This window comes from Hymenobacter oligotrophus (genome assembly GCF_003574965.1).
GTDB classification, from domain to species: domain Bacteria; phylum Bacteroidota; class Bacteroidia; order Cytophagales; family Hymenobacteraceae; genus Solirubrum; species Solirubrum oligotrophum.
On record NZ_CP032317.1, the window covers coordinates 1,316,381 to 1,371,733 of the forward strand.

General features: G+C 61.8%; 53 protein-coding genes (2 of these 53 only partly in view). 21 read left to right on the plus strand and 32 right to left on the minus strand.

What is annotated here, in order from left to right:
• The 3 genes from porT to D3Y59_RS05550 form a co-directional block, all read right to left on the minus strand.
• A protein-coding gene (gene porT, locus D3Y59_RS05540) for a type IX secretion/gliding motility protein PorT/SprT (RefSeq protein ID WP_119444146.1) crosses the window boundary here: on the minus strand, positions 1-552 show its 5' portion. 246 nt of this gene lie to the left of the window's left edge; 552 of the gene's 798 nt are visible here — the first part of the coding sequence; its start codon is at positions 550-552; its stop codon lies beyond the left edge, outside the window.
• Positions 501-1,226 carry a bifunctional demethylmenaquinone methyltransferase/2-methoxy-6-polyprenyl-1,4-benzoquinol methylase UbiE gene (gene ubiE, locus D3Y59_RS05545; protein WP_059071213.1) on the minus strand — a complete coding sequence of 242 codons (726 nt, stop codon included), beginning with the start codon at positions 1,224-1,226 and terminating at the stop codon, positions 501-503. The genes porT and ubiE overlap by 52 nt, the downstream gene beginning before the upstream one ends.
• A gap of 126 nt (positions 1,227-1,352) precedes the next feature.
• The gene (locus tag D3Y59_RS05550; protein ID WP_240410544.1) at positions 1,353-3,617 is read right to left on the minus strand and encodes an OmpA family protein; all 2,265 of its coding nucleotides are present in this window, start codon (positions 3,615-3,617) and stop codon (positions 1,353-1,355) included.
• Positions 3,618-4,146: 529 nt separating this feature from the next.
• Between D3Y59_RS05550 and yihA the strand changes: the two genes are divergently transcribed.
• From yihA to D3Y59_RS05565, 3 genes are all read left to right on the plus strand, one after another.
• Positions 4,147-4,764, plus strand: a complete 618-nt coding sequence (gene yihA, locus D3Y59_RS05555) for a ribosome biogenesis GTP-binding protein YihA/YsxC (protein ID WP_119444147.1) — start codon at positions 4,147-4,149, stop codon at positions 4,762-4,764.
• 77 nt (positions 4,765-4,841) lie between these two features.
• The gene (locus tag D3Y59_RS05560) at positions 4,842-5,294 is read left to right on the plus strand and encodes an energy transducer TonB (protein ID WP_119444148.1); all 453 of its coding nucleotides are present in this window, start codon (positions 4,842-4,844) and stop codon (positions 5,292-5,294) included.
• A 42-nt stretch (positions 5,295-5,336) separates the two neighbouring features.
• A complete protein-coding gene (locus D3Y59_RS05565; protein ID WP_119444149.1) occupies positions 5,337-5,903 on the plus strand; it encodes a DUF5606 family protein in 567 nt (188 codons plus the stop codon).
• A gap of 75 nt (positions 5,904-5,978) precedes the next feature.
• Here the strand turns inward: D3Y59_RS05565 and fbp are convergent, their stop codons facing one another.
• Positions 5,979-7,013, minus strand: coding sequence for a class 1 fructose-bisphosphatase (fbp, locus tag D3Y59_RS05570; protein ID WP_119444150.1), 1,035 nt, complete (start codon positions 7,011-7,013; stop codon positions 5,979-5,981).
• Positions 7,014-7,107: 94 nt separating this feature from the next.
• Between fbp and D3Y59_RS05575 the strand changes: the two genes are divergently transcribed.
• The 7 genes from D3Y59_RS05575 to D3Y59_RS05605 all read left to right on the plus strand — a co-directional run bounded on the left by D3Y59_RS05575 (position 7,108) and on the right by D3Y59_RS05605 (position 14,072).
• On the plus strand, positions 7,108-8,412 hold the full coding sequence (locus tag D3Y59_RS05575; protein WP_119444151.1) for an aspartate kinase: 1,305 nt from the start codon (positions 7,108-7,110) through the stop codon (positions 8,410-8,412).
• Positions 8,413-8,448: 36 nt separating this feature from the next.
• Positions 8,449-9,222 (plus strand): enoyl-CoA hydratase-related protein, encoded by a 774-nt coding sequence (locus tag D3Y59_RS05580; protein ID WP_119444152.1) that lies wholly within the window; start codon positions 8,449-8,451, stop codon positions 9,220-9,222.
• Positions 9,223-9,418: 196 nt separating this feature from the next.
• Positions 9,419-9,889 (plus strand): Fur family transcriptional regulator, encoded by a 471-nt coding sequence (locus D3Y59_RS05585; protein WP_240410545.1) that lies wholly within the window; start codon positions 9,419-9,421, stop codon positions 9,887-9,889.
• Between the two features lie 74 nt (positions 9,890-9,963).
• On the plus strand, positions 9,964-10,608 hold the full coding sequence (locus D3Y59_RS05590) for a peroxiredoxin (protein ID WP_119444154.1): 645 nt from the start codon (positions 9,964-9,966) through the stop codon (positions 10,606-10,608).
• A gap of 199 nt (positions 10,609-10,807) precedes the next feature.
• Complete coding sequence (locus D3Y59_RS05595; protein WP_119444155.1) at positions 10,808-12,058, plus strand: 3-deoxy-D-manno-octulosonic acid transferase; 1,251 nt, start codon at positions 10,808-10,810, stop codon at positions 12,056-12,058.
• Between the two features lie 110 nt (positions 12,059-12,168).
• Positions 12,169-13,098 (plus strand): ribosome small subunit-dependent GTPase A, encoded by a 930-nt coding sequence (gene rsgA, locus D3Y59_RS05600; RefSeq protein ID WP_119444156.1) that lies wholly within the window; start codon positions 12,169-12,171, stop codon positions 13,096-13,098.
• Positions 13,099-13,178: 80 nt separating this feature from the next.
• Entirely contained in the window at positions 13,179-14,072 is an 894-nt protein-coding gene (locus D3Y59_RS05605; protein ID WP_119444157.1) for an NAD(P)-dependent oxidoreductase, read from the plus strand.
• 66 nt (positions 14,073-14,138) lie between these two features.
• On the opposite strand, the gene D3Y59_RS05610 is transcribed toward D3Y59_RS05605, so the two are convergent.
• Positions 14,139-14,759, minus strand: a complete 621-nt coding sequence (locus D3Y59_RS05610; RefSeq protein WP_119444158.1) for a fasciclin domain-containing protein — start codon at positions 14,757-14,759, stop codon at positions 14,139-14,141.
• A gap of 181 nt (positions 14,760-14,940) precedes the next feature.
• Between D3Y59_RS05610 and D3Y59_RS05615 the strand changes: the two genes are divergently transcribed.
• Complete coding sequence (locus D3Y59_RS05615; protein WP_119444159.1) at positions 14,941-15,399, plus strand: peptidylprolyl isomerase; 459 nt, start codon at positions 14,941-14,943, stop codon at positions 15,397-15,399.
• 94 nt (positions 15,400-15,493) lie between these two features.
• Here D3Y59_RS05615 and D3Y59_RS05620 read toward each other — a convergent pair whose 3' ends face one another.
• Both D3Y59_RS05620 and D3Y59_RS05625 read right to left on the minus strand, forming a co-directional pair.
• A complete protein-coding gene (locus D3Y59_RS05620) occupies positions 15,494-15,682 on the minus strand; it encodes a hypothetical protein (protein ID WP_119444160.1) in 189 nt (62 codons plus the stop codon).
• 238 nt (positions 15,683-15,920) lie between these two features.
• A complete protein-coding gene (locus D3Y59_RS05625; RefSeq protein WP_119444161.1) occupies positions 15,921-17,453 on the minus strand; it encodes a sigma 54-interacting transcriptional regulator in 1,533 nt (510 codons plus the stop codon).
• Positions 17,454-17,797: 344 nt separating this feature from the next.
• Between D3Y59_RS05625 and D3Y59_RS05630 the strand changes: the two genes are divergently transcribed.
• Positions 17,798-18,772, plus strand: coding sequence for a c-type cytochrome (locus tag D3Y59_RS05630; RefSeq protein WP_119444162.1), 975 nt, complete (start codon positions 17,798-17,800; stop codon positions 18,770-18,772).
• 91 nt (positions 18,773-18,863) lie between these two features.
• Here the strand turns inward: D3Y59_RS05630 and D3Y59_RS05635 are convergent, their stop codons facing one another.
• The 3 genes from D3Y59_RS05635 to D3Y59_RS05645 form a co-directional block, all read right to left on the minus strand.
• On the minus strand, positions 18,864-20,270 hold the full coding sequence (locus D3Y59_RS05635) for a TlpA family protein disulfide reductase (RefSeq protein WP_162910579.1): 1,407 nt from the start codon (positions 20,268-20,270) through the stop codon (positions 18,864-18,866).
• 178 nt (positions 20,271-20,448) lie between these two features.
• Complete coding sequence (locus D3Y59_RS05640) at positions 20,449-21,036, minus strand: peroxiredoxin family protein (protein ID WP_162910580.1); 588 nt, start codon at positions 21,034-21,036, stop codon at positions 20,449-20,451.
• A gap of 95 nt (positions 21,037-21,131) precedes the next feature.
• The gene (locus D3Y59_RS05645) at positions 21,132-22,235 is read right to left on the minus strand and encodes a vWA domain-containing protein (RefSeq protein WP_119444165.1); all 1,104 of its coding nucleotides are present in this window, start codon (positions 22,233-22,235) and stop codon (positions 21,132-21,134) included.
• Positions 22,236-22,428: 193 nt separating this feature from the next.
• Between D3Y59_RS05645 and D3Y59_RS05650 the strand changes: the two genes are divergently transcribed.
• From D3Y59_RS05650 to D3Y59_RS05660, 3 genes are all read left to right on the plus strand, one after another.
• Positions 22,429-22,710 (plus strand): DUF427 domain-containing protein, encoded by a 282-nt coding sequence (locus D3Y59_RS05650; RefSeq protein WP_119444166.1) that lies wholly within the window; start codon positions 22,429-22,431, stop codon positions 22,708-22,710.
• 94 nt (positions 22,711-22,804) lie between these two features.
• Entirely contained in the window at positions 22,805-23,455 is a 651-nt protein-coding gene (locus D3Y59_RS05655) for a hypothetical protein (protein ID WP_119444167.1), read from the plus strand.
• A gap of 160 nt (positions 23,456-23,615) precedes the next feature.
• Complete coding sequence (locus D3Y59_RS05660; RefSeq protein WP_119444168.1) at positions 23,616-24,245, plus strand: hypothetical protein; 630 nt, start codon at positions 23,616-23,618, stop codon at positions 24,243-24,245.
• A gap of 76 nt (positions 24,246-24,321) precedes the next feature.
• Here the strand turns inward: D3Y59_RS05660 and D3Y59_RS05665 are convergent, their stop codons facing one another.
• Together D3Y59_RS05665 and D3Y59_RS05670 are read right to left on the minus strand one after the other, a co-directional pair.
• Complete coding sequence (locus D3Y59_RS05665) at positions 24,322-25,299, minus strand: acyl-ACP desaturase (protein WP_119444169.1); 978 nt, start codon at positions 25,297-25,299, stop codon at positions 24,322-24,324.
• Between the two features lie 124 nt (positions 25,300-25,423).
• Positions 25,424-27,043, minus strand: a complete 1,620-nt coding sequence (locus D3Y59_RS05670; protein WP_119444170.1) for a hypothetical protein — start codon at positions 27,041-27,043, stop codon at positions 25,424-25,426.
• Positions 27,044-27,117: 74 nt separating this feature from the next.
• Between D3Y59_RS05670 and D3Y59_RS05675 the strand changes: the two genes are divergently transcribed.
• Positions 27,118-28,776 (plus strand): ArnT family glycosyltransferase, encoded by a 1,659-nt coding sequence (locus D3Y59_RS05675; protein ID WP_162910581.1) that lies wholly within the window; start codon positions 27,118-27,120, stop codon positions 28,774-28,776.
• Between the two features lie 72 nt (positions 28,777-28,848).
• On the opposite strand, the gene D3Y59_RS05680 is transcribed toward D3Y59_RS05675, so the two are convergent.
• The 3 genes from D3Y59_RS05680 to D3Y59_RS05690 all read right to left on the minus strand — a co-directional run bounded on the left by D3Y59_RS05680 (position 28,849) and on the right by D3Y59_RS05690 (position 32,337).
• Complete coding sequence (locus D3Y59_RS05680) at positions 28,849-29,802, minus strand: glycosyltransferase family 2 protein (RefSeq protein WP_119444172.1); 954 nt, start codon at positions 29,800-29,802, stop codon at positions 28,849-28,851.
• Positions 29,803-31,110, minus strand: a complete 1,308-nt coding sequence (locus D3Y59_RS05685; RefSeq protein WP_119444173.1) for an MATE family efflux transporter — start codon at positions 31,108-31,110, stop codon at positions 29,803-29,805.
• Between the two features lie 204 nt (positions 31,111-31,314).
• Entirely contained in the window at positions 31,315-32,337 is a 1,023-nt protein-coding gene (locus tag D3Y59_RS05690; RefSeq protein WP_119444174.1) for a GNAT family N-acetyltransferase, read from the minus strand.
• 178 nt (positions 32,338-32,515) lie between these two features.
• Between D3Y59_RS05690 and corA the strand changes: the two genes are divergently transcribed.
• Positions 32,516-33,760 carry a magnesium/cobalt transporter CorA gene (corA, locus tag D3Y59_RS05695; protein WP_119444175.1) on the plus strand — a complete coding sequence of 415 codons (1,245 nt, stop codon included), beginning with the start codon at positions 32,516-32,518 and terminating at the stop codon, positions 33,758-33,760.
• An 11-nt stretch (positions 33,761-33,771) separates the two neighbouring features.
• Here corA and D3Y59_RS05700 read toward each other — a convergent pair whose 3' ends face one another.
• Both D3Y59_RS05700 and D3Y59_RS05705 read right to left on the minus strand, forming a co-directional pair.
• Positions 33,772-34,806: an AAA family ATPase gene (locus D3Y59_RS05700; protein WP_119444176.1), complete on the minus strand. Its 1,035-nt coding sequence runs from the start codon at positions 34,804-34,806 to the stop codon at positions 33,772-33,774.
• 15 nt (positions 34,807-34,821) lie between these two features.
• On the minus strand, positions 34,822-37,557 hold the full coding sequence (locus D3Y59_RS05705) for a hypothetical protein (protein WP_119444177.1): 2,736 nt from the start codon (positions 37,555-37,557) through the stop codon (positions 34,822-34,824).
• Positions 37,558-37,770: 213 nt separating this feature from the next.
• Between D3Y59_RS05705 and D3Y59_RS05710 the strand changes: the two genes are divergently transcribed.
• Positions 37,771-39,294, plus strand: coding sequence for an APC family permease (locus D3Y59_RS05710; RefSeq protein WP_119444178.1), 1,524 nt, complete (start codon positions 37,771-37,773; stop codon positions 39,292-39,294).
• A gap of 220 nt (positions 39,295-39,514) precedes the next feature.
• Here D3Y59_RS05710 and D3Y59_RS05715 read toward each other — a convergent pair whose 3' ends face one another.
• Positions 39,515-40,213, minus strand: coding sequence for a carboxypeptidase-like regulatory domain-containing protein (locus tag D3Y59_RS05715; protein ID WP_119444179.1), 699 nt, complete (start codon positions 40,211-40,213; stop codon positions 39,515-39,517).
• A gap of 199 nt (positions 40,214-40,412) precedes the next feature.
• Positions 40,413-40,832 (minus strand): hypothetical protein, encoded by a 420-nt coding sequence (locus D3Y59_RS05720; protein WP_162910582.1) that lies wholly within the window; start codon positions 40,830-40,832, stop codon positions 40,413-40,415.
• A 311-nt stretch (positions 40,833-41,143) separates the two neighbouring features.
• Here D3Y59_RS05720 and D3Y59_RS05725 point away from each other — a divergent pair, with 311 nt between their 5' ends.
• Positions 41,144-41,377 (plus strand): hypothetical protein, encoded by a 234-nt coding sequence (locus D3Y59_RS05725; RefSeq protein WP_119444181.1) that lies wholly within the window; start codon positions 41,144-41,146, stop codon positions 41,375-41,377.
• 142 nt (positions 41,378-41,519) lie between these two features.
• Here the strand turns inward: D3Y59_RS05725 and D3Y59_RS05730 are convergent, their stop codons facing one another.
• The 3 genes from D3Y59_RS05730 to D3Y59_RS05740 form a co-directional block, all read right to left on the minus strand.
• Positions 41,520-42,077, minus strand: coding sequence for a hypothetical protein (locus tag D3Y59_RS05730; RefSeq protein ID WP_162910583.1), 558 nt, complete (start codon positions 42,075-42,077; stop codon positions 41,520-41,522).
• 69 nt (positions 42,078-42,146) lie between these two features.
• Positions 42,147-42,890, minus strand: a complete 744-nt coding sequence (locus D3Y59_RS05735) for a GAF domain-containing protein (protein ID WP_119444183.1) — start codon at positions 42,888-42,890, stop codon at positions 42,147-42,149.
• A 71-nt stretch (positions 42,891-42,961) separates the two neighbouring features.
• Positions 42,962-43,423 carry a peroxiredoxin gene (locus D3Y59_RS05740; RefSeq protein WP_119446345.1) on the minus strand — a complete coding sequence of 154 codons (462 nt, stop codon included), beginning with the start codon at positions 43,421-43,423 and terminating at the stop codon, positions 42,962-42,964.
• A gap of 174 nt (positions 43,424-43,597) precedes the next feature.
• On the opposite strand from D3Y59_RS05740, the gene D3Y59_RS05745 reads away from it, so the two are divergent.
• Positions 43,598-44,029, plus strand: a complete 432-nt coding sequence (locus D3Y59_RS05745) for a hypothetical protein (protein ID WP_162910584.1) — start codon at positions 43,598-43,600, stop codon at positions 44,027-44,029.
• Here the strand turns inward: D3Y59_RS05745 and D3Y59_RS05750 are convergent.
• The 6 genes from D3Y59_RS05750 to D3Y59_RS05775 all read right to left on the minus strand — a co-directional run bounded on the left by D3Y59_RS05750 (position 44,026) and on the right by D3Y59_RS05775 (position 48,262).
• On the minus strand, positions 44,026-44,628 hold the full coding sequence (locus D3Y59_RS05750; protein ID WP_119444185.1) for a TIGR04282 family arsenosugar biosynthesis glycosyltransferase: 603 nt from the start codon (positions 44,626-44,628) through the stop codon (positions 44,026-44,028). The two genes, D3Y59_RS05745 and D3Y59_RS05750, sit on opposite strands and share 4 nt — an antisense overlap.
• Positions 44,628-45,680, minus strand: coding sequence for an arsenosugar biosynthesis radical SAM (seleno)protein ArsS (gene arsS, locus D3Y59_RS05755; protein ID WP_119444186.1), 1,053 nt, complete (start codon positions 45,678-45,680; stop codon positions 44,628-44,630). Before arsS ends, D3Y59_RS05750 begins: the two co-directional genes overlap by 1 nt.
• 102 nt (positions 45,681-45,782) lie before the next feature.
• The gene (locus D3Y59_RS05760) at positions 45,783-46,118 is read right to left on the minus strand and encodes an arsenosugar biosynthesis-associated peroxidase-like protein (RefSeq protein ID WP_119444187.1); all 336 of its coding nucleotides are present in this window, start codon (positions 46,116-46,118) and stop codon (positions 45,783-45,785) included.
• A gap of 74 nt (positions 46,119-46,192) precedes the next feature.
• The gene (locus tag D3Y59_RS05765) at positions 46,193-46,735 is read right to left on the minus strand and encodes a heme NO-binding domain-containing protein (protein WP_119444188.1); all 543 of its coding nucleotides are present in this window, start codon (positions 46,733-46,735) and stop codon (positions 46,193-46,195) included.
• 63 nt (positions 46,736-46,798) lie between these two features.
• Positions 46,799-47,698, minus strand: a complete 900-nt coding sequence (locus D3Y59_RS05770) for an anti-sigma factor (RefSeq protein ID WP_119444189.1) — start codon at positions 47,696-47,698, stop codon at positions 46,799-46,801.
• A gap of 9 nt (positions 47,699-47,707) precedes the next feature.
• Positions 47,708-48,262, minus strand: coding sequence for an RNA polymerase sigma factor (locus D3Y59_RS05775; protein WP_240410546.1), 555 nt, complete (start codon positions 48,260-48,262; stop codon positions 47,708-47,710).
• Between the two features lie 185 nt (positions 48,263-48,447).
• On the opposite strand from D3Y59_RS05775, the gene D3Y59_RS05780 reads away from it, so the two are divergent.
• Complete coding sequence (locus D3Y59_RS05780; protein ID WP_205590876.1) at positions 48,448-49,848, plus strand: NAD-dependent succinate-semialdehyde dehydrogenase; 1,401 nt, start codon at positions 48,448-48,450, stop codon at positions 49,846-49,848.
• Between the two features lie 107 nt (positions 49,849-49,955).
• Here D3Y59_RS05780 and D3Y59_RS05785 read toward each other — a convergent pair whose 3' ends face one another.
• From D3Y59_RS05785 to D3Y59_RS05800, 4 genes are all read right to left on the minus strand, one after another.
• Positions 49,956-50,738 (minus strand): YdcF family protein, encoded by a 783-nt coding sequence (locus tag D3Y59_RS05785; protein ID WP_162910585.1) that lies wholly within the window; start codon positions 50,736-50,738, stop codon positions 49,956-49,958.
• A gap of 48 nt (positions 50,739-50,786) precedes the next feature.
• A complete protein-coding gene (locus tag D3Y59_RS05790; RefSeq protein ID WP_119444191.1) occupies positions 50,787-51,131 on the minus strand; it encodes a YbbN family protein in 345 nt (114 codons plus the stop codon).
• Between the two features lie 210 nt (positions 51,132-51,341).
• Positions 51,342-53,114, minus strand: coding sequence for a DUF885 domain-containing protein (locus tag D3Y59_RS05795; protein WP_119444192.1), 1,773 nt, complete (start codon positions 53,112-53,114; stop codon positions 51,342-51,344).
• A gap of 122 nt (positions 53,115-53,236) precedes the next feature.
• On the minus strand, positions 53,237-55,353 hold the 3' portion of the coding sequence (locus tag D3Y59_RS05800; RefSeq protein WP_162910586.1) for an ATP-dependent DNA helicase. It continues 1,504 nt past the right edge of the window; 2,117 of the gene's 3,621 nt are visible here — the last part of the coding sequence; its start codon lies beyond the right edge, outside the window; its stop codon occupies positions 53,237-53,239.

Here is a 55,353-nt window from a genome sequence, read left to right on the forward strand (position 1 = left end):
CCGCACGCCGCCCACCAAGTACACGCGGGTGTTGCGTCGGCGCTCCGATTTTAGCTTCAGCAGCAAGGGCAAATCGAGCTGCGTGAAGCTGATTTCCTGATCGACGATGGTATCGGCCACGCTGCCGATTTTCTTGAACTCGACTTGCCGCGTCAGAAACGAAACGCCCGGCGTAAAGCGCAAGCTCAGGTAATCCGTCAGGCGCGCATCGCCGATAAAACCCACCGCAAAGCCGGGGCTAAACTTGGCGTTGGCCGCAATGCCCTGCCCGTTTTGCAGGTTGTTGACGTACGTCTGGGAATGCTCGAGGCGGTAGCGGCTGCCGTTCACGGCCACAAAAAAACCCGGATGAAACCAGCGCGAATCGTAGCCGGGCAGGTTGTTTACGGTAACGGTTTTTACCTGCCCGTTTTTGCCGCGGTTGGCTTTGGTGTAGCTGCTTTTCTGACCTAGGGCGGCCGTGGGCAGGGCCAGCAGCAGCAGCGCGCCCAGGCGCAAGGTTACTTGGTGGCGGTGTAAATGGAGCTTATGCCAAACGTGAGCGGTTGCCATTGGGGAGAGTTAAAGCCGACTTGCTTCAGGATGGCCTGAAACGCGGGGCCATCCGGAAAAGCCTGCACCGATTCGGGGAGGTACGAGTACGCGGCGCGGTCTTTGGAAATCAGTTTGCCGAATACCGGCAAAATATGCCGGAAGTAAAAATTGTACGCCTGCTTAAACGGGAAAACGCGGGGTTTCGAAAACTCCAGAATCACCACCTTGCCGCCGGGCTTCAGCACGCGGTGCATTTCGGCCAGGCCCTGCTGTAGATTCTCGAAGTTGCGCACCCCAAACGAGGCCGTTACGGCATCAAACGTGTTGTCGTCGAAGGGCAGGTTTTCGGAGTCGCCAAGCTGCAGCTCCACGCGGTGGCCCAGGCCCCGCTCCCGCACTTTGCGGCGCCCCACCTCGAGCATGCCCTCCGAGATGTCGACGCCGGTGACTTTTACTTCTTCACCTAGGCGCAAGGTTTCAAAAGCGAAGTCGCCGGTGCCGGTGGCAATGTCCAGAATGCGGGCTGGGCGCAGCTGCCGCAGCTCGCCCACGGCTTTGCGGCGCCAGTAAATATCGGTGCCGGCGCTCAGGAAGTGGTTGAGGAAGTCGTACTTGCCCGCGATGCTGTTGAACATCTGGGCCACTTGCGACTTCTTGCCGGTGGGGTCGTCTTTGTAAGGAAGTACGGTCATGGGGTGCGGTACAAACGGCCAAACAGGCCGCAAATTGCCCAATAACAACGGGCCGACGCGCATAATGTTAAAAAAAACGGGCCGGGCTGCTGGCCCGACCCGTTTTTGGCGTTAGCACCTAGGGTACTACTCTACTTTGGTTTTCACCTTGGTTTTGTCGCCGGCCTCGTCTTTGGCTTTCGAGTCCAGTTCGCCTTCCTTGGTTACCGTCTTGGTTTTTTCGCCCGACTCGGTTTCGGTTTTCACCTTCACTTTGTCGCTGTCTTCGTCAACCTTGGTTTTCACCTTGGTGCCGTCGGCGGTTTTTACTTTGGTTTTGCCGGGCTGCAACGGAGCCGTGGTGCGGGTTGCCGAACCGGTGCCGGTACCCGTAGCCGAGGTGTTGCCGGTGCCCGTGCCAGCACCCGCGCCGTTGCCGGCGCCGGTAGCAGCACCCGGGTTGGCGCTCTTGTTCAAGTCAGCCATGGTCTGGCCTTCCTTCAGAATCACGCGGAATTCCACGCGGCGGTTCAGCTGCATGTTCTCGGGCGAATCGTTCGGGGCCGACGGGCGACGCTCGCCGTAGCTTACCGTTACCATGCGCGTTTCGGCAACGCCATTCTTTTTCAGGTAGTTGTACGCCGAGTTCGAGCGATTCTGGCCCAGCACCATGTTGTACTCGTCGGTGTTGCGCGAGTCGCAGTGGCCCTCAATCGAGATGTTTACGCCGGGGTTGGCTTTCAGAATACCAGCAATGTTGTTCAGCTCACGCACCGACTCGGGGCGCAGGTTGTACTTGTCGGTATCGAAGTAAATCTTCTTAAACGCGAACATCGAAGCACTCGTGGTGTCGGTGTACGGCACGTAGAAGTTCTTCACAATCGACGACGTGTCGTTGGTGATTACCGGTACGGCAAACTCCTCCGTCGTGATGTTCTGGCCATCTTTCGACACGGCCACTTGGTAGGTACGGCCCGAAAGCACGTTTACCGAGTAGTCGCCGGTTTCGGGCTTGGTTACGTCGCGGAAGCTGATAGCCGTTTTGTCGGCCTGCGTACCGCTGAACACCAGCTCCACACCCGGAATCACCGTAGCGCTGTCGCGGGCCGAGAATACCTTGCCGCGAATCGTTACGTTTTTGATGTAGTTGATGGTGTAGATGTCCTTTTCGCCGTAGCCACCAATGCGGTACGACGAGAGGTAGGCATACGAACCATCCGGCGACAAGCGGTAGTACGTGTCGTCGTCGGGGGTGTTGATGGGGTAACCCATGTTCTCGGGGCGGCCCCACTTGTTGGCTACCGAGTCGTAGTCCGACTTAAAAATGTCGTAGCCACCCATGGTGTTGTACCCACGCGACGAGAAGTACAGCGTTTTGCCGTCGCGGCTCAGGTACGGGCTGTCGTCGTCGTACTTCGAGTTCACACCTACTACGGGCTTGGCATCGCCCCAGTCGCCGCCGGGTTGGCGGGTGGCGTAGTAAATGTCGAGGGTGTTGTCCTCGGAGTACTTGCTGGTCGAGAAGTAAATCGTTAGGCCATCCGGGGTAATGTAAGCATCCGATTCAAATCCTTTCGAGTTCACGTTGCCGTTCAGCTTCTTCGGAGCCGTCCAGTCGCCGCCGGTGCGCTCCGTATAGAAGATGTCGCCGTTTTCGTCCTGGCGGTACATCAGCATCTTCGTGTCGTTGTCGAAGATCTGAATCGAGGCATCGTGGCCTTTGCCGTTGAGCGCGCCCGAGAGCGAACGGGGCTTTTCCCACTCGTCCTCGCCGAGGCGCTTGGCTTCAAAAATGTCCTCGTAGTACTCGCCGTCGGCGGCAATGTTGCCTTTGCCCTTCTTGGCGTCGTCGCCCGAGGCATTGGCGCCGGTTACATTCTCCGAGCGCGAGGTAAAGAGCAACAGTTTGTCGTCCGACGAGATAACCGGGCTGTGCTCCGAAAATGCCGTGTTGATCGACGGCCCTAGGTTCTTCACGAAGATATCCTTGGGGCTGTTGAACTGAACCTTTGCGTTTTTGGAGTGCTGAATCAGCAGGCCCAATTCAGTCTTGCGCGTGTCCTTCTTCTTCAGCGTGGCATTGTATGCCTGGAAGTGGGCAATGGCTTCGTCGAAGTTGTAGTTCAGGTGGTCGACGCGACCGAGCCAGTATTCTACGTCCTTCGATACGTTCTTCTTAATGCGCTGCGACTTGTAGATGTAGTCGCTGGCTTTCTCCTTGTCGAACGACATGTAAGAGATACCGGCGCGGAACAGAGCTTGGGCGTTGTTAGGCTCTTTGGCCAGCACCTGCTCGTAAAAAGGAATGGCAGCCCGGTAGTTCTCCTGATCGAAGAATCGGTTAGCCGTTTTTAAGGTCTTTCGTGTGCTTTGGGCCATCGAAGGCTGAGCCACGGCGGCGGCCAGAGCCATTGCGCAAGAGGCCTGTAGTAACCTTCTGACGAAGTTGTCCATTGGAAGGGGAGTTTGGAATAAGGAGTTGCAGAGAAGGGAGGAGCGGTTGCTGAACCGGATGCCTTTTTTTAGCACCTAGGGTGGCAAAAGCGTCCCTGTATACTTAAAACCCGGTTTAAGGTTAGTCAGCTGCGTGGGAATTTCAGAAAACACACCGCTTCAAAAACGAAGCCATGTATTGCTAATCTTGCATATAAGCCTATAAAAAGTGAGCAAACTGCGGGCAAAGATAGAATTTATATAACACGACCTTGGCCGTATCCAATTTGCTTGGCCTGGCTATCCGCAGACTTCAATCATTTTGCCGGATGCAAAAAGCCGAAATTTTCTAGTCTAGCCCGCACAAATATATAGGTAGGTTAATAACTGCAATGATGAAAGACTAAAAATTTAATTTCAACTCAGAAAAAATAGGACTTTCTGAGCGCTAACTCCGGATGCCTTACTTTTGCCGAAGCTTAATTTCTCAATTACCCTGCCCCCACATATGGTTATTCGCGATGCCCGCTTTGTGATGAGCAATACCCGCGTGGACTTATGCCCCAGCGGCACACTGCCCGAATACGCATTCATTGGCCGTTCCAACGTGGGCAAATCGTCGTTAATAAATATGCTGACCGGGCGAAATGCGCTGGCGAAAACTTCCTCGCTTCCCGGAAAAACCCAGCTAATCAACCATTTCCTAATCAACGACGAATGGTATTTGGTGGATTTGCCGGGCTACGGATACGCCCGCGTAAGCAAAGAATCGCGTGAGAAATGGGGAAAAATGATTCGGGCTTACCTGTCGAAGCGCGAAAACCTCAGCTGCTTATTTGTGCTGATTGATTCGCGCCTGCCGCCGCAAGCCGTCGACCTAGAATTCATAAACATGGTGGGCGAAATGGGCGTACCGTTTGCGCTGGTTTTCACCAAGGCCGATAAACAGTCGGGTAGCCGCACGCGCCAAAACGTGGAGGTGTTTTTGGAAAAAATGCGCGAGAGTTGGGAAGAGCTACCCGCGTGGTTTATCAGCTCAGCGGTAGCAAAGGAGGGCCGCGACGCACTGCTTGGTTTTATCGACGACGTGAACCGACAGGTACGGGAAGCGGCCGGGAATGCGTAGATTGGCCCTGTAATTGCCGGGCCTAAGCCGCCATTTTTTCGTCATTCTTCCCTCCTTTTTTATTTCTTCTTCATCCCATGAAAAAGCACACCTTCACGCTGGCCCTGGCCCTGCTGGCGCTAGCGGCCACGCCAGCCCTGGCGCAGCAGAATGTGAAAGTGAAACCCGCTACCGAAGCCGGCGCCCAAGCAGCTCCGGCAGCGGCCCACGCTAAATCGGGCGCCATTCCGGTGGCCGATTACTACGAGGGCGGCCAAGAGGCTATGTACGACTTTATCTACAAGGAGCTTAAGTACCCGCTGATGGCGCGGCGCAACCGCATTCAGGGTACGTGCATCGTGAGTTTCACCCTGAACCCCGACGGCAGCATGAGCGGCGTAAAGCTGGTTAAGCAAATCGGCGGCGGCTGCGGCGAAGAGGCCCTGCGCGTAGTAAAGCTGCTTAAGTTTAAGAAGCCCGAATACCCCATCCTGACGAGTTTGCCCATTGCCTTTAAGCTAGGCGCGGCCGGCAACAACGTAGCCGAGTAGTTGCTCCTACCCAAGCACATCTTCTAACCTTTTTCCGTTTCTATGCCCTACGACTTGAGGGAAATTGCTGCTATCAGCGGCATGAGCGGCTTGTACCGCCTGGTGCGCCCCGCCAACAACGGCGTGCTGGTTGAAACCCTGGATGCCCAGGCCCGCCGCTCGGTAGCTTCGGCCCGCAACAAAGTATCGTTGCTGCACGAAATCTCTATCTACACCGAAGACCCGGACCGCACGGTGCCGCTGACGGAGGTGTTCGAGCGGATTTACCAGAAGCACGGCCAGGAACTGCCCGTAACAAGCAAATCCGACGAGGCGGCCCTCTCCGGCTTTATGGCCGAAGTACTGCCCGACTACGACCGGCAGCGCGTATACCTTTCGGATATTCGTAAGCTCATCACCTGGTACGGGGCCGTAAGCAGCCGCCTGCCCTACCAGTCGGCCGAGGCCGCAGCCGGCGACGAAGCCGCCGCCCGCGCCGAAGAAACGGACGCCACCACCGACACGCTGAGCACAGCCGGCGCCATACCGGCCCAGAACGCCGATAGCGCCGACGAGGCCACCGGCTCGCCCGAGGCGGCCGACGACAAAGCCAAGCGCGCGCGCAAATAGCCCTTTACGCGTTGCCAATTAAAAAAGCCCGCGGCATTGCTGCCGCGGGCTTTTTTTGCTTTAGTCACCTAGGGCTTAGGCCTCCTGAGCTGCCGAAACGGCTTGGCGCTCTTTGGCCAAAAACTCCTCGGCTTTGTTTACCAACTCGGTCGAGCCGATGTAGAGCGGGCAACGCTCGTGCAGCGAGGTAGGCTCAATTTCCATCAGGCGTTTGGTGCCGTTGCTGGCCTTGCCGCCTGCTTGCTCCACAATAAAGGCCAGCGCGTTGCCTTCGTACATGAGGCGCAGCTTGCCATTGGGGGCTTTGGCCGTGGCCGGGTAAATGTAAATACCGCCCTTGAGGAGGTTGCGGTGGAAATCGGCCACCAACGAGCCGATGTAGCGAGCCGAGAAATTCTGGTCTTTGCAGTACTGCACAAAATCGCTCACGCCCGGCGAGAATGAATTGGCCGAGCCCTCGTTGATGGAGTACAGGCTGCCGGTTTTAGGCGTGGTGATGTTGGGGTGCGACAGGAAAAACTCACCTAGGGAAGCCTCGTAGGTGAAGCCGTTGACGCCGGCGCCCGTGGTGTACACGAGCATGGTGCTCGAGCCGTAAATTACGTAGCCCGCTGCCACCTGGTGAATGCCTTTCTGCAAGCAATCGGCCAGCGTGCCCTCCTGCCCGATGCCCGACTGGCGACGGTAGATCGAGAAGATGGTACCGATGGACACGTTAACGTCAATGTTCGAGGAGCCGTCGAGCGGGTCGATGGCCACCACGTACTTGCCCTGATTGTTGCCGGTCTGGATCATGTCCTCATCCTCCTCGGAAATAACCGTGCACACCTCGCCGCCGTTGCGCAGTGCCCGGATGAAGCGGATGTTGGCAATCACGTCGAGCTTCTGCTGCTCCTCGCCCTGCACGTTTTGCTGGCCGTAGGCACCAGCCACATCAATGAGGCCCGAGCGGTTGATTTCGCGGTTTACGATTTTGGCCGCCAGCGCAATGTCGCGCAGCAGCTGCGACAACTCACCGGTTGCGTACGGGAAGTCCTCCTGCTTGCGCATAATAAAGCGGTCGAGGGTAGTGCCGACGGGTAGCGCAAGACGATCAGGGTTGTGTTCCATAGAAGCGAGAAAGAAAACGGGGGCGGGATGTAGTAAGCTAGGCAAAACTAAGGGATTTCGGCCTTAGTTAGCGGCTGCTTTCTACTTTTGACGCATGCATCTGTCGCATTCGCTTCGCGTTTACAAGTTCGGTGGAGCCTCCGTGAAGGACGCCACCGCCATTCGCAACCTGCACGCCATTTTGCAGCATCGCCCGGCCGGTCAGCCGTTGCTGGTGGTGGTATCGGCCATGGGCAAAACCACCAATGCGCTCGAGCACATTTACCACCTGGCCCACACCGGCGCCGATTACACGCTGCCCCTGCAGGAGCTGCACCAATTTCACCTAGGCGTGGCCGAGGGCCTGCTGCCCGACGCCCCGCGCGACGAGCACGGCCGCTTGGTGTGCGGCGCGGGCGCGGGCTCGTTGCATTGCCTGCTGCAGGAACTCGGCGACAAGCTGGCTACCCTCAGCAAAGGCGAGTACGACCGGCAGTACGACCAAGTGGTAAGCTACGGCGAGCTGCTGGCCACCTGCATTGTGGCGGCTGCGGTGGGCGCCAAATGGCTTGATGTGCGCCCCCTTATCCGCACCGACCACTCGTGGCGCGAGGCCCGCGTGGATTGGCCCACCACCGAGCGCAACGTGCGCGAGCAGGTGCAGCCCTTGCTGCAGCAGGGCGTGGTGCTGACGCAGGGCTTTTTGGGCGGCACGGCCAGCGGCCAAACCACCACCTTAGGGCGCGAAGGCTCCGACTACACGGCCGCCATTTTGGCTTATTGCCTAGGTGCCGAATCGGTTACGATTTGGAAAGACGTGGCCGGTTTGCTCAACGCCGACCCCAAAATCTTTCCGAACACGGTGCGCTACCCCGAAATCAGCTACCAGGAAACCATTGAAATGGCGTACTACGGTGCGTCGGTAATTCACCCGAAAACGATTAAGCCGCTGGCCGTACGGCGCATTCCGCTGTACGTCAAGTCGTTCGTCGACCCTGAGGCCGAGGGCACCAAAATTTACGACTGCAAGCACGGCACGCTGGCGCCGGCGCTTATCCTGAAAACCAACCAGTGCCTGATTTCCTTCGAGTCGAAGGACCTCACTTTTATTTCGGAGGAAAACCTGGAGGTGATTTTTGGGGCACTGGCGCAGGTGCGGCTGAAAATCAACCTGATGCAAAACTCGGCCATTTCGTTTTCGGTGTGCACCGACTGGCACGAGTACCGGCTGCGCAAACTACTTGAGCACCTGCGCGAGCATTTCAGCATTTACTACAACACCGGGCTGGAGCTTTACACCATCAAAAACTACACGCCCGAAGCCATAACCCAACTCACCGACGGGCGCCAACTGCTGCTCGAGCAACGCACCCGCCAAACTTTTCAATTCGTGTCGCGGGCGGCTACGCCGTCGGCCTAGGTCCAAACAACACTGCCTCTACCCCACCAACGCCCCATGGAATTTATCAAAGTAACGCCGCAGGCGCGGCCGCAGGTTGCCCTCATTGAGCTGAATCGCCCCAAAGAGCTGAACGCCCTTAACCTGCAGCTAATGCAAGAGGTGGCCGCCGCCCTAAAAGCCCTCGACGACAACGACGAGGTGCGCGTGATTGTGCTCACGGGCTCGGAGCGCGCCTTTGCGGCCGGCGCCGATATCAAGCAAATGGCCAACCGCACCGCCATCGATATGCTGATTGTGGATCAGTTTACGGTGTGGGACCAGATTCGCAAAACTAAAAAGCCGCTGATTGCGGCCGTATCGGGCTTTGCCCTAGGTGGCGGCTGCGAGCTGGCCATGACGTGCGACATGATTGTGGCCTCGGAAACGGCGCAATTCGGCCAGCCCGAGATTAAAATTGGCGTGATGCCCGGCGCCGGCGGCACGCAGCGCCTCACCCGCGCCGTGGGCAAAGTACGGGCCATGGAAATGGTGCTTACCGGCCAACCCATCCGGGCCGACGAAGCCCTGCGCGCGGGCCTCGTAAACCGCGTGGTGCCGGTGGGCCAATACCTCGAAGAGGCTTTCCGCCTGGCGGCCAGCATCGCCGAAATGTCGCCGGTAGCGGCGCGCCTGGCCAAGGAATCGGTGAACCGCGCCTTTGAGACGCACCTTGACGAGGGCTTGCATTTCGAGCGCAAAAACTTCTACCTCACCTTCGCCTCCGAAGACCAAAAAGAAGGCATGGCAGCCTTCGTGGAAAAGCGCAAACCCGATTTTAAGGGACGCTAGCCGGTAGGTAGCTGCTCGTGGATGCGCTGCTAGCCGCGGCGGTGGGTACCCGAACGGGCCAGCTCCAACGCCGTTGCAACGCGTCATTCGCTACCCGTAGGCATCTTCCGACACGATTTACCGCAATCAGTTTTAAACCTTTTTGCTTGGCTTACGCTTATAGGGCTACTTTTGCACCGGAGAATGATTCCTATCTGTGAGCCCCGCTGACCTGATGCCTGCCCCCGACCGCGACCAACTGCAACAGCGCCTTGCTGCGGCTGGGCTGCGCGCTACGCAGCAGCGCATTGCCATTTTGGAGGCTCTGGTGGTGCTGCCCGGCCACCCCACGGCCGAGCAGGTTTTCCGGAGCGTGCGCCCGGCCAACCCCACGGTTTCGTTGGGCACGGTTTACAAAGCCCTCGACTCGTTTGTGGCAGCCGGGCTACTGAAGCGCGTGGCCGATGCCGACGGCACCCGCCGCCGCTACGACACCGACTGCTCGAACCACCATCACTTGTTTTGCCAGCAAACGCAGGAAATCATCGACTACTGCGACCCTCAGCTGGACCGGTTGCTGCAGGAGTTCTTTGCCGCCCGCGGCTTCGACAACTTCCAGCCGCAGTCATTTTCGCTGCACATCAGTGGCAGCAAGCTCGACACCCGCAAGGATGTGAAGCCCCGCTGACCTAGGGCCTCCGGGCCTGGGCAGCACTTGTACCAAATACATAACAACCCACTTACCCACTAACCCATTTTAAAATGGCAGTTCTCGTAGGCAAACGTGCCCCCTCGTTCAAGGCAATGGCAGTCGTAAACGGCGAAGACTTCGAAGAGGACTTCAGCCTGGACCGTTACTTGGGCAAGAAGCACGTTCTTTTTTACTTCTACCCCGCTGACTTCACGTTCGTTTGCCCCACCGAAATCATTGCGTTTCAGGAGAAGCTGGCCGAATTTGAGGCCAAAGGCGTAGCCGTGGTGGGTTGCTCCACCGACTCGCACTTCTCGCACTTTGCTTGGCTGCAAACCCCGCGCGAAAACGGCGGCATTGCCGGCGTAACCTACCCGCTCGTGGCCGACGCCACCAAAACCATTGCGGCCAACTACGACGTGCTGGGCGGCCACTACGACTACAACGACGCCGGCGAAATGACCTTCGTTGGCTCGCCGGTGGCTTACCGCGGCCTGTTCCTGATCGACCGCGACGGCATCGTGCGCCACCAGCTGGTAAACGACGGTCCGCTGGGCCGCTCCATCGACGAAGCCATGCGCTTGGTGGATGCGCTGCAGTACTTCGAGAAAAACGGCGAAGTATGCCCCGCCAACTGGGAGGAAGGCAAGGAAGCCATGTCGGCTACCCGCGAAGGCGTAGCCAACTACCTGGCCAAGCAAGAGGCTACCCGCTAATTGCCCCTGACTTGATATGATTGGTCAACCGCCCCGGCCCCGTGCCGGGGCGGTTTTCTTTTGCCCTAGGTGTTCGGCGGCTGGCCTATTTGCGTGCACCTAGGTGCAGCCTAGCTAACTTTGCAGCCCGCGCCCCGGCAGCCTCTACCTACAAGGCGGGGCTCCGGCCGCTCTCTGTTGCGCTTCTGCCCTATTCGTTTTGGTTTTTCTGTACTCGCTTGCCATCCGCCTCTACGGCCTGCTGCTGCCCTTAGTAGCGCCATTCGTTCCGAAGGCAAAGCAATGGGTGGCGGGCCGCCACAATTGGCAAGCCCGGGTAACGGCCGACATGAGCGCCGACAACGCCCCGCGCCTGTGGGTGCATTGCGCTTCCCTAGGTGAGTTCGAGCAAGGCCGGCCGCTGATGGAAGCCATGCGCCAGCAGTACCCGCAGCACAAAATTGTGCTCACGTTCTTCTCGCCTTCGGGCTACGAGGTGCGCAAGCAGTGGCCGGGTGCCGATTACATTTACTACCTGCCGCTTGATACCTCCACCAATGCCCGTGCTTTTGTAACAGCCGTGCGCCCGCAGCTGGCCGTGTTCGTAAAGTACGAGTTCTGGTACCACCACTTAGCCGCACTCAAGCGCCAGGGCGTGCCCACGGTGTGCGTGTCGGCTATTTTTCGGTCCGAACAAGTGTTTTTTAAACCCTGGGGCAGCTTTTTCCGAAGCGTGCTGCGGCAACTGACGCACATTTTCACGCAAGACGAAGCCTCCGCCGAGCTGCTGCGCGGCATCGGCTTCACGCAGGTAAGTGTAGCCGGCGATACGCGCTTCGATACGGTAGTGGCTACGGCCGCCGCGCCGCCGCGCGAGCTGCCCTTGGTCGCCGCTTTTGCGGCCGATGGCGCCCCCGTGCTGGTTGCCGGCAGCGTGTGGCCGCCCGATGTACAAGTGCTGGCGCCGGCGCTGTGCCGGTGGTCGGGCACGCTGCGTGCGGTAGTGGCCCCGCACGAAATCAACGAGGCACATTTGCAGCAGGTAGAAGCAATTTTACCCGGTCAGGTGGTGCGGTACTCGCAGGCCACGCCCGCTACCGTGGCGCAGGCGCGCGTGCTGCTCATCGACAACATTGGGCTGCTGCGCGAGCTGTACCGGACCGGCTCGGTGGCCTACATTGGCGGAGCATTCGGCAAAGGGCTGCACAACACCCTGGAGGCCGCGGCGTTTGGCTTGCCGTTGCTGTTTGGCCCTAGGTATCAGAAGTTCAAAGAAGCCCGCGACCTGGTAGCCCTAGGTGCCGCCGCTACCCTCACAACGGCGGAGGAAACCGAACAACAACTCGCGCTGCTGCTCAACAATGCCGCCTACCGCACCGAACTCGGCCAGCGGGCCCGCGCGTATGTACACGAGTCGTCGGGGGCTACGGCCCGCATTATGCAGGCGGCGGGTCAGTGGATGAGCGAATGAAGGGATGAGTAGGTGAGTACATACAAGTCCGAGCCAATCCACTCATTCGTCCCTCCCCAAACCACGCATCCACTCATCCACTCATCTACTTATCTCCCATCCCTCCGCTCATGACCGGAACCGTCGTCAAATCCACTGGCTCGTGGTACGTGGTGCGCGACCACGCCACGCTGAACCTGCACCGCTGCCGCCTGCGCGGGCGCTTCAAGCACAAGGGCCTGAAGGTGAGCAACCCCCTGGCCGTGGGCGATGTAGTGGAGTTTGAGACGGATGAAACCGGCGACGCGGGCACGGGCGTAATCGACCACATCGAGCCGCGCCGCAACTACATCATCCGGCGCTCGGTGCATAAATCGGAGCACTCGCACATCGTGGCCGCCAACCTCGATCAGGCCATGCTGGTGGTTACGCTGGCCTCGCCGGCAACTTCCTTCGGGTTTATCGACCGGTTTCTGGTAACGGCCGAGGCTTACAGTATTCCGGCCACGCTGGTGTTCAACAAGGTGGATATTTACGACGAGGAGCTGCTCGACTACCTAGGGCAAGTGCAGAAGATGTACGAGCGCACCGGCTACCCCACCCTGCGCAGCTCGGCCCACACGGGCGAGGGCGTAGCGGCTATCGATGCGCTGCTCGAGGGCAAAACCACGCTGCTTTCGGGCCACTCCGGCGTGGGCAAAAGCACGCTCATCAATGCCTTGGTGCCCGACCTCGACCTGAAAACCGCCGAAATCAGCGAGTACTCCGACAAAGGCAAGCACACCACCACTTTTGCCGAAATGCTAGAGGTGCGCCCCGGCACCTACCTCATTGATACGCCCGGCATAAAGGAGCTGGGCCTGGTGGATATGAAGCAGGGAGAGCTGGCGCACTATTTCCCCGAGATGCGCGAGCGGCTAAACCAGTGCCGCTACCACAATTGTCGGCATTTGGAGGAGCCGGGCTGCGCCGTGCGCGAAGCCGTGGAGAAGGGCAAAATTGCCTTTCCGCGCTACGACAGCTACCTAAGCATGATGGCCGACGAGGACAACCGCCACTAAACCACTGGCTGCTCACAACTTAAGTGGGCTTGGGCGCGAATACGGAAGCGGCACCTCCCACGCCGCCAACCCGCGCCCCCATGAAGGAAAACCTTGCTTTCGTTGGCCTAGGTCATATGGGCCAAGCCATGGCCACCAACCTGTTGCTGGCCGGCTATCCGCTTACCCTCTACAACCGCACCCCCGGCCGGGCAGCCAACCTCGAAGAGCGCGGCGCCCGCATGGCCGACTCGCCGGCCGATGCCGTGCGCAATGCGCAGGTAGTGTTTACCATGCTCACCGACGACGAAGCACTGGAAGAGCTGACCACCGGGCCCGACGGCATTCTAGAGGGCCTGCAAGCGGGTGCCATTCATGTATCGTGCAGCACAGTGGCGCCTGGTACCAACGCCCGGCTGGCCCAGGCCCATGAGGAAAAAGGCTCGCAGCTGGTGGCAGCGCCGGTGTTCGGCAAACCCATTGTGGCGGCCACCGGCCAGCTGTGGGTGTGCCTATCGGGCCCGGCCGAGGCCAAAGCGCGCATTGCCCCCTTGCTGCTGCCGCTCAGCCAGGGCACCTTCGACCTAGGCGACGAGGTGGGCGCGGCCAACGTGGTGAAGCTATGCGGCAATTTTATGCTGGGCGCCGCCATCGAGGCCATGGCCGAAGCGTTTACGCTGGCCGAAAAGTGCGGCGTAAGCCGCGAGCAGGTGTACGAAATCATGACTACCTCGCTGTTCGACAGCCCGGCCTACCGCAGCTACGGCCGCATGATTGCCGACGAAGACTACAAGCCAGCCGGTGCAGCGCCTTTTTTGCTGCAGAAAGATTTGCGCCTGACCCTGGCCGAAGCGCGCGAGCACAAAGTGCCCATGCCCGTGGCCAACATCGTGCTCGACCACCTCACGGCCACCGTGGCCCGCCACACCTCCGCCGACGAAGACTGGACCTCGTTTGCGCGCCGCGTTTCGGAAAGTGCCGGGCTTATTCGCTAAGCCCTAGGTGCCCGGCTACGGCCAGGCACCTAGGGCTTGATTTGGACTAATACGCCTGATGGCAGCCTACTCTTGCGGCGGCAGCAACACTTTATCGATCAAGTGGATTACGCCGTTGCTCGACACCACATCGGGCGTGCTTACACTGGCCCCGTTGACGGTGATTTTGCCGCCTTGCACGCCAATTTTAATTTTCTGACCATTCATGGTGGTGAGTTCCTGCCCGTCGCGCAAGTCCATAGCCAACAAGCGGCTCTGGATGACGTGGTACTTCACCAGCCCGGTCAGGTTTTCTTTGCTCTCAGGTTTCAGCAACCCGGCCATGGCACCAAAGGGCAACTTGTTGAAGGCCGCGTTGGTGGGCGCAAACACCGTGTAAGGGCCTTCGCCGCCTAGGTTGCTGGCCAGGTCAGTTTGCTTGGCAGCCTGCAGCAGTTGGCTGAGGTCGGGCGCGGCGGCCACGTTTTGGGCAATGGTTTTGTCGGGGGTGAGCGAGGCATTGCCCACCATTACTCCGGTGGTTTTGCCCATGCGCGCCGAGTCGGTGCTGGCGTTCGGGTCGTAGCGCGTGGTGTCGGCGGCCGCGGCTTCTTCGGCGCCGGCCGGGCCAGTGGTTTCGGTGGGGCCCGAGTTGCAGGCGGTAAGCAGTGCCAGCAGGCCGGCCACGGGTAAAAGGCGTTGGTACATGCGGTGAGGTAGCGTTGAGTTTGGCAAAAGTACGTGCCGCCCGCGGGTACGGGTTGCCGGCATCTAGGCCGAATCATTAGCCGCGGGCCGTTGTTTGAAGCCGGCACAAGGTTTTCTGCGAAAAGTTACCTTTGCGGCCTTACCATTGGCCTTCGGGCCCGGTTTATCGTAAACGCACCCCATGAAAACAGCCGAAATCCACACCAACAAGGGCGTGATGAAGGTCGAGTTCTTCGAGCAAGACGCCCCCAACACGGTTAAAAACTTCACCGACTTGGCTAAGCAAGGCTACTACGACGGCCTGAAATTTCACCGCGTAATTCCCAACTTCGTAATCCAGGGCGGCTGCCCCAACACCCGCGAGGGCGCCAAGGGCGTACCCGGCACCGGCGGCCCCGGCTACAAAATTGCCTGCGAAACCTCGGGCGGCAACCAGCGCCACGACCGCGGTATTCTGAGCATGGCCCACGCCGGCCGCAACACCGGCGGCTCGCAGTTCTTCATCTGCCACTCGCGCGACAACACCGCCCACCTCGACCGCCAGCACACCGTGTTCGGCAAAGTGGTGGAAGGCCTGGAGGTTATCGACCAGATTAAGGCCAACGACTCGATCGACAAAATCGTGGTGAACGAAGAATAAGCTTCGGAGCACTTAACTGCCCAAAAACGACCGGGGCCGGCTGCACATGCAGCCGGCCCCGTGTTGCAATAGGGTGTTCGGAGACGAGAAGAAGCTATTTTTTGCTGAACCAGCTGCTTTTGTTAGCGCGGTACGCTTTGTAGTAAGGCCGGTGCGTGTACCGCTGGCCTTTCGCTTTGGCCCGCGTGAAGGGCGTATCGGCTGTGGCGGCTGGGGCGCTGCCCAGCAGCGTAACTACCACCAACATAAACGAGGCAAAACGAGCGGCAACAGCAGTGTTCATCAGAAGTGGTGTTTGGGTAGGTGTGCGCAGAAGTGCTTGTTCCGCAGCGGCTTTGCGAGGCGGCAACAGCACAAAGTAACGGCGCCCCCGGGCCGCCCGGCCAGGCATTTGGGCCAACTCGGCGTTTGGCTGTGCCAACATGTGGTTTTGCTTTGTTGGCGAGGTCTTTCCACCCAACACCGCACAAAAAGGCCCGAGGCTGGATGCCTCGGGCTTGTTCATTTCTGCTAGATAGGGCCTAGCGCCGGCGGCGCTTGCGCGAGCCAAAGTCCTCTTCGTCCTCGTCATCGTCATCGGAGCCAAAGCTCGGCATCGTGAACATGGAGGAAAACAGATCTTTAAACTGAGTGCCGGCCGTGAGGCGGTTGCGCGAAATCAGGCTCATCTCGGCCATGCCGTGCAAGGCAAACTCCATCCAGAAATACGGATCGGCCTCAAACAGCTCGGCCGGTACGCTTTGCTTGGCCAGGTCGTGCAGGCCGGGCACGGCCTCGAGAGCAGTGCGGTAATCGGCTTCGGAGGCGTCGTGCAGCACATCCACGGTGTGGGCACCAAACCAATCCTGCACGGGCTTGTACGCGTTGGGCTTGTCTTTCTGCTTTTTCACCTTCTCGGGGTCGGGGAAGTACTGCAGAAACTGCGTGCGCAGGGCTTTGCCCATCAGCTTTTCGGCCACAATGCCGGCTCCCTCCTGCTCGCCTTCGTACACCAGCTCCACCTTGCCGGTAATGGCCGGCACGGCCGCCAGAAAATCGGCTACCCGAATCCGCGTCGTGTCTTCGTTGTTGATGAGGGCGCGGCGCTCGGCAGCCGCTACCACTTGCTCGTAGGCCGAAATGGTGAGGCGCGCCGACACGCCCGATTTGGCATCGACGTACTCCGAGCCGCGGGCCTCGATGGCCACCTGCTCTACCAAATCCAGCACCACCTCGTTGCCGACCACGCGCTCCTGCTGCTCGGGCCGCAGGCGGGCTTCCTGACGGGTAATGCGCTTGCCGATTTCGATGGTTTTGGGGTAGTGCGTGATAATCTGGGCGTCGATGCGGTCCTTGAGCGGCGTTACGATGGAGCCGCGGTTGGTGTAGTCTTCGGGGTTGGCCGTGAAAACGAACTGAATATCGAGCGGCAACCGCACTTTGAAGCCCCGAATCTGGATGTCGCCTTCCTGCAAAATGTTGAACAGCGCCACCTGAATGCGGGCCTGCAAATCGGGCAGCTCGTTGATAACAAATATGCCGCGGTGGGCCCTGGGTATCAGACCGAAGTGAATCACGCGCTCATCCGAATAGGGCAGCTTGAGGGTAGCGGCTTTAATCGGGTCGGCGTCGCCGATGAGGTCGGCTACCGACACGTCGGGCGTAGCTAGCTTTTCGGTGTAACGCTCGGCGCGGTGCACCCAGGCAATGGGCGTGTCGTCGCCGCACTCGGCTACCAGGTCGCGGGCGTGGCGCGAAAGCGGCTGCAGCGGGTCGTCGTTCAGCTCCGAGCCTTCTACCACCGGCATGTACTCGTCGAGCAGCTCTACCAGTTGGCGGGCAATGCGGGTTTTTGCCTGGCCGCGCAGGCCCAACAGGTTGATGTGGTGCAGGCTCAGGATGGCGCGCTGCAAGTCGGGAATAACCGTTTCCTCGTAGCCGTGGATGCCGGGGAAAGCGTTTTCGCGCCGGCGGAGTTTCTGGATGAGATTATCGCGCAATTCCTCGCGCACGGAGCGCGACCGATACCCCGCGGCTTTAAGCTGACCGAGGGTGCTGATTTGTTCGTGGTTCATCAGGTAGTGCGGAATGGGTGGGCACATGCCCCCGGGCTCTTAACCGCGAGGTGCGCACCTAGGTTCGAACCTAGGTGCGCAGTTTACGCAAACGACAGATGGGCGGGCAAAGGGGCGCGGTGCCGCCAGCCCTTTGGCGGCTTGTTACCTAGGGCCGAGCAAGGGCCGCCCTAGGTAAGCCGCCATTCAGAGCGAAGCGGCCTATATCAGAACGCCCTACGCTGCTTAATGTAAGCTCAACGCATTTACATTCAGATACTTGCTCAAACATCACATGATTATGCTAGTGCATTGAGTGCAAGACAAAATTACTTTTGTCACACTCTCTCAACAGCACTGCAATCATGAAAAAAGTCCTCAAATTCATCGGCCTAGGCCTGGCAGCGGTATTCTTCGTGGCCATATGTGCCGCTGCCTACGTGCAGGTGCGCGGTATTCCGAGCTACGATAAGCCCCAAGTGGCCGCCCAACACATTGCCGTTACGCCGGTGCGCCTGGCGCAGGGCCAGAAAATCGTAAGCGCCATGTGCGCCGACTGCCACCTCGACCGCAGCACCGGTGCGTTGTCGGGCAAGCTGATGAACGACTTGCCGCCCGAATTCGGCCGCTTGTACTCGGCCAACATCACCCAAGACAAAGCCAACGGCATCGGCACCTGGACCGACGAAGAAATTGTGGGCCTGCTGCGCACCGGTATTGGCCGCGACGGGCGCTTCCGCATCGTAATGCCCAATTTCGTGCACATGTCCGACGAGGACGTGGCCAGCGTGGTGGCTTTTTTGCGCTCAAATGACCGCTTGGTAGCCGCCAACGCCACGCCCACCCACGCGCAGGAGCCGTCCTTCCTGGCCAAGACACTGGTACACACCGTGATGAAACCCACGCCCATGCCCACCAGTGCGGTGGTGGCCCCACCCGCTACCGATGCCGTGGCCTACGGCCGTTACCTCGTACTGGGGCGCTACAAGTGCTACGACTGCCACAGCAAGGACTTCAAGACCAACAACGCCCTCGAGCCCGAAAAGTCGGAAGGCTACCTAGGCGGCGGCACGCACATGCTGACGCCCGAGGGCACCGACATCGTGACGCGCAACATCACCGCCGACCCCGAAACCGGCATCGGCGACTGGACGGAGGCGCAGTTTGTGGAAGCCGTGCGCTTTGGCCAATCGCCCAACGGGCCCCTCAAGCTGCCCATGCCCAAATTTACGCTCATGGATGAGACGGAGGCCAAGGCCATTTATGCCTACCTCCGCACCCTTCCTGTAATCAAAAACGCCACGCCCGAAGACGGCGGCGGTGCCGTGGCTGCGCGTTAGGGAAAACCCATGCCCGGCAAAAAAACGGCCGCCCTGTTGGGCGGCCGTTTTGCGTTGGTGGCCCTAGGTACACCAAGCACATTGAGTTCAACTATTTAACAGGCAGGCTGTTGGTCAAAGCCTGCTCCAATGCCTCGATAATATTCTCCCCGGACGATGGGCGCGGGGCAACGCTTTTCCAAATGTGCCCGTCGCGGCCAATAATCCAGTAGCTTGGGTAGCTGCTAACTCCGTAGCGGGCAGCCACGCCGGAACCGCTTGGGTCGAGTAGGTGCACGCTGGTTGGTCCCATAAGCGCGTGACGCGTCAACGCCTTTCGCCAATCCTCGGGGCGCTTATCGACGGAGACGTATAGGAAAATCACGTCTCGGCCGGCAAAATGCCGTTTGAGCTGCGCCGACGCAGGCGCCTCAGCCACGCATGGCGCGCAACTGCTGTACCAAAAATCAAGGTACACCACTTTGCCGCGGAAGTCGTGCAGGGCGACTGGCTTACCGGCGGCATCGAGCAAGCTGAACAACGGGGCCGGGCTGCCCCGTTGCAGGGGTGCCATTGTGAGCCAAGCCCGGCGCACTTGCCGTGCGGCCGCGGAGTCTTGGTTGTGTGCCCAAAAGGCTGGCAGTACTGCCCGCACTGCCGCCCGGCTGGTTTCGGGGAAACGGTACAGTTGGCTACTTAACATGACGCCCATGATTTGGTCGCGCGCCGGAGTATTGCCAAAGTCAGCAGTCGCCTGGGCTTGCAATTGCTCGCCTAGGCCCGCCGCGTTGGCCAACACGCCACCGGGAGGCAGCAACCGCGCACTCGGATACACTTCAAACAGGTCGGCCGTAGCTTGCAGCAGTGCCAGGTTTCCGTGCCGGAGGTTTAGCTCGGCCAACGGCAGCGAAGCCAGGACATCCCAAAAGTTGCGGGGCAGTACCGGTTCTTGGTTGGTGGTTTGCTTTAACCGACTGACGTACCGCAACAGAGAAACGGCGCGCTGAAAGTCGAGCACCAACCGCCGCGACTGCACAAAAGCCGTAGGTAAGCTCGGATAGGCAGCTAGCAAAGCTAATTGTTGCCGGTGCCGGGCCTCAACAAGCATCTGAAACTCGGTTGGGCGTGAGCTACCGTACAGCTTCTCGGGCAAGGAGTCCCAATTGGTATCGAAGCGCCGATGTGCCTGCACCAAGTAGTTGTTGGCCGCGCTACCGCGCCCCGAAAAATGCAAGGTTTGCCAAAAGTGCGGTTTGTTTGCTGTTAGAAAAACCGAGTCGCCGGGGCTGAGAAAGACCGTGATAAAGCCCGCCGGGCCGGCGTACTGCCCGTCGGTGGCTGCCGTAAGCCCATCGAGCACAAGCCTGAACCGGCCGGCCGAGTCTACACGAGTACGAGCTATAGCGCGCCGGCTCAAGGCTTCCGTGCGGTGGTAGATTACCCGGACGGAATCGCCAGCGCGTACGTTGAGCAAGCGCCCGGCCAAGATAGCGCGCGTGGGCGGCGGAACTGAGGCCATAACCGCCGTACCCACTGGCTTGCTGGCAGTACAACCCGCAAGCCATGCGAGCCCAAGGCCTACTACGCAGCGTATCATCATCCGAAGCATAATGTTTTAGGACTTACATAATTCGGCGAAGCAACGAACCTAGGAAGCTAGAATTGCGCAAATCCTTTCTGTACAGGTTCGCCCAGAACTAACGCTTAGCTGCCAAAGACTGCTTGAGCAAGCTTATGGTTTGGGCTCCGTCGGAGGGCCGCGGTGCATCAAGGTGCCGAATGCGCCCGTCGCGCCCGATTATCAAGTACGTCGGAAAACCCTGCACACCGTAGCGGCGGGCTGCTCGTATTCCCTGCGGATCGAGCAAATGGATGGTAGAAGGGCCATCCAGCGCGTGTTGCCGCACGGCGCGGACCCAATCATCCACTACAATGTCGGTGGAGATGTACACGAACACCACATCTTGGCCTGCAAACTTGCGCCGGAGCTCTGCGGCGGGGGCAGCCTCGGCTACGCACGGCTTGCAACCCGCAAACCAGAAGTCGAGGTACACCACCTTGCCCCGCAACTCTTGCATGGCAACGGCTTTACCCATCAAGTCCTGCAAACGAAAGTCGGGCGCCAAGCTGCCTACCCGCAACGCCGTAGCCGTTTGCCAATTGGTCTCCACGCTCCCACCCGCCGCAAGCACGCTGGCCTCGGTGGCCAGCACATAGGCAGGCTGGCCATTGGGCGTAGCAATACTCCAACCTAGGGCACCGAGCAGGAGCAAGACAGTTTTCATTTGCCAAATAAGCAAAAAAGCCGCTGCGAAACATCGTCGCAGCGGCTTTTGGGGCTTCAAGCCGTGGCCCATGCACGCACTACCGTCGCACCAACCTAAAGGCTCTTGCGACGGTTGCGCTTGTAATCTTCGAAAATGAGCCCGCCCAGGCCTTTCAGCGAGCTGTAATACGCTTTGCCTTGGTTAGTCTCGGTGAACTCGCGCACAAACTGCTGCAGGTACGGATCGGAGGCAATCATGAAGGTGGTGATGGGGATTTTGAGGCGGCGGGCGGCGGCGGCCAGGTTCAGGGTTTTGTTAACCACCTTGCGGTCGAGGCCGAAGGAGTTTTTGTAGTAGCCGCCGGGCTCTTTCAGGCAAGTAGGCTTGCCGTCGGTAATCATAAAGATTTGCTTATTAGCCGTTTTGCGCTTGCGCAGCAAATCCATAGCCAGCTCCAGCCCTGCCACGGTGTTGGTGTGGTAGGGCCCCACTTGCAGGTAGGGCAAATCCTTCACCTCAATCTGCCAGGCATCGTTGCCGAACACGATGATGTCGAGAAAGTCCTTGGGGTATTTTTGCTTCACGAGCTCGGCCAGGGCCATGGCCACTTTTTTGGCCGGCGTGATGCGGTCTTCGCCGTACAAAATCATCGAGTGCGAAATGTCGATCATCAGCACCGTGCTCGTTTGCGTTTTGTGCTCGGTGTCGCGTACTTCCAGGTCGCCCTCGGTCAGCAAAAAGTTACCCTCGAGGCCGTGGTTGAGCTGGGCGTTGCGGAGGCTCTCGGTCATCTCGATTTGCTCGATGGTGTCGCCGAACTGGTAGTCGCGCAGGTCGGTAGTTAGCTCGTCGCCCTGGCCGGCGTGCGGGGTGCGGTGGTTGCCCTGGTTGCCGCGCTTCAGCTTGCCGAAAATTTCTTCGAGGGCAGATTTACGAATGAGCTGCTCCGATTTGGCCGTGATTTTAAGCTCGCCGAGTTGCTGCTCGTTTTCGTCGATGTAGCCTTTTTTCTTCAGGTCCTCAATGAAGTCGCCCATGCCGTACTCGTCGTCGGTAAGGCCGTACTGCTTATCGAGCTCGTTGAGCCAGGAAAGCGCCTCCGCCACGTCGCCCGACGTGATGGTAACCAACTGCATAAACAACTTGAATAACGTGTCGAAGCCTTTTTCAGAGGATTCTTCGGGCACAAAATCGCGGAAGCGGAAGCCAACTGCCATAATTCAGAGGAATGTACCGGGAAACAACGGGTAGCCGGAGTTAGTTTTTGGTTGGTGGTTTTTGGTGATTGGTTTAGGCAGATTGGCCGCAGGCGCAACCTTACCCGTTGACACCTGGGTTGTGTTTCCACCAACGTTAGCCAACCATCAACTACGCAAAACCAAAAGCCATTAACCAAAAACCATATATCAAATGAAAGCAATCTGGAACAACACGGTATTGGCCGAAAGCGATGATACCGTGGTAGTTGAAAACAACCACTACTTTCCGGCCGAGTCGCTGAACCGAGAATATTTCGAAGACAGCATCGCCCAAACCACCTGCCCCTGGAAGGGCCGGGCTAGCTACTACTCGGTGCGCGCCAACGGCGAGCTGAACAAGGACGCTGCCTGGTATTACCCCGATCCGAAACCCGCCGCCGAAAATATCCGTAATCGCGTGGCATTCTGGAAGGGCGTGCAAGTGGTTCGGTAGCGGTTTTTGTAACCCGCTGGCGGCACTCGCGTTTGCATATATGGATTTCCATATTTGCTTTGCTTCTTCTTCTCCACTCCTTTTTCAGCGACCCATGAAATTTACCCCTACGGCTTGGTGGCTTGGTGCTGCCGCTCTGCTCCTGACGGCCAGCTGCGACTCTGCGCGCAACGCGACCGACGATGCAACGAGCGACGCCGCCGTTTCAACCTCCGTTGAATCCACCACCCCTGCCGACGTGACGTTTAACCGCGACCTGACGCAGGGCGAATACCGCTTTCAAATCCAGTCAGCTTCTCTCGACAACGGCCAGCAGCTCACCATCCGCACCCGCCGGGGCGATGCGCTGGTTACCGACCCCATTCGGATGAACGTGCAGGGCAGCGTTACGGATGCCATTATGGGCGACCTGAACGGCAACGGCAACCCCGAGCTTTACGTGATTACCAGCGGCTCGGGCACGGGCTCGTTTGGCGGTGTAGAGGCCTACGAGTTTGTGGAGCGCGCCTTCCGGCCGGTGCAGGCGCCGCCCAAGCTGAGCGCCGATTTGGCCGCCGGCTACAGCGGACAGGACAAGTACGAAATCCGGGGCAACCGCCTGGTGCGCACTTTCCCGGTAACCAGCAGCGGCACCACCACCGCGGGCGGCGATGCCAGCAGCACCCGCACCGTGGAGTACACCCTCAACAAAGAGGGCATGCTGATGCCCGTAACCACGCCCGCCGGCACCGACAACAAGCGCTAGCACGCTGCCCCGAGCATATGCAAAAGGCCCGCCTCCCAGGCGGGCCTTTTTTTGCGGCAGCGCCAAGCAAACGGGGCAAGCGCGCAACCCGGCAAGCGGCCAGGCGTTTGTTAAAAGCAATTGTACAGCTACGGCATTCGCCCAACCTTTTGCCTGCCTTATGATTGCACGTATTCCTTGCTTGCGCCCAGCGGCCCTAGGTTGCTTGGCGGCGTTGCTCGGCAGCTGCGACTCGCAGCGCACCGCCACCGAAACCGCCGACCCCAACCCCACGGCTAGCACCGCCGTGCCCGCCCCCAACGAAAGCTTCCGGAAAGAGCTAAGCCGCGGCGACTACGACTTTGCCGTGCACACCGTAGGCAGCGGCTCGCAGCGCCAACTCACGCTGGAGGCCAAGCGCCTGGGCCGCGAGCTGATGGCCACTACCACCCCCATCGAGGGCGTGGTGGCCGATGCCGTGGTAACCAACCTCAACAACGACGATTACCCCGAGCTGCTGGTGTTCATGAACGCGGCCGGCAGCGGCGCCTACGGCAAACTCGTGGGCTACGAATTCTTGAGCCGCGGCCGCCGCAACCTGTCGTTGCCGGCCCTGGAGGGACCGGCCGCCGTTGGCTACCTAGGGCACGATTCGTTTCGGGTGGAGGAGCGCAAAATTATCCGCACGTTTCCGGTGTACTTGCCCACCGACCCCAACAGCTCGCCCTCGGGCGGCACGCGCGTGGTGGAGTACGAACTGCCCAAAAAGGAAGGCCTGATTACCATGTTGGGCCACCGCACCTTGCCCTAGGTGCCAATGCCACAAAACACCGCGCCCCGGCCTGTAGCAGGTCGGGGCGCGGTGTTTATGGCAAGTGGCCCGGAGGTTACTCAATCCACTTGAATTTGTACTCGAGCTTGGGCACCGGCATACGTTCGGATACGCGGCGCAAGCGAGCCGGCAGGGCCATAATGTAGTCGCGGGCTTTTTCGGCCTGGCCGTTGAGGCCAGTAATCTGGTCGATTTTCCAAGTGTTGATCAGCCCTTCCAGGATGTCGGTATAGTCCTGGCTGGTGTACACGCCCAGGCGCTGAGCAGCGTCGGTGAAGTGGCCAAAGGTTTTGCCCATTTCCACACCCAGTTCGCGCATGTAGTGCGCGGGCATCACAATCTTCTTGCGCATCATGTCCTCGAAGGCCAGCATCATTTCCGATGGGTCTACTTCGAAGATTTTCTCCACGAACGTTTGGTACACGCGGGCGTGGCGCACTTCGTCGCCGGCAATCATGCCGCACAGCTTCGAGAGGGCCGAGTCGCCGGCCTTGCGGGCCAGTGTGCCCACGCGGCGGTGCGAGAGGTTGGTAGCGGCCTCCTGGTACGAGGTGTACACGAAAGCGCGGTACGGGTCGTGGGCGGTGCCGAGGTCGAAGCCGTCGGCAATCAGGTACTGGGTGCTGATTTCGAACTCGCGCATGTTCACGCGGCCGCTCAGGTACAGGTAGCGGTTGAGCAGGTCGCCGTGGCGGTTTTCTTCGGCCGTCCAGCCCCGGATCCACTGCGCCCAGCCGTTGTTGGGGTCGCGGTTGAGGTTATCGAGTGAATGAAACCACGCCTCGTAGTTGGGCAACGCTTCTTCGGTGATGGTGTCGCCGACAAGTACGGCCAACAGGTCGTAGCTCAGCTCCTTGGCCCGCTCGCGCAGGGCCTTTACTTCGTCGAAAAAGTTGTCGAGGCGCGAATCGGGCAGGAAGTCAGAGGGCTGCCAGCTGTCTTCAACTTTCTTGAGGAAAGTACCAATGTTCTCACGCAGAAATACCTCGAGGTGCTGAAGTACTTCGCCGCGCGATGTCATGGAGGCAATCATGTACGATGGGGAAAAGAGGTGATGAGGGTAGAAAGGAGCAGTCGGGGAAAGCTCAAAAGTAGGCAATCGGCCGCAGTTGTAGCCAAAGCAAGCAACGCGCTTTCTACATACGGAGAAAACGCTGCTACGGGTGAATGGGCGATAAGGATACAACGCGACCGGAGGGCCAACTAACCCCCACCCAATGCTGCAAGTAATAGCGCCCGAACGCCTTGGCCTCGCCAGATGGTGGCAGGTACAGCAACGCCTCGGGCCGCTGCGCCAACCGGCGCAGCGCCTCGGGCTGGCTACGCGTGCCGGTAAGCTGCTGGCGCAAGCGCGGCTGCGAGGGGTCGAGGGTGTTCCAGCCCACCAGCAAGAGCCACGGCGCGCCGCCCTCGGCCACGTACTGTCCAAACGGCGACAGCGACTTAAACTGCTCTTCGAGCCCCACGGCTACCAACGGCCGGCCGCGCAACTGTTGCTGAAGCAGGGTGAGCTGCTGGGTGTGGCGCGCCTGCTCGGCGGCCAGCACACGGCTGCGGTGCAGCACCTTGTAGCCGTACAAACCGGCGACCAGCAACGCTATGCCCAAACCCAGACGGCGCCCTAGGTGCCGGCGCGGCGGCCAAGGTAAGGGAGCTTGCAGCACCACGGCCGCATGGCCCACCGCCAGCAGCGTGAGCAGCGGCCCGGCCAGCCGAGGCGGCAGTTTCAGCACCACGCCCAACCCGATAAGCAGCAGTCCAGCTCCTAGCACATACACCCACCACCCCCGGCGTTTTTGCAGCGGCCAAGCAGCTAGGGCGACCCAGGCCAGCCAAGCATGAAGCAGGAGCAGCGGGAAATAGTTGCGCAGCAGCTGGGTGGCTGCGGCTTGCAGCTTGGCCGGGGCGGTGCGGCGCAGGAAGTTTGGGTCGAGTTGAAACGCGCGGGCAAACAGCGCCTCGTTTACCAGGGTGGAGTCGCCGAGCACCCACTGCTCCACGGCCCGCACGCCCAGGCTGTCGGGGGCGGTGCGTGGCCGGGGGGCGTACAGCTGGTAATCGTTTACGTTCGATTTCAGCACATCGAGCTGGCGGTAGCGCGCGGCCTCCGGGCTGCGCCCTAGGTGCAGCACCCCGCCCCCTGCCAAGGCCACGCCGGCCGCCAGCGCTACCGCCAGCCAGCCGCGCCGCCACCCGGCCAGCCCTGCTGCCGCGGGCGCCACCACCACCAGCCCGAGCACGGCCGCGCTCGGCCGGATGGCCCAAGCCAAAGCAAACAGCGCTGCGCCCAGCAACAAAACGCCGCCTGACCGGCGGCTGCCACCTACGCGCTGCGCGGCAAACAACACCGCGCCACCGGCCAGCAACAGCGGCACCCGCACGTAGTTAAACCACATGGCATGCTCGAGCCCGGCCAGCAGCAGAAACCCCGCCAGGGTGGCCGTGCGGGCGCGGCCACCCAAGTGCGGGCGCAGCAGGGCCTCGAGCACGGCCGTGAGCAGCACCAGGCTCAGGTACAACAGAGCGTAGAGCAGCAGGCCGTACCACGGCACCGCGGGCCAGTGCTGGTACAGAGCGGCTAGCAGCCAGGCCCAGCCATGAAAGTACAGGTGCAGGTTGGCAACGGGCGCAGCCGCCGTGCGCCCGCGCAGCAGCAGCGTAATTACGAAGTCGTCGTTGGTTTCGTAGTAGCACCCCGGGCCCAGCGCCACAAGCAGCAGCAAGCCCAGGGGCAAGCCCCAAATGCGCAGCCAGCTTGCTCGGGCCTCGTGGTTCATGGGGGTGCAAGGTACACGCTGCAGCTCATCCGTGAGGGCCGGGCGGGCTGCCGATTTCTGCGCAACTTGCCTGCGTGAATGCAATTGCCCGCCTGCGCGCTTGGCTGCCCACCCTTACACTGGGGTTTGTGGTGCTGTTTACGGTCGCGTACTTCATCCTCAGCCACGAAGGCCTGTACGCCCTCGACGACTACTTCTACTCCCGCTACGCCCACCAGTTGCTGCACGGCCGCTTCCAACTAGGGCCCGACCCGCAAGGCCTGCTGCACGACCCGCTGCACGAGCGTTGGCTGATTTTCGGGCCGGTGGCGCTGTGCTATGCTTTGTTTGGCGTGAACATCTGGAGCACCACGCTGTGGCCGCTGCTGGCTACTCTGCTGTGCTCGGTGCTGATATGGGCCCGCTACCGCCGCCTGCAACCCGTGGTGGCCTGCGGGGCCATGCTGCTGCTGGGCCTGCACTACTTCGCGCTCAACCTCAGCAACTACCTCTACCCCGACAACATCAACATGCTGGCCTGCTTTGCCGCGGCGCTGGCGTTGCTGGTGGGCCGGCAGCGCGGGCAGCGCGCGGTGCGGTGGGGCGCGGGCTTTGCCCTGCTCAACTTCGCGGCGCTGCTCTGCAAAGAAACCATCGTGTACTACGCGCCTTTTTACCTCGGCCTGTTGGGGCTCGATGCGCTGCGGCGGCAGCACGGGCGGTTTTGGCTGGCGGCGTTTGCCACGGGCGCGGCAGTGTTGGTTGGCTACTTGGCCTTTTACCAGCTGCAAACCAACGACGCCTTGTACCGGGTGCACCTCATCGAAAACACCAACGAGTTTCTGAAGGAAGGCAACTACCTGCTGGGCAACCGCGCCGCGCTCTGGGCCCGGCTTACCCTAGGTCCGGTGCAGTTTTTGGTGGGCACGGGGCTGGGGCTGGCGGTGCTGCTGGCCGCGGGCGCTGCCTTCCGGCCCGCCGAGGCCGGGCCTGCCTCCGCTCCCGACGACCGGCGTTTTTGGCTGGGGCTGGCCTTCAGCACTTTGGCGTTTTATTGGTTTGGCAGCACCTCCGTAACGCAGTACAACCCCATTACGCTGCTGCCGCGCATGGCTACGCCGCTGCTGCCGCCGCTGTGCCTGGCCGCTGGCTACGGCCTGGCCGATGTGCTGCGTACCGGCCGCCGCACGCTGCTCTACGCCGCGTTGCTGCTGGCCTGTGCCGCCTACGACCGCGGCAGCGCCGCCATTCTGTACGCGGGATGGGCCGTGCTGATGGGCGCCTTATGGCTGGCGCCGCGCCTGCGCCGCCTGAAGCCCAACAGCCCTGCCTACGTGGCCCTAGGTCTGCTGGGCCTGGCCCTGGTGCTGGCCCTGCGCCCGGCGCACTTCATGCGCAAGCCCAGCGTGTCGGGGCACTTTCCGCAGCACCGCATCATCCGCCAACACCTCGGCGGGCCGCAGCCGGGCGTGGTGTTCGTGGATGATTACCTCACCGGCAACTACGATTTTTATTACGGCTACGAGGTGCCGGCCGGGCTGCAGTTTCGCCGCTACTGGGCCCGCGACTCGGTGCAGCTACGGCCGCCGCAACAAGCCTGGCTGCTGCTCAACCGGGCTACGCTCAGCAACCCCGAGCTCACGCGCAAGCTGCTCCGGTACTCGCCCGACAGCGTACTAAGCTGGTACCCCCACCGGCAACTGGTAGCGCAGGATGGCCCGGTGGAGCTGTACCAAATTCGGCAGCTTCGGTAGGCTAAACCGATTAGTCGTTTGCTCACATAATACAGTCACCTTCAAGGCACATGTACCTACATAAAGCAACTTTTACTTCAACACCAAGCCCAACGCTCCGGCAACGTAATCGAGTGGCTTAGTCTGCCGGGTTTGGCGCAGCAAGCCGAACAACCGGCGGGCCGCGGCGCCGTTGCCGAAGCGCACGGCCTGGCGCAACTCCCAGCGCAAGCGCGTGGCCAGCGCGGCCAGCTCGTGGGGGGTGCGGCACATGGCCAACGCCTTCTCGCACACCCGAATGGTGGAGGCCACGTACGGGTCGGCGGGGCGGTAGGCCTTGCGCGACATCGACTGCGGGTGCAGGCGTTTTTGGGTCAGCACTTCGTCCTGAAACCCGAACTGCCAGTTGCGCGAGGCCCGCACCCACAGGTCGAAATCCTCGTAGGCCAGGGCTTCGTCGTAGCCGCCTAGGTCGGCCAGCATTGGGCGGCTGAACATCATGGTGGGCGTGCTGATAAAGTAGCGGCGCAGCACCTCGGCAAACACGTCGCCGGCGGCGGGCACGGGGTGCACGGGGCGGCCCTGGGCATCGCGCCGAAAGTGGTAGCGCACGTGCTGACCCTGCTCGTCGATCAGCTCACAATCGTGGTAGGCCACGCCGCACCTAGGGCCTTGCGCCTGCATAAACGTCACCTGCCGGGCCACGCGCTCGGGCAGCAGCACGTCGTCGGTGGCAAAATCAATCACGAAAGCGCCCCGGCTTTGGCGCAGCGCCTGGTTAAAAGCCTGGCAATTGCCCACGTTGTGCGGCAGGAGCAGCAGGTGCCACTCCGGATGTTGGGCGGCGTAGCGGCGCAGCACCTCGGGGCTGCCGTCGGTGCTGGCGTCGTCAACCAGCCATATCTCCAGGTGCGGGTAGGTTTGGGCGGCTATCGAGTTGAGGGCAGCGGCCAGAAAGCGCACGTGGTTGTGGCACAAGGCCACGATGGTAACCAAGGGCGGCTCGGCCGCGGCGGCGTTGCTAAGTAAGGCGGACGGAGCAAGCATTCAGGGGCGAAAATACCTTCGAAAATATAGCAGGCAGAACAGCAGCACCCCGGCAAAGCGGAGGGCATGGGCCAGGGGCGCACCGTACAGGCCCCAGGTGGGCAGCAGCAGCACCAGCAAACCCGCATACAGCGCCGCCGAGGCGCACTGCACTAGCACATAGCGCAGGGCCTGCGCCTGGGCCAGCAAGAGGTACAAGAGCGTCCAGGCCAGTAGCTTGGCCCAGTCGCCGAGCAGTTGCGGGGCCAGCAGCTCGCGGGCGGCGGCAAAGCGGGCATCGAAAAGCAGCGGCAGCAGCCAATCGCGCAGCAGCCACAGCACGCCAAAACCCACGGCCAGCACCAGGGCCAGCAACCCGAACACTGCCCGCACAAAGGCGCGCTGCTCGGCGGGCCGACCGGCCAGCGCGGCTACGCGGGGGTAAAACACGGCGCCCATCACGGCCGAAAACACCATGGTGTAGTTATCAGAAAGCTTGGCCACGGCCTGCCACAAGCCGGTTTGGCCCAGGCTGAAGCGGCCGATAAGCACCTCGCGCACGGCAAAATCGAGGGCTTTGCTGCACAGCAACACGCTTAGGGCCATTACCAAATATTGCCCAAGCCCTGCCACCGCGGCCCGGCTGATGCGCAACCTAGGGCGGCGGGGCAGCAAACCGTAGCGCCCGCACAGCCACGCCGTGGGCACGGCCGTGAGCCCCTGGGCCAGCAGGTAAGCCAGCAACACCCAGCGCACCGGCCACCCCGCCCACAGCGCGGCCCCAACGGCCAGCGGGCCAAGCAAGCTGAGCGCTACCGTAAGCCCGATGTAGGCACGCAGGCGTTGGGCGGCCAGCAGCACTGCGGCTAGGTAGGCATGCGTGGTAAGCAAGCTGATGCCCGCCACCAGCCCCAGCACCCACCAGCCGCTCGGCCGAAACGCATCGAGCAGGGCGCCGCGCAGCACCGGCAACGTCCCGAAAGCGAGCAGCAGCATCAGCAGGTTGAGGCCCACCCCGGCGCCAAACCACGCCCGCCAAGCCCGGGAGCCCGGCCGGCGGGGCGCCAGGTATTTCACAATGCCTACGTGCACGCCGTCGTTGGGCAGCGTGGTAAGCAGGGCCATGAGGTTTTGGAAGTGCGCCAGCAGCGTGAGGCCGCCCGGGCCGCCGTACACGGCCAGCAACTTGTTGAGCACCAACGCGCCGCTGGCCCGCGCCACCACCGAAATGCCCGAGCCCAAGGTGCCGCGCACAAAGCGCGCCAGGCCGGTGGGCGGCGCGGGCAGGCTGGCAGTAGGGGTTTCGTCTTCGGCGGCGGGCAGGCTCATGCGGGGGCATTACGGATGCGCAAAGTACTACCGCCGCTCCTACCAGCCGCACGTGGCCCTAGGTGCAGCCGGTTGGGTTAAATGCCGGCAGGTACTGTTGCCCGTTTCTGGCTTCTGCCCAAGAGCCGCCGCGCATCATGACGCAGGCGCAATCTGCGCTTTTCTAGTGGCCTCACTAATCCTTCCTCCTTCTTCCTTGGATCATTAGAGCGCCCGCTCCAGTGTGAGCTTCAGACTGGGCACGCCGCCCAGGTGGCGCTTAAACCGCAGCAACGATTCGTTCAGGCCTGTGGGCAGCGTGGATGTTCCTAGGTCGAGCAGGCGCAGGCCGCTGGCTTGAGCAAAGGCGTGCAAACCGGCGTTCAGCAACACCACGGGGCTGAAGGCGTTGTACTGCAGCGGACTAGCCGGGTAAAAGTTGTAGAGCACACCCCGGCCCGCCAACACGGCCACCGTGAGGGCAACCCACTCGCCGGCGGCATCGCGCACCGAAAACAACAGGTACTCGCGCGGAAAGCGCCGGAACAAGTCTTGAAGTTGCTCTTGCGTAAGCGAAAGCGCCTGGCCCTTTTCTTCGCGGCAGCGCCGCAGAAACTCGTAAGCCAGCGGCAGCAGCAACGGCGGCTCCTGTTCTACCCGAAACCCGTGGCGCAGGCACTTGTGCAAGCGGCGGCGCTCCGAGGGGTACAGCCGCGCCTCGTAGGGCTGCTCCAGCGGCAGGTAGCTGTCGATTTCGGCGAGGCTTACGCGGTGGCCGGTGCGCTGCAGCGCGGCCACCAGCGCGCCTGTGGTGCGGGGCTCGTAGGCAAACGGGGCCAGGCGCTGCACTAGCTGCCGCGCGCCGCGGGCCGCCAGCCCTAGGTGGCCGAGCGTCAGCCACTCGTCGAGCACCGCAGCGGGTACATCGGGGCGGAGCAGCTGCGGGCCGCCCAAGGGCGCCTGCCAGGGGCTGTGAGCCACGGCATCGGGGCCCACCAACACCGGCCACCAGCCCACGGTTTGGCCGAGGTGGTGGTCTTCGAGCAGCAACAACAGGCGCTGCCCGGTAGCGTGCGCCAGCTGGGCGGGCTGCACGTACAGATACAGCTCGTCGGCCAGGGGCAGCGCGGGCGCAAGCTCGGTTTGCCAGCGCATTTGGTAACGCCCGCTGCCGCTTCGCAACGCGCACGCCTCGCCCGAAACGGCAGCAGCAGATACGTCGTTGGAGGCAAAGGGCTTTTCAGTCACGCGGGCAAAGCAGGTAAGGCCACGAAGGTAACGCAAAAAAAGGCCTCAGGTGGCTGCGCTGGCCCTGCGGCCCTAGGTGGTAAGTAGGCCCGGCAACGCAAAGAGCCGCACATTTGTGGGCGCGTATGCGTAGCATTACGCCAAAGCCCGCTTGCGCGCCTCTAGCATTTCGCCTTGTATGTCTGATTTGAACCCGGCCAACCCGCACCCCGCCAACTCCGGCTCGTTTGCCACCGCGTCCGTTTCGGCCCCGCCGTTGCCCCCGCCCGACGACGAGGAAGAAGAGGACGTACACCGCACCACCAGCGTGGCCGACCGCGACGCCACCCGCCAGGCGCACATGCAGGGCGTGGGCGCCCGCCCCGGCACGCTTACCGTTTCGGACCGGGCGCTGCCGCCCCGGTTGTTTCTGATGAGCTACGATACCAAGAGCTTCGACGAGTGCGAGTGCTCGGACTACGACGAGCTGCTGCAGCGCTTCCGGAGCCAGCCCGAGCGGCGCCACTGGATTGATGTGCGCGGCTACGGCAACGTGGACCTGATGCGCCGCATCATGCAGGATTTTAACCTGCACCCGCTGCAAATGGAGGACGTGCTGGGCGACTACCAGCGCGCCAAGGTGGAGGTAAACGAGGATGGCCAGCTGTTTCTGGTGTCGCGCATGACGGAATTCACCGACCGGCTCGAAATCGACGACGACCAGCTCAGCTTGTTTACCGGCCCGAATTACGTGCTGTCGTTTCAGGACGATTACGAGGATTGTCTCGACTCGGTGCGGCACCGCATTCGCTCGGGCTACAGCCAAATCAAGCAACGCCCGCCGCTGTACCTGGCCTACGCCCTTACCGATGTGGTGCTCGACCACTACTACCCCACCATGGCCGCCATCGGCGACTACATCGAGGAGCTGGAAAACGTGATTTTGCGCGGGCGGCCCAACAAGCGCCTGCTCGCCCGCATCCTGCAAATCAAGAAGGACATTGTGCGCTTTCGGCGGCTGGTGTACCCCGAGCGCGAAAAAATTGCCGAGATGCTGCGCATGCCCGACGAAATAGTGTCGGAAGAAATGAAGGTGTTTTTGCGCGACTGTTACGACCACGCCATCCAGGCCCTCGACCTCACCGAGAGCTACCGCGAATCCGTGTCGAGCCTTATCGACCTGTACATGTCGGACCAAAGCAACCGCATGAACGAGGTGATGAAGGTGCTCACCATCATCAGCAGCATCTTCATCCCGCTGAGCTTTGTGGTGGGCTTGTACGGCATGAACTTCCAGCGCGAAAACCCCAACGGCGGCATCAATACCCTGAACATGCCCGAGCTGTACCACCCGTTGGGCTACCCTGTTTTGCTTACCATTCTGCTGATCATCGTTTCGGGCCAGCTCATTTATTTCTATAGAAAAGGCTGGCTAAGCAATTGACGGGTTGTTTTTTATAACTCTATTTGATTGTAGCAACCTAGCACCTCGGCAACCTGTTGCAGGCGGGCCTCTACGCTGCCCGTAAGCACCGTGTAGCTTATGCCCAGCAAGCCCAGCTGCAGCAGCACCGCCGCCTGCTGGGCGGCCTGCGCCGCGGCCGGGGCGCGGGTGCCATCCTGCTCGAAGGGGAAATCGGGCGCGCATACGAAGGAGTGTTGGTAGCGCGTGCTACACTCGTGGGCCAGGGCGTGGAGCTCGGGTTCGGCGCGGCCGTAGTAGGCGTACGAGTAAAACAGCGTGGTCAGGGCGTTGGTATCCACAAACAGCCAATGCCGGGCCTGCGGCGTAGCCTCGTCTTCCAGCGCGCGGTGGCGGCGCGCAATGCGCAGCAGGTCGTCGTAGGCAAGGTGGCCGTGCTGCGCCTCCCACAGCGTGCGGCCGTACTCGGCCACGTGGCAGCTGCCAAAGCGCCGAGCCAAGGCTGCGGCCAACGTCGATTTGCCGGTGCTTTCGGCCCCGAGCAGCACCACGCGCTGCACGTACGCGGGCGAGGCAAAATGGGCTTGCACCACGGGGTGCAGCCAGTTGGCCTGGCCATAGACATCGGTGCGCACCTGCGTACCCGATACGGGCACGCGGGCCCGGCTGGCATCTACCAACACGTGCGCGGCTCCTAGGTGCGCGGCAAAGCCCGGCCCGTAGGCCTCGCTGCTGAACACCACATCGATGCGCACACCTAGGGCGGCCAGTTGCCGCCGCACAAACTCGCGGTGCACGTAATCGGGTGCGGCGTTAGAGGGCAGCTCGTCGGCTTCGGGCAGCAGGTACCGCACCCGCAGCGGCGTAGTGCCGATGGCGGGCCCATACGTCTGGGCGTAAATGGTGGTAATCCAGCCGGCACGCACCGGCGCGGGCATGCGCGCGGGCTCTGGGTTCGAATACACCCACACGTGCAGCTCGTCGCAGTGCGCGGCGGCGGTTTCCAGCAGGTACTGGTGCCCTAGGTGCAGGGGGGCAAACTTGCCAACAACCAGTCCTCGACGCATCTGCCTGGGGCCGGGTTAGTTCATGCGCAAAGCGGTGCGGCGCAACTCGGTGCCCACAATGCGGTACAGCTGATACAGACCCGCATCGGCATCGTAGGTAAGGCCCACGTTGGCGGCGTTGCTGTCGAAGGGCTGCCCGCCCACCAGTTGGTAGCGCGAATCGTAAATGTACGCTTTGCCAGGACCCGTTTCGCTCAGCACAAGCACCTGCCGCCCCGCCGCAAAGCTGAACACCTGGCACGACTTGGGCGCGGAAGTGACAAAGCGCTGCTCGAGCAAACGGCGCCCGGCCGCATCGAACACCGCCACGCGGCCCTGCCCATCGTCGCGCAGCACCACAAATCGGGCTTTGTTCTGATCGGGCACTACCTGAAACGTGCTGGTGCGGCTCCAGGTGGTGAGGCGGCGGCGCTGCGTAATCTCACCGCTCAGGCTAAAGCTGATCAGCTCGCCGTGCTGGTTTACCACCGTTACGCGGGTGCGCCGCAGCGTGGGGCCGGTTTCTACGAAGCCGCCCGTGTGCAGGCGGGCCCCCAGGCTGATGGGAAAACCGGGCAGGGTGTTGCCCTGCAGGTCGTAGGCAAAGATGTAGCCGTTTTCGAGCGGGGCCAGCACCACAGTGCGCCCGCCTACCCGCAGCAATTGCGGCGCGGCAGCCAGGGCAAAATCGAGGCGCTTGGGTTGCCAGGCAGCCGGGGCGTTGCCGCTGGCGTTAAATAAAAAAAGGCTCGAGTACCGGTCGGCGGCCAACAGGTAAGCGGGTTGCCCCTCGGCAGCCGGCAAACTGCTGAGCGAACCCAGCTGCACGGTATCGGGCAAGTTAAGCGGGAAATAAGGCGCTTTTTGCCCGCGTTCGTCGAGCAGGTGCAGGCGGTTTGGAGTGGCAAACAGCAGGCCCGGGCGCTGGCCAAAAGCTCCGGCCAGCAAGCCCGGCGGCGTTACGAGCGGCGCGCCCAACGAGTCGGACCAGGCCACCGTGTTGTCGGGCGTTACGTAGTGCAGGGCACCGTTGCGGTCTTGCACCACCGTGGCGGGCGAGCGGCTGCCTACCGCGGGCATTAGCACCGGACCTAGGCCCGTAAGGCCAGCGGCAAAGCTCAGGCTGCTGCTGCTGCCATCGCGCGACTGCGGCGTGGCAACGGCGGGGCCCACGGGCGGGTGGCGCAGCACCAACTGGGTGTAATACTGGCCGTTATCGGCGGGCGCAAACTGCAGAGCCACTTGCGGAAAGCGCTTGAACAACGTTTCGTTGCGCAGCAGCCCGGCGCGGCGCTCCTCCACCAATGCCCGAAGTAGCAGGTTCCAGGTGTTGCGCGTGTCGAGGAGCAGGCTTAGGCGCGCCAAAGGCGTATTCTCTTGCAAAAAAGCCACTTGCGAGGGCGAGCGGCTCCACACTTGCTCGGCGGCCACATCGGCCAGATAGGCGCGCAACGCGGCGGCATCTTCCGAAAGCACCAGGTAGTCGCCCACCAGGGCGGTAGCCGGGGTACTGCCTGCCGTGGCGCCGGTGGCAAACAGCTGACCTAGGAGGCGTTGGGCCAATTGCGGCACGGGGGCTTGGTGCAGCTGATACGGCCCCACCCGCTCGAAGCCGGGGCTGGTGTTGGTGCGGCGGCGCAACAGCCCCAGCCACTGCGTGGTGCGGGCTACGTCGCGGCTCCGCACTAGTACCAGTCGGCCGGGCAGCACCCGCGCCGAGGGGATGGCCAGGTAGCACAAAGCCGCTTCCACATCGAGGGTGGCGGCCGTGCTATCGATAAGCGCGCTTGCTAGTGTATCAGCTGGGGTGCGCGGGCGGGCGGCGCGCAGGGCCTGCGGGGCTGCGGCCACGTGCAGCAGCACGGCCGTGCGGCTGCTCAGCACATCGGCCATGCGCAGGCGCCCGGCCGGCTGGGTGCGCAACTGCTGGTGCAGCGAACTGGCGGCGCGCTCGGGGTTCGAAAAACCGTTGAACAGCACCCGGTTGCTGGTCAGCTTCATCTGCAACATGCCTTTGTCGCAGAGGCTGGCTACGGCCTCAAACTCGGAGCGGAGCTCGGGCCGAAAAAACACCTCTAAAAACGGGGGCAGCTGCCGGTAGTTCACCAGCACGGTCGCGTCAACCCCTTTTATTTTCAGGAAATCGGTATCAACGAAATCGGCGGCAACGGTTGGTTGGTCGGCGTGCTCGGTGCGGCGCACCACGCTCTCCACCAATTCGGCGTTGGCGCTTATCACTAGCGTGTTGCGGTAGTTAAAGTACGTAATACCCTCGCCCGTGCTGCGCTGCCGAACGCGCGTCAGCTGCACGCCCTCGTAGGTGCGTTGGCTTACCTCGAAACGGGCGTCGCGGCCTAGGCCCTCTACCAACGTGCGTACCTGCCGATGCTCGCGCACGCTGTTTACCGGCACCACAAACAACAAATCGAAACTGCGCTGTCCGGTTACGTGCACCGAGCTGAGAACCGTTTTGGACCCCAAAAAGCCTAGCACCGAGTTGCGCTTGCCGCCCAAGCTATCGAGCAGGGCCACGTGCTCTTCTATCTGCTGAAAGTAGCTGAGTGTGGCCAGGTTATCCCACAACTGCGTTTCCTTGAGGTGGCGCACCAAGGTGCGGTGGTCGCGCGTGGCGCTTACCAGCACGGCGTCGTCGGGCACCAGCGCCCACACATCCACGGGCGTACTGGCCACGGCACGGCGGTAGTACACGTACGACGCCAACGCCGAAACCAGCAACAATCCCGAAAGCAAAACCAGTAGGCGTTGCGACATGCAGTAACGAACAGGAACAACGGCGGCAAAGGTAGGTATTCGGGGCGCGGCTGCCGAACGTTGGGTGGGAGCGCGCCAAGTGCCCTAGGTTGCCAATGCCGGTGCTGGCTCACAAAGGCCTGCCGGCCGAAAATGTGCGCCCTAGCCTCAGCAACGAAGGCTACTGTTAGCTCAAACCTCTATATTCCTGCCCTATTTCACTTCACCACTTGCATGAGCGAACAACAAGGCCACTTTCAACGGGCCATCGGGCTGTTTGATGCCATCATGATTGTAACCGGCAGCATGATCGGCTCCGGTATTTTTATTGTTTCGGCCGACATTGGCCGGCAGGTGGGCTCGAGTGGCTGGCTGCTGGTGGTGTGGCTGCTTACGGGCGTCATTACGCTGGCTGGCGCCGTGAGCTACGGCGAGCTGGCCTCCATGTTTCCCAAAGTAGGCGGCCAGTACGTGTACCTCAAGGAGGCGTACAGCAAGCTTATTGCTTTTTTGTATGGCTGGTCGCTGTTTCTGGTGATTCAGACCGGGGTAATTGCCGCCGTGGCCGTGGCGTTTGCCAAGTTCACGGGGGTGTTGGTGCCGTGGTTTAGCGTGAAGAACGTGTTGTTCAGTGCCGGGCCTGTATCGTTGCCGCTTATCGGCGACTACACCTTCGAGTTCAGCAGCGTGCAGTTGCTGGCCATCTTGCTGATTGTAGGCATCACGGCCATCAACGCCCGCGGGGTGCGCGCCGGCAAGCTCATTCAAAATGTACTGGGCAGCACCAAGCTGGTGGCGCTGGCGCTGCTGATTTTGGGGGGCCTTACGCTGGGCCTGAACGCGGAGGCTGTGCAGGCCAACTTCTCGAACATGTGGCAGCAGATGAGCTTTGCCCCTCCCGGCGAAAGCTGGCTCCCTAGGTCGCTGAGCACGGGCGGGCTGGTGGTAGCCATCGGCATGGCCATGACGGGTTCCCTGTTCTCGTCGGACTCCTGGAACAACATTGGTTTTGCGGGCGAGGAAATCAAAAACCCCGAGCGCACGCTGGTGCGCAGCATGGCCATCGGCACGGCCATCGTAACGGCGCTGTACATTCTCTCGAACGTGGTGTACCTGCTGGTGCTGCCTCTGGGCGGCTCGCCCGATGCCACCACCATTGCCGGCCGCGGCATTATGTACGCCACCGACGACCGCGTGGCCACCGCCGTGGCCGAGCACGTACTGGGCCCTTCGGGCGCGGTGGTGCTAGCGGTCCTTATCATGCTTAGCACGTTCGGCGCCAACAACGGCATCATTTTGTCGGGGGCCCGCGCCTACTACGCCATGGCCAAAGACGGCTTGTTTTTCCCGGGCCTGGCGCGCCTGAACGCGGCCGGCGTACCGGCCCGCGCCCTGTGGGCTCAGTGCTTGTGGGCTTGCTTGCTTTGCCTAAGCGGCTCGTACGGCCAGCTGCTGAACTACGTCATGTTCTCGGTAATCCTGTTCTACGTCATCACCATTGTGGGCATTTTTGTGCTGCGCCGCACGCGCCCCGAAGCCCCACGCCCCTACCGGGCCTGGGGTTACCCCGTGCTGCCGGCCATTTATGTACTGCTAGCCAGCATGTTCTGCCTGATTCTGCTATTTGCCGAACCTACTGCGGAGTTCTCGCGCCGCGGACTAATGCTGGTGGCCCTCGGCGTGCCGGTGTATTACTTTTTCGGGCACCGTTTTGCGGGTACCGTTGCCGAAAAGGCCAAGGAGAAAACAACCACCTAGGTCCGCTTCCGGTCGCTAAACGCAACGGCCGCTTGCCCACTGGGCAAGCGGCCGTTGCGTTTAGCGACCGGAGCTTTAGGACAACAAAATGAACATGCCTAGGTGACAGAATGCAACCAAGGCCCCGGCAATCGAACTACTCCCCAGTAAATCGCCCCCACCCGGCTTCCGAAGGAGCCAAGCGGGGGCGATTGGTATACCCACCAGCTGGGGCTACAGCCTAGCGCCGGCGGCGGCCCGCTTTTTCGCTGGGCAGCAGGGTAACGTTCATGGCCTGCTCGGAGCGGCTGCGCATTTCCTGGTCTTCGTAGCCGCCGTACCCGTACACCAGCGTGTTGTCGCCGGCGGGTACCTCCACGGAGTACTTACCGTTTTGGTCGGTGCTCACCACTTTGCGCGTGCTTTTCACAAACACCGTGGCGCCGGCCAGGGGGCGGCCGTTCTCATCGAGCACGCGGCCCGCTAAGGTTACCGTGCGGGGCGCTTCCTCGGCTGCGGCGGGGGCAGCGGGCTCGGGCGCGGGTGCCGGCGCAGGCTCAACTGCGGGTGCGGCCGCGTCGGTGGCTGCGGGGCTAGCTGCCGCAGCTATGGCCGCGGCTTTGGTTTTGGCTGTTGGTTTAAGCAAAGCTTTGGCAGCCACTGGCTTTTCTGCTTCGGGCTCAGCTTCTTTCGGTGCCTCGGCAGGTTTTTCGCTTTCGCGGGTGCCTACCACGCTTGCGCCCATCAACTCAAAGGAGGGCATTTGGCCGTTGGCGATACGCTCGCGGTTTTCGGCCGGCACAAAGGCAATGGCAGCGCCAATCAGCAGCACCACGGCACCGGCTATCATCCCGAGTTTGCGGTTGCCCGAATCTAACGAGGCTTCCTCGTCGACATCGATTTGCTCCTCGGTATTAGTTGGTTCGTAATCAACTTTCATAGGCAATTGAGCTGTAGGTGGTAAGATTAGTGTGAAAAGCAGGACAAAGCCGGCGCGGCTGGGCAAACCCTGCACGCCTCGTGCTAAATTTATCAAGCAAATAATATTAAACCGCAAAACTCCTACAACTATTTACACGCCAAGAAGCCCCGCCGCCACAAGGGCAACGGGGCTTGCTAATCAGTAGGTTGAGGCGCGGTTAGTCTTGGGCCGGGTTGCTGGGGCCGCTGGGAGCCTTATCGCCGAATTGTTGCTCGCGGGTGCGCAAGTTGGCTTCGTAGTCGAGCTCGTAGCTGCCTTCTACCTCGTGGCCGGGCCCCTGCTGCTTGCCGGGGTCGGTGTCGTGGTCGTTGCCGCCGTGGGGCCGGGTGTCGCTGCCATTGATGTGCAGGTTCTCGAGCTGATCCATTTGGCCAGTGCGCTGCTTGTAGCCGTTGGCGCCGGCGTTGCGGTACGCGGTAGGGTCCTTGTCAACATCGGTGTTGTTGTTGACGACCTGCTCGAAATTGCGTTCGGCCTCCTGTTGCTCGTCGCGTTTGCCAACGTGCTTCTGGCGCTTAATCAGTTCGTTTTCGTCGCCTTCGGTGCCCTCGACGTTAAAATTCAATGGATTAGGCATATAATTCAGCGGTTAGGTTCTGGTAGCTTGTACGCGCCAACCGCATTAGCGTTGGCCTTTCGCAAGCAGCATATAAACCAGCCTAGGTAGTAGCCGCACCCAACAAGCCAAGGGGCTGGCACTTTGGCCGGCCGCGTGCAACCATTGCCCGCACCCGGCTGTTGGGGAGGCGCCGGCGCCTGCTAACCCCGTGCTAGCTACTTTTGAAGCCCGCGCCAGGGCTTTCGGCCTGTTCGGCCGGCGTCACCTCAATTGTTTTGGCTAGCTCGCCCACTAAGCCTTGCGGGTGCAGCCGCCACTAAATCAGCTTCATGAGCGACAAACCCGACTTTCGCAAGCTCTACCACCCCGGCGCGTTCAACGCGTGGCAATACATTGCCTTTACGGGCGTCATCATGAGCCTCGGGGCGCAACTGGTGTTGTTTTTCCTGCGGCAACCACGGCCGGAGGGCTTCCATTGGCTGTATGTATGCTGGGCAGTGCTGTTCGTGCTCGGCTCGCTCAGCAACCTCTACGGCAAACCCGACGATCATCACCACCACTAACCCGCGGCCGCATTTGGTCGCGTCGCGGCAGGCTTGTCTCATTGCGCGTGCACCAGCCCTATCCGATAGGCGTTTGTTACATCAAGCGCGCAGCGCCTGACTGTGCCCTGCCGGTGCTGTTTTTTGCAGCCGGCACCTAGGGCTATTCGCCCGCCGCGGCGCGTTGTTTTAGCAGCAGCTCAATCGTACGGGTGTCTTCGTCGCTCCACACCACGCTGCGCACATCGTCCACCTGCAACACGGAGTGGCCGTCGGGGTCGCCGTATTGGGTGTAGGCTTCTAGCAGCAGTTCGTCGTCGGCGAGGCGCACGATGTAGCCGTAGGGGTCGTTGTCGGATGCGGTGATGAGCTGCACCAGCTGCCGCGCCTCGAGGGCGCGCTGTAGCAAGGCGGGCACGGTTAGGTAGGCGTGCTCCAGCCCGTCGGGGGCGGTGGCCAGGCCAAACACGGCATCGGGGTTGTGCTCTTTAAACTCAATCAGGCGTACGTACCGGTCGTCGAAGTGCACCTGCGACACCTCCCCTAGGTTGATGGTGCGCACGCTCGTGAGCATGCCCTGGCGCGTAACGGTGCGCATGATCAGCAGCTCGGGGCTGAAGCTCAGCACGTACCCCAAAAAGGTACCCCCGCCCGTTTGCACCGACACCATGCGCCGGCTGCGCTGGGCCCGCTGCAACAAATCAATCAGTAAAGCTCCCATACGTAATAGTCGGCCGAGGGCCCGCCCAGCGGGTTCTGCGGGCAAAATTGCCGAATAAACCGCGACTTCCTAACCCGGTTGCTGGGATGTTGCGCCCAGGCGTTGCGCCTCGCCTAGGTGCCGGCGTAGCATCAGCCCGATGTCATCGAGGCGGCGAACCACGGTTTGCTGCACGTCTTCGTTGAAGAAAGCGGCCCCGTTGGTGCGGGCGGCCAAGTAGCGGGCCAGCGTGGAGGCATCGAGCAAGTGGGTTTGCAGCTGCACTTGCGCCTCGCGCCACTTTTCGGGTTGCCCCTGCGCCAGCAACACGCTGCGCACTTCAATGGTGAGGCTTACCAGGTCGGCCAGGTGCAGCAGCAGCGCCTCCTCGCCCGGGGTAACTTCCCGGGCTTCGCGCCCAATTACGCACAGCGTGCCGATGTTGTGGCCGTTGGGCATGCGCAAGGGCGCACCGGCGTACGAGCGCAGCCCCGCCGATTCGGCTACGGCAGGGTTTACGAGGTTACAGCGCTCCTGCGTGAGGTCGGGGAAAACCATAGTGGCCTCCTCCAGTACGGCGGCAGAGCACAGGCTATCGGCGCGCGGCAAGGTGGCGGGCAGGCAGTCCATGCCGCTGTTTGCTTTAAAATACACCTCTTCCGCATCGACCAACGACAACAGCGAAATCGGCAGGTTGAATAGCTGCGCCGCCAGGGCTACGTAGTCGTCGAAAATTCGCTCGGGCGTGGTGTTCAGTATTTGGTACTGATACAAAGTCCGTAGCCGATCGAGTTCGTTGTCGGGGATAAGCGAAGCGGGTTGTACGTAGGCCATTGATAAAAATCGAAATTGCTATAACACAAAGCCTACGCCGGATAATTCAATAGCCAGCAATGCTTGGTTGATTACCCGGCGGGTTGTAGCTCTTGCAGCACGCGTTTGGCCTCGGCTACGTGGTCGGTAGCGCGGCTCATTGAGTTGAAGATGTAACGAATACGGCCCGTCGCGTCGATGACAAACGTAACGCGCCCCGGCAGCAGGCCCAGCAGCGCCCGGGGCACTTCGTAGAGCTTGCGCACGCGGCCGCCCGCGTCGGCGAGCAGCGGAAACGGCAGCCGGTGCTTTTGCGTGAATTTTTGGTGCGAGGTTTCGGAATCGGAGCTGATGCCAACCACCTCGGCGCCTAGGTCCTGAAAATCCTGGTATTGGTCGCGAAACGAGCAGGCCTGGGCCGTGCAGCCGGGGGTGTCGTCTTTGGGGTAGAAATACAGCACCAAAGCGCGGCCGCGCTGGGCACTCAGGGTGAAGTCGGCGCCGTCGGTGGTCTTCAGCGTAAAATCGGGAGCGGTATCGCCTATCTGCAACATGTCCAAAATTACTACATTAGAATTATATGCCGCCACACGGGGCTGCGCCTGGGCGGGCACAACCGGCGGGGGCATTACTTGCGTACGTGCAAGGGCGTGTTCAAAACGGGTAGCAGCCTGATTGGTTTTGCCGAAAGCCCGCTTGGCGTGTTGTTTTCAACCAAAGCTGTGCCTATGGCCCTACCTGTACTGCGCCCTTACCTATCGTTGATGCTGGCCGTGCTCGAGGCGGGCGCCCTGGGCTATGTGCTGCGGGCCCTCTCGCGCTTTGTGGGGCTGAACACGCTACTGCCCGCTTGGATGGGCGAGGCCATTCACCAAACGGTGCTGCTAGCCGCTTTCCTGTTTGCCCTGCTGTTCGAGCACCCGCGGCCCACGCGGCGCCTAGCACTGCTGGCCGCCGCGGTGCCCGCCATGGTAACCGCCTACGATGTGTATATGGCTTTTACGGCGGGCTGGGGCTGGCTGCTGAGCGCCGCAACGGCGGCCGTATTCGGCGCCTGCCTGTACCTAGTAATTGACGAAGAAGCTGCCATGCACGCCAGCAACCGAGCTGGCCGCTGGCACCGCCGGGTGCTGCGGCGGCGCAGCTCGCGCAGCACCTAGGGCTGCCGTTGCCAAGCGTGCCAATCGGCGGCGGTGTCTACGTCGGGCAGCGCGGGCAGCTGGGCTACTTGCAGGTGCAGCCGATGGGCAATGCACAAGGTTTCGCCCAGCACGGCATCGGTGCTCCAGGCAATGTTGCCGAACAGCTCGGGGTGCAACTGCCGCATTCCCAGCAGGTAGTAGCCGCCATCGTGCGCGGGGCCCAATACCACGTCGTGGGTATGCAGGCGCGCAAATGCCTCTTGCAAGTGGCTGGTTTGCAGGCCAGGGCAATCGGTACCAATGATGACCACCCGCGCGGCACCGCCCGCAAATGCCTCGGCAAACGCGTGCTGCATGCGCTGCCCTAGGTCGGGGGCGGTGGGCTGGAGGCGCTGGGGCCACTCGGGCCACAACGGGGCCGCGCCCGCGGGCGGCTCGGCGGCCAGCCACAACGTGCGCGCACCGGGCAACGCTTGTGCAACGGCGCGGGTATGGGCCAGCAGTTGGTGGTAAGCGTCAAGCGCAACGGCCGGGCCCAGGTCGGCGGCCAGGCGGGTTTTTACTTTGCCCAGCTCGGGGTAGCGGGCAAATACGAGCAGGTGTTCAGGGCTGCCCATTACACGGTGGCGCCGCCGCAGCTCGAGCCCGCCCCGGCCGTGCAGCCGTAGCAGTGCTGGTTGAGCACGATGCTGCGGGCGCTTAGTTGCCCTAGGTCGAAGTCGCGGATGTGCTGCGGGGCAGCGGCATCCACGCGCAACTCCAGCATCTGGTTGAAGTCGCAGTCGTAGAGGTAGCCGTTCCACCCCACCGAGAGGGTGCTGCGGCACATCACGTTGGCGGCGGCGGCGGGGTTGTAGCTCTGTACCAGCTTATCCATGTAGGCGGCGTAGTTGCCGCTTTCCATCAGGTAATCCAAAAAGCGGCTTACGGGCAGGTTGGTAATGGTGAGCAGGTTGTTGAACTCGATGCCGTGCTCCCGCCGCAAGCGCTGCTTAAAGTCGCGCTCCAGGGCTTGCTGATTGCCAGGCAAAAACGCACCCGACGGATTGTACACCAAATCGAGCACCAGGCCGCTTCCCTCCTGCCCGTAGCCCTCGGCGTTAAGCATTTGTAACGCCCGGATGCTGCGCTCGAACACGCCCTCGCCGCGTTGGGCATCGGTGCGGGCGGCCGAAAAGTGCGGCAACGACGACACCACCCGCACGCCGTGCTGCCGGTAGAAAGCGGGCAAATCGTGGTACTTGCGGTTGGCCACAATAATGGTGAGGTTGCAACGCACAATCAGCTGCCGGCCCAACGCCGACACCTGCTCCACCAGCCACCGGAAATCGGGGTTCATTTCGGGCGCACCGCCGGTAACATCTACCACCTGCATGCCGGGCGCCTGGCGCAGCGCCTGCAGGCACAGCTCCATGGTTTCGCGCGTCATGATTTCGGTACGGTCGGGGCCGGCGTCTACGTGGCAGTGCTTGCAGGTTTGGTTGCACATCTTGCCCACGTTTAGCTGCAGCGTGCCCACACCTAGAGGCCGCAGCGGCAGCAGGCCGGTTTCGCGCAGCTTGCCGGCAAACGCGGGCCACGCCTGCCCCACCTGTTGCTCCGGGTTGAGCACGGTGAGCTGGTAACTCGTATCGGCGAGCGGGTGGTGCTGGGCGTGTAGGCTTTTCATGGCGGCTGATTGGGTACAAAGCGACGTGCGCGGGCAATGGCTGTTGCGGCAAACGCGCCTGCTAGTCCGCAAGCGCAGGCAAGTGGCCGCATCCTGGCCCCGCTACATCGTCAGTTCCTTGGCTTTGTTCATCATTTGCACGCCGTGCACCAGCGCCGCGCCGCCCTTAATAGCCGCTGCTACGTGCACTGCTTCCATCATTTGGGCTTCGTCGGCACCTTTCTGCAGCGAGTCGGTGGTGTAGGCATCGATGCAGTACGGGCACTGCACGGCGTGGGCTACGGCCAAGGCTATCAGCGACTTTTCGCGCTCGGTTAGGGCGCCGTCCTTAAATACTTCGCCGTAATAGTCGAAGAACTTGCGGCCCATTTCGGATTGCCACTCGGTGATGTTGCCAAATTTGGCCAGGTCGGCGGGGTTGTAGTAGGTCTTTTCCATATCTGCGAAAACAAACGTAGCGGCCGCTGGTTCGGATTGGCCGCCGGCGCAGGCAAGATAACCGCCAAGCCGACTTAGCCGCGCCGCCGCACCCGAATGTGCACGTGCTGGCCGTCGTTGCGGGTGGTTGGCTCGATGTCGATGCACTCTTGCTCGTCGAAATACGCAGCCAGGCCCCGCACAATGCCCACGGCCAAAGCCCCCATGCGCCGCTCCGACACGTACTCGACCACCACCTCGTCGTTGGCTACGCGGCGCACGCTTAGCACGGGCGGGGCGTTGAGTTGGTGCTCTTCGCGCACGCGTTTGTGCATCACGCCCTCGGTGTGCAGCAGCATTTCGAGGGTGCGCCACTCGGGCTGCACCAGCTTGCCGTACATGTACATGAGGTCGGGCACGAGGTATTCGCCGAGTTTTTCCTGCAATACCGGGGCCGGAATGCCGGTCATTTCGGCAGCCTGGCCCACCAGCGCATACATGTGCTGATCGGGGTATACCTCTTTGTGGTCGAACTCAGCACCCGACAACCCCGAGGCCTCTAGCAGCCGCACCCACGTGCTGTGGTCGTACTGGGTTTGAACGTAGCGCTTGAGAAGGGCAAAAATAGAACCGTGCATAGGTAAAAAGCCCCCGGCAGAAACGGCCGGGGGCTTACAAGGTACGCAACCTCAACGGTTTGATTATTGCATTTGGCCCATCACGGTAAGGGCGGCCAAGGTGGGCTCGGGGCGGCCACCGGCAGGCTCCAGCGTTACAGCAAAAGCCTGGGCATTCACGATGTCCTTCATGCGCTGCAGGCTGTCGCCGGCGGCGGTGTGCAGGGCCAGCATGCCGGCATCCACGGGCTTGCCTTTGTCGAGGGCCCAGAGTTGGTACTGCTTGCCTTCGGGGGCGGGCGGCAGGTTGTTTACATCCACGTACACGGCCTTGGTGGCGGGGTTGAAGTGCACGCGGGCCCGAGCGCCGGGCGCAATCTGCGTGCCCGTCATTACCACGGTGCGGTACGTTTCGTCGCGCAGCATGGCCAGCTCGTTGGTGCGGGTGGCCAAGCGTTTTTCAACGGCCTGCGTGGCTGCGGCGTAGCGGGCCTGCTCGCTTTGGGCAATTACCAACTGCGACTGGGCTTCTTGCCAACGGTTGTAAAACAGCCAGTTGGTGCCCGCGCTCAGCAAGAGCAGCACGGCGGCGGCGGCAGCCAGCCACCGGTAACCACGGCCGCTTTCGGGGGCGGGCATGGTGCGCATGACGGGCTCGTTGGTAGCGGATGCGGGGCGGTATGCAGGCTCTTGCGGAGCCGACGAAACCGTCATGGTGGGTTGGGCGGCGGGCGGCGCCACGGTTGGCTCTTGCCTAATGGCTTGTTGCCAACCACCTAGCACCCGCTCGCGCATGCCGGCGGGTGGCGCCACGGCATGCGCCTCGGCGTAGGCGCCAAGCGCAAGCTCTATGTGGCTTAGCTCGGCACGAATAGCGGGGTGCTGCGCAGCTAGCTGCTCTACCTCGGCGGCCTCGGCCGGGGCAAGCTGATGCAGCACATACAGCTCCAGCTGTCCTGATTCGATGTACTCCTCGATGTTCACTGCTTTGGCTTACCGAATCAGTTTGGAAAGGACTTTAAGGGCGGCGCGGGCGCGGGTTTTCACGGTTCCTAGCGGCAAATTCAACTCTTCGGCTACCTCGCTTTGGGTGTAGCCTTCGAAATACAGCTTATCGACGACTTGGCGCTGATCGGGCGTGAGCTGGTGCGTAAGCTCTTGCAGCCCGATATGCTCGGGGCGGAAAGTGGCTACGGCCGGCTGACGTTCGGCGGGGCTATCGTCGAGAGGCTGTGTGCGAGTACCTACGCGGTACTGTCGCGAGCGGATTTTGTCGATGGCTAAATTTCGGCACACGTTCATCACCCACGTAAAAAGCCGCCCCTTGGAGGCGTCGTAGCTCTGAAACGAATGCCAAATCTTAACCATTCCCTCCTGCAACACATCTTCGGCTTCTTCCTCGCGCCGTACAATGCGCAGGATTACGCCGTAGAGCGCCGCCGAGTACTTGTCGTAAAACTCCGCCATGGCCGACTCATCGTGGGCTTTTAGCCGGGCGATAAGCTGTTCTTCGGCGACGGAAGGCGGCTCGGGTAGCAAATTGGTCACGGTGTGGTGCGAAATGCCCTGGGCCGCGCAGGTTCAGGCGCGCGGCATGGCGGTCAAAAGTAATGACAAAACGGACACAGCAACATGCCCGCCGCCAACCCTAGCTAGCCGGCAGCAGTTATACGGAACTTGGCTTGCCAGGCGCCGTGCTTACTTTGCTCCGCCTCGGCTTAACCCTCCGTGTCATGCCCATCGAATCGTACAACCCCTATACCGATAAAGTGTTGCGGCGCTTTACGCCGCACAGCGCCGCGCAGGTGGAGCGCATGCTGGCGCAAGCCGACAAAACCTTTCAGCAATGGCGCCGCACCACTTTTGCGGAGCGGGCCCAAGTGCTGCACCGCGCCGCCGCATTGCTGCGCGAACGGCAAGACGAGCTGGCCCGCCTCATGGCGCTGGAAATGGGCAAGCCCGTAACCGATGGCCGCGCCGAAGCACAGAAGTGCGCCCTTACCTGCGACTTTTACGCCGAGCACGCCGAGCACATGCTGCGCGACGAGCCGGTGCAAACCGAAGCCCGCCGCAGCTACATTGCGCACCAGCCCCTAGGTGCCGTGCTGGCCGTAATGCCCTGGAACTTCCCGCTGTGGCAGGTGGTACGCTTTGCCGCCCCGGCCCTGATGGCCGGCAACGTAGGCCTGCTGAAGCACGCCTCCAACGTGCCGCAGTGCGCCTTGGCGCTGGAAAAAATCTTTCGCGACGCCGGCCTGCCGCAGGGCGGTTTCCGCACGCTGCTGCTCGAGTCGAAGGCGGTGGAGCCGCTGATTGCCGACGACCGCGTGCGGGCCGTTACGCTTACGGGCAGCGAAGGCGCCGGCAGCCAGGTGGCCGCCGCGGCTGGGCGCTACATCAAGAAAACAGTGCTGGAGCTGGGCGGTTCCGATGCCTTTGTGGTGCTGGCCGACGCCGACCTAGGGCTGGCCGCCAAAACCGCCGCGCAGGCACGCATGATTAACGCGGGCCAAAGTTGCATTGCCGCCAAGCGCTTTGTGGTCGAGAAATCCGTGTCGGCCGAGTTCATGGACCGCATGCGTGAGCACCTGCAGGCCTACCGGGCCGGCGACCCGCTCGAGGAGCTGACTCAGTACGGCCCCCTCGCCCGCCCCGACCTCGCCGACGATCTAGCCCAGCAAGTGCAGAAATCGGTAGCCGCGGGAGCCAAAGTAGTGCTGCAAGGCGGGCAACCCAAAGCCGGTTCGGCTAGGTTTGCGCCCGTTATGCTCGCCAACGTAAAGCCCGGCATGCCCGCCTACGACGAAGAAACCTTCGGGCCCGTGGCCAGCATCCTGGTAGCCCGCGACGAGCAGCAGGCCATTCGGCTGGCCAACGACTCGCGCTTTGGCCTCGGTGCCGCCGTGTGGACGCGCGACGAGGAGCGCGGCCAACGTGTAGCCCGCGAGCTGGAGGCCGGCGCCGTGTTCGTGAATGCCTTGGTGAAATCGTCGCCGGAAATGCCCTTCGGTGGCGTGAAGAAGTCGGGCTACGGCCGCGAGCTTTCGCACCTAGGCATTAAAGAATTTGTGAATCAGAAAAGCATTTGGGTGGCCGGCGAAAAACCTGAAGCGGCTAAAAACTTGGCGGAGTAGGCTTGCTGCCGCCCGCGAAATCGGCCTCGCTGCTCTGGCTGCTTTGTTCAAAGGCAACCTACGTGGCCGGGCTTATCCAATACGTGTGGCCTAGACCGAACTTCGTGCTAAGCGTAGCCCAGCAGGCGGTACACCACATATCCGGTTACTTCGTGCAGCAACACGCTCCATTGTTGTAGGGCCTCGGCGCTGGGCAGCAACCAATACGCAGGCGTGGCTTGCCGCTGCACCGTGAGGTAGCCCGCCGGAAACGGCGTTACCTGCAGCCCGGCTTTGTTGAAACCGCCCACCGCGCGGCGTTGGTGAAAAGCCGAAGTAACCAGCAGCAGGCGCGGCGTAGTGTTGGGCAAGCGCTGCCGCAGCAATGCTTTGGTGTTTTGGGCGTTTTCGCGGGTGTTGCGGCTCTGGGTTTCCAGCCAAATGTGTTGGGTGGGCACCCCCGAAAGGCGCAGCAGCACGGCCAAATCCTGGGCCTCGGTGCGTACGCCGGGCTTGGGCTGCAAGCTGCCCGAGCCGCCACTAATGATGATGCGCCGCGCGCGCCCGGCGCGGTACAGCCACAAGGCGTTGGTAAAGCGGTCGGCGCCACGGTCGAGGTACACGCGGTCGGCGGGGCCGCGCCGCGGGGCGGTAATGCCGGTGAGCAGCACGGCGGCATCGTAGGGCTGCGGCGCTAGCTGCGCGAGGCGCACGGGCGGCATTTCCCACAGCCGCAGCAGCTCGTTGCTCAGGCCTGGATTGGTGAAGACGACACCTAGGGCAACGGTTGCCAGCAGCAGCCGGTAGCGCCACTTGGCCGAGCGCGCCACCAAGGCAGCCACGGGCAGCAGCACGAGCCACAGCGCGGGCTCCAACACAAAATCAAGAAGCTTGGACAGGACGAAGAACACAGCCGCGAAAGTAGCCGAAACTTGCGCAGCCTAGGTGGCCGGCGCCCCTTACACGCCCGGCATGGGCAGGTAGTCGCGCAGCCGATCGAGTTGGGCGCGCACCTCGGCGTCGGTGGTGCGGGTATCGCACTCGAGCATGCGGCCCTGGCAGTACGAAACGAAAAACGGCGCCACGCGCTCGTTCATCAGCTTGCGGGCCACGGGGTTTTGGTCGCAGTCGAGCCGAATAAAGCGGATGCCTTCGTACGCGGCGTCGTCCGAGAAATGCTCGAAATGGGGCGAAAGCAGTTCGCAAACCTCGCAGTCGCGGGCAGAGGTAAATTTTGCAAACACCTTCATGTGGTCGTGAATAAGCGTGCGGAGGCCGGCGTCGTTGGTTTCGGTTACTCTCATAAAAGCATCCCTAGGTAGCAGGTAACATAGCCCTGAAGGCGGCTATACGCGCATTGTTTGCCGAGCGGCTAGGCAAAATGCACGCAACCGGCCCCAAGGCAGGCTTGGTTGCTAAGCCTCAGCAGGCCCGCGCCGCACCGGCAACCCCAAAAAAGCCCGGCCCCAAGGCAGGCTGCCTCGGGGCCGGGCGGGCACGGCACCTAGGGCCGCTTACTTTTTCAGCATCATCCGGCGGATGTACATCACCGGCGCGCTGCCGTAGCTCAGGAACTGCTCGTTAAAGGCCTTCAGGTCGAAGTCTTTGCCTTGCTGTTTCTTGAGCTCTTCGCGTAGGTCGTAAATCTCGGTGTAGCCCGTGAAGTACGAGCTCAGCTGCGCTTGGCTGAGCGTGGCCCGGCGCCACTTGTTGGTAGCTTCGGCCTGCTCCTGAAACCCGTCGCGCACGAGCATTTGCACGGCGTCTTTTTCGCTGATGTTGCCCACGTGTACCAAGTGGTCGAGAATGGTGTTCAGCGTTACGCGCATGTTCCATTTGTCCCACATCAGCCAAATTTCGTCGGAGTTGTTGCCGTAGCCGCTTTCCAGCATCATGCGCTCCGAGTACACGGCCCAACCCTCGATCATGGCGCCGTTGCCGAGCACGGCCTTGATGATGCTCGGCGACTGATTGGCGTACACCAGCTGCGTGTAGTGGCCCGGAATGGCCTCGTGAATGTTCAGGATTTGCAGCGTGTACTGGTTGTACTCGCGCAGGTAGCTTTCGGCCTGATCGGGTTTCCAATCCACAATCGGCTCCACGTTGTAGTACGTGTCGGCGCCTTTGTCGTAGGGCCCGGGGGCCGAAACCGAAGCGCCTGCCCCGCTGCCGCGCATGTACAAGGGCGTTTCGCGCACTACCAAGGGCTTGCTGGGGTCTTGCGTCAGCAGCTTGTGCTCGTCCACAAACTTTACGAGCTGCGGAATTTGCTGCTTCACGGCAGCCACAAAACCCTGCTGCGTGGTGTGCACCGACGACAACTTGCCAATTACCTCCCGAATGCGCGTGAGCGTGTCGGCAGGCATGGGTTTGCCCGCGAAGTATTTTGGCCACAAGCGGGTAGCCCGCACGCCCATGTCGCGCAGCAGTTCCTTTTTATGCGTCAGCGCCTTTTGGTAAACCTGATCGGCGGTGGAGCTCGACTGAATGTCGTAGTAAAACTTGCGGTCGAACAAGGGCTTGCCGATGCGGAAGCTGCGCGTGGCCTGCGGGCGCACTTCTTTATCAAGGAAGTCGATGTAGCTCTGAATGGCCATGCGCGTGGTGTTCACGCGGGTGCGCAGCTCCGTTTTTTCCTCGGCTTTCAGGCCCGAGCGGGCTATAGAATCCTGCAGTGCCTTGCCAAAAACCTCCAACCCGCCACGGTTTTGCAGAATGGCCAGCTCGAGGTGTTCTTTGGTAGGGGTTTTCAGGTTACTCTTGGCGGCTTCGTAGAACTCGGCCGCGCGGCTGATTTTCAGCGAAATGCTGCGCAGCCGCCGATCGAGCGGTTGGTAGCGGCCATTCAGGATTTCGGCTACCGGTTCGCTCAGGTTGTACTGCGCCGGGTTCCACTCCCAATTGCGCAGCGTATCGGCGTACCAGCGCGACGACTGCAACTGATTTAGCATCAGCTGGTAATCGGTTTGGTTGTTTACCGACAGCTTATCGAACTCAAACTCCCGCAGCTCCTTTTGCCACCGATCGTAGGCCTTGGCTTCTTGCTGCCGGCGGCCGGCAGTAGGAATTACCAACAGCGAATCGTACTTGTGGTAGCCCACCGCCGAGGCCCAACCGGGATTGTAGTACCAAAGCGAATCGACGAAGCGCTGCTTGTAACGGTCGAAGCCGACATCGGCGGTTGATGCTTCGCCCGCGGGTTTGTCGGAGCTCTGCTGGCAGCTGGCCAAAGCCAGCGAACCGGCCGCGGCCAACCCCAGCAGCGCCAGGGAGTAACGTGTGGTCATGGGGAGGTGATGGAAAGTAGAAATGCAGGCAGCAAGGTAGCGGCCCTAGGTTGATTTTGAGCGGCAAGCCCAGCAAGGGCAGCAACGACGCGGGTTTGACCCGAGCCGTTGCGTGCGCGCGCCTATGCCAACTCGGGGTACCAACCGCGGCTAAGCTCGAGCAAGCGCTCCACGCTCAGCTCGCGCCGCTTAAAATCTTCGCCCAACTGGAGCAGGTGCAGCAAGGGGCCGGTAGTTTGCTCGAGCAGCCGCTCGGGCGAGGTGAAGTGTTGAAAGTCTTTCAGTTCGAACTCCGACAGCACATCGGCATAAAACGCAGCGGCCACGCGGCGGTCGAGAATAATGAACGCGCCCCGATCGCGCTGGCGGCGCACTAGGCGGCCAAAACCTTGGCGCAGCTTCAGGCGAGCCGCGGGGCGGTAAAACTGCCCCCAGAAAGTCTCGTCGGCCTCGTAGCGCTTGCGGTGGCTGATAAGCGGCTCGCCCAGCGACGGAAACGGCAAGCGCCATACCACCACCTGCGACAACGTAGGCCCGGCAAAGTCCACGCCCGTCCACATGCGGTCGACACCCAGGAGCACGGTTTGCTCGACGCGCCGGAACCGCCGAATTTCCCACTGGCTGGCCCCGTTTTGCATCAGCAGCTCGATGTCGTGCTCGGCCAGGCGGGGCTCAAGCCAATCGGCGGCGTAGCGCATTTCCTCGTTGGAGGTAAACAGCACCAGCGTGCGGCCTTCAAGGGTAATCAGCAGCGGCAACAAGGTGCGCAATTGCGCCTCGCACCAGGCGCGGCGCTCCTGCGGCGGCGCGCTGGCCCTGAACATGGGCAGGTACGTAGGCACGCCGCCCAGCACCGGTTCGGCTTTGGGGTTGTCGTAGTCGAAAATGGGTAGTATGCGCTGCTCGGCCGCAAACGGCACACGCATATCTAGCAACTGCTTAAAGTAGCCTAGGTGGTTTTCGACGTAGAGCGTGGCCGAGGTAAACACCACCGTCCGAAACTGATCGAACAGCGGCGTGGCCGGTTCGCCGCTCATGCGGCGTAAGGCGGCGCGGGCGGCCAACAGGCGTTTGGTGTACTGCTCGGAGGTTTCGTCGGAGGCTTGCTGCAGCGGCTCGCCGGTTTCGGGGTCGGGCGTGGCGCCTAGGTAAGGCCACAGCGCATAGGGCTGCCGCACCAGCTGCCAGCCCAGGCCGTTGGTTTCGGGCTCGCGCACCACCACCGGCACGTACTCGCGGCACGGAAACTCTTCGAGCAAACGCTCCAGCACTTCGGCCTGTCCTTCGGCTATTTCGGCAAAACGCTCGGTGCGGCGGCACAGGCGTTCGTCGTAGTTGCTGGCGCCTACATCGTCGTCGGGGTCGGTTGGGGCACCATCTTCGTCTTCGGCCAGGTTGATGTTCAGGGCTACCGCCAAGTGCCTGCGCACCTGCCCTAGGTGCTTGGCCGAGGTTTTCAGCGGGGCACTCAGCGGAGGCAGCGCCGCCACCAGTTCCCGGTGGAAGGGGCGCACCAACGGCGCGCGGCCGGGCTGCTCCACGCGCACGTTGTCGTGCCAGTGCGTCTCGCCGATCGGAAATGGCAGGGCGGCCGGCCGGCCGCCCTTGTTCTGGAACTGACTACTGACGCCACCTAGGGCTGCCAACGACTCCTGCAGCGGCACGGCGGCTTCGGTGAGGGCGTGCAAGGCGGTGCGCACGGCTTGGCGGCGGCGGTAGGGCGCGGCCTCAATGGCGTAGCGCATCCAAGCCGCATCGGCGGTTTGGCGGGCATCGAGGGCGGCGGGGGTTTCGCGCATCAGCTCGGCCACTTGTTCGAGCAGCGCTACTTTGGCGCCTAGCTCTTCCAGGCGGGCTTCTTCGAAGGCCTCGTAAGCGGCGCGGCTGGCGTCGTCGGGGCCGGGCTGATCGGCCGCGGGTACTTGCCGCCATAGGGCTTCTTCCTCGTCGCGCAGTCGCTCGCGCAGCTGGTTCAGGAAGGGCTCGGCGCGGCGCTGGGTTTTGGCGGGCGTATCGGCTTGCTCGGCCGTTTGCCGGGCGTTGCGGTTGGGCATGGGTTGGCCGTGCAGCAACGGCTCCAGCAGCTCGTCGTGCAGCTCGCGGGCATCGAGGCTGCGGGCCAGCGCCGAACGAAAGTTGTCCGGAAAGCGGTCGGCTTCATCAACAACGCACACCGTGGCCCGCTCCACCACTTTCGGCGGCAGCAAGGCCAATTTGTGATGATTGACGATCAGCAGGT

Excerpts from the sequence above, each read along its gene's own strand:
- D3Y59_RS05550 (WP_240410544.1), bottom strand. The coding sequence starts at position 3,617 with ATGGCTCTGGCCGCCGCCGTGGCTCAGCCTTCGATGGCCCAAAGCACA.
- D3Y59_RS05590 (WP_119444154.1), top strand. The coding sequence starts at position 9,964 with ATGGCAGTTCTCGTAGGCAAACGTGCCCCCTCGTTCAAGGCAATGGCA.
- D3Y59_RS05580 (WP_119444152.1), top strand. The coding sequence starts at position 8,449 with ATGGAATTTATCAAAGTAACGCCGCAGGCGCGGCCGCAGGTTGCCCTC.
- D3Y59_RS05795 (WP_119444192.1), bottom strand. The coding sequence starts at position 53,114 with ATGACCACACGTTACTCCCTGGCGCTGCTGGGGTTGGCCGCGGCCGGT.
- ubiE (WP_059071213.1), bottom strand. The coding sequence starts at position 1,226 with ATGACCGTACTTCCTTACAAAGACGACCCCACCGGCAAGAAGTCGCAA.
- corA (WP_119444175.1), top strand. The coding sequence starts at position 32,516 with ATGTCTGATTTGAACCCGGCCAACCCGCACCCCGCCAACTCCGGCTCG.
- D3Y59_RS05705 (WP_119444177.1), bottom strand. The coding sequence starts at position 37,557 with ATGTCGCAACGCCTACTGGTTTTGCTTTCGGGATTGTTGCTGGTTTCG.
- D3Y59_RS05745 (WP_162910584.1), top strand. The coding sequence starts at position 43,598 with ATGGCCCTACCTGTACTGCGCCCTTACCTATCGTTGATGCTGGCCGTG.
- D3Y59_RS05740 (WP_119446345.1), bottom strand. The coding sequence starts at position 43,423 with ATGTTGCAGATAGGCGATACCGCTCCCGATTTTACGCTGAAGACCACC.
- D3Y59_RS05665 (WP_119444169.1), bottom strand. The coding sequence starts at position 25,299 with ATGATTGCCTCCATGACATCGCGCGGCGAAGTACTTCAGCACCTCGAG.
- arsS (WP_119444186.1), bottom strand. The coding sequence starts at position 45,680 with ATGAAAAGCCTACACGCCCAGCACCACCCGCTCGCCGATACGAGTTAC.
- D3Y59_RS05615 (WP_119444159.1), top strand. The coding sequence starts at position 14,941 with ATGAAAACAGCCGAAATCCACACCAACAAGGGCGTGATGAAGGTCGAG.
- fbp (WP_119444150.1), bottom strand. The coding sequence starts at position 7,013 with ATGGAACACAACCCTGATCGTCTTGCGCTACCCGTCGGCACTACCCTC.
- D3Y59_RS05735 (WP_119444183.1), bottom strand. The coding sequence starts at position 42,890 with ATGGCCTACGTACAACCCGCTTCGCTTATCCCCGACAACGAACTCGAT.
- D3Y59_RS05750 (WP_119444185.1), bottom strand. The coding sequence starts at position 44,628 with ATGGGCAGCCCTGAACACCTGCTCGTATTTGCCCGCTACCCCGAGCTG.
- D3Y59_RS05780 (WP_205590876.1), top strand. The coding sequence starts at position 48,448 with ATGCCCATCGAATCGTACAACCCCTATACCGATAAAGTGTTGCGGCGC.
- rsgA (WP_119444156.1), top strand. The coding sequence starts at position 12,169 with ATGACCGGAACCGTCGTCAAATCCACTGGCTCGTGGTACGTGGTGCGC.
- yihA (WP_119444147.1), top strand. The coding sequence starts at position 4,147 with ATGGTTATTCGCGATGCCCGCTTTGTGATGAGCAATACCCGCGTGGAC.
- D3Y59_RS05790 (WP_119444191.1), bottom strand. The coding sequence starts at position 51,131 with ATGAGAGTAACCGAAACCAACGACGCCGGCCTCCGCACGCTTATTCAC.
- D3Y59_RS05575 (WP_119444151.1), top strand. The coding sequence starts at position 7,108 with ATGCATCTGTCGCATTCGCTTCGCGTTTACAAGTTCGGTGGAGCCTCC.
- D3Y59_RS05685 (WP_119444173.1), bottom strand. The coding sequence starts at position 31,110 with ATGAGCCTGCCCGCCGCCGAAGACGAAACCCCTACTGCCAGCCTGCCC.
- D3Y59_RS05715 (WP_119444179.1), bottom strand. The coding sequence starts at position 40,213 with ATGAAAGTTGATTACGAACCAACTAATACCGAGGAGCAAATCGATGTC.
- D3Y59_RS05635 (WP_162910579.1), bottom strand. The coding sequence starts at position 20,270 with ATGGCCTCAGTTCCGCCGCCCACGCGCGCTATCTTGGCCGGGCGCTTG.
- D3Y59_RS05610 (WP_119444158.1), bottom strand. The coding sequence starts at position 14,759 with ATGTACCAACGCCTTTTACCCGTGGCCGGCCTGCTGGCACTGCTTACC.
- D3Y59_RS05720 (WP_162910582.1), bottom strand. The coding sequence starts at position 40,832 with ATGCCTAATCCATTGAATTTTAACGTCGAGGGCACCGAAGGCGACGAA.
- D3Y59_RS05650 (WP_119444166.1), top strand. The coding sequence starts at position 22,429 with ATGAAAGCAATCTGGAACAACACGGTATTGGCCGAAAGCGATGATACC.
- D3Y59_RS05700 (WP_119444176.1), bottom strand. The coding sequence starts at position 34,806 with ATGCGTCGAGGACTGGTTGTTGGCAAGTTTGCCCCCCTGCACCTAGGG.
- D3Y59_RS05640 (WP_162910580.1), bottom strand. The coding sequence starts at position 21,036 with ATGAAAACTGTCTTGCTCCTGCTCGGTGCCCTAGGTTGGAGTATTGCT.
- D3Y59_RS05680 (WP_119444172.1), bottom strand. The coding sequence starts at position 29,802 with ATGCTTGCTCCGTCCGCCTTACTTAGCAACGCCGCCGCGGCCGAGCCG.
- D3Y59_RS05630 (WP_119444162.1), top strand. The coding sequence starts at position 17,798 with ATGAAAAAAGTCCTCAAATTCATCGGCCTAGGCCTGGCAGCGGTATTC.
- D3Y59_RS05670 (WP_119444170.1), bottom strand. The coding sequence starts at position 27,043 with ATGAACCACGAGGCCCGAGCAAGCTGGCTGCGCATTTGGGGCTTGCCC.
- D3Y59_RS05710 (WP_119444178.1), top strand. The coding sequence starts at position 37,771 with ATGAGCGAACAACAAGGCCACTTTCAACGGGCCATCGGGCTGTTTGAT.
- D3Y59_RS05560 (WP_119444148.1), top strand. The coding sequence starts at position 4,842 with ATGAAAAAGCACACCTTCACGCTGGCCCTGGCCCTGCTGGCGCTAGCG.
- D3Y59_RS05660 (WP_119444168.1), top strand. The coding sequence starts at position 23,616 with ATGATTGCACGTATTCCTTGCTTGCGCCCAGCGGCCCTAGGTTGCTTG.
- D3Y59_RS05620 (WP_119444160.1), bottom strand. The coding sequence starts at position 15,682 with ATGAACACTGCTGTTGCCGCTCGTTTTGCCTCGTTTATGTTGGTGGTA.
- D3Y59_RS05645 (WP_119444165.1), bottom strand. The coding sequence starts at position 22,235 with ATGGCAGTTGGCTTCCGCTTCCGCGATTTTGTGCCCGAAGAATCCTCT.
- D3Y59_RS05625 (WP_119444161.1), bottom strand. The coding sequence starts at position 17,453 with ATGAACCACGAACAAATCAGCACCCTCGGTCAGCTTAAAGCCGCGGGG.
- D3Y59_RS05725 (WP_119444181.1), top strand. The coding sequence starts at position 41,144 with ATGAGCGACAAACCCGACTTTCGCAAGCTCTACCACCCCGGCGCGTTC.
- D3Y59_RS05760 (WP_119444187.1), bottom strand. The coding sequence starts at position 46,118 with ATGGAAAAGACCTACTACAACCCCGCCGACCTGGCCAAATTTGGCAAC.
- D3Y59_RS05730 (WP_162910583.1), bottom strand. The coding sequence starts at position 42,077 with ATGGGAGCTTTACTGATTGATTTGTTGCAGCGGGCCCAGCGCAGCCGG.
- D3Y59_RS05655 (WP_119444167.1), top strand. The coding sequence starts at position 22,805 with ATGAAATTTACCCCTACGGCTTGGTGGCTTGGTGCTGCCGCTCTGCTC.
- D3Y59_RS05565 (WP_119444149.1), top strand. The coding sequence starts at position 5,337 with ATGCCCTACGACTTGAGGGAAATTGCTGCTATCAGCGGCATGAGCGGC.
- D3Y59_RS05765 (WP_119444188.1), bottom strand. The coding sequence starts at position 46,735 with ATGCACGGTTCTATTTTTGCCCTTCTCAAGCGCTACGTTCAAACCCAG.
- D3Y59_RS05605 (WP_119444157.1), top strand. The coding sequence starts at position 13,179 with ATGAAGGAAAACCTTGCTTTCGTTGGCCTAGGTCATATGGGCCAAGCC.